The organism is Dyadobacter sp. OTU695 (assembly GCF_038440355.1).
Classification (GTDB): domain Bacteria; phylum Bacteroidota; class Bacteroidia; order Cytophagales; family Spirosomataceae; genus Dyadobacter.
On record NZ_JASATN010000019.1, the window covers coordinates 1 to 57,671 of the forward strand.

The 57,671-nt window shown below is 50.3% G+C and carries 37 protein-coding genes (1 of these 37 running past the window's edge); 11 read left to right on the plus strand and 26 right to left on the minus strand.

Features of this window, described 5'->3' with window-relative positions:
• Positions 1–49: 49 nt before the first annotated feature.
• Together AAHB90_RS26105 and AAHB90_RS26110 are read right to left on the minus strand one after the other, a co-directional pair.
• On the minus strand, positions 50–1,198 hold the full coding sequence (locus AAHB90_RS26105) for an FAD-dependent oxidoreductase (protein WP_342088175.1): 1,149 nt from the start codon (positions 1,196–1,198) through the stop codon (positions 50–52).
• 146 nt (positions 1,199–1,344) lie between these two features.
• Positions 1,345–3,660, minus strand: a complete 2,316-nt coding sequence (locus tag AAHB90_RS26110) for a GH92 family glycosyl hydrolase (RefSeq protein WP_342088176.1) — start codon at positions 3,658–3,660, stop codon at positions 1,345–1,347.
• A gap of 110 nt (positions 3,661–3,770) precedes the next feature.
• Here AAHB90_RS26110 and AAHB90_RS26115 point away from each other — a divergent pair, with 110 nt between their 5' ends.
• Together AAHB90_RS26115 and AAHB90_RS26120 are read left to right on the plus strand one after the other, a co-directional pair.
• Positions 3,771–4,613, plus strand: a complete 843-nt coding sequence (locus AAHB90_RS26115; protein WP_342088177.1) for an MBL fold metallo-hydrolase — start codon at positions 3,771–3,773, stop codon at positions 4,611–4,613.
• Between the two features lie 4 nt (positions 4,614–4,617).
• On the plus strand, positions 4,618–5,376 hold the full coding sequence (locus AAHB90_RS26120; protein ID WP_342088178.1) for a patatin-like phospholipase family protein: 759 nt from the start codon (positions 4,618–4,620) through the stop codon (positions 5,374–5,376).
• Here the strand turns inward: AAHB90_RS26120 and AAHB90_RS26125 are convergent.
• The 4 genes from AAHB90_RS26125 to AAHB90_RS26140 form a co-directional block, all read right to left on the minus strand.
• Entirely contained in the window at positions 5,365–6,669 is a 1,305-nt protein-coding gene (locus AAHB90_RS26125) for a vanadium-dependent haloperoxidase (RefSeq protein ID WP_446717932.1), read from the minus strand. The genes AAHB90_RS26120 and AAHB90_RS26125 overlap by 12 nt on opposite strands.
• Before the next feature lie 13 nt (positions 6,670–6,682).
• Positions 6,683–10,069: a VCBS repeat-containing protein gene (locus tag AAHB90_RS26130; protein ID WP_342088180.1), complete on the minus strand. Its 3,387-nt coding sequence runs from the start codon at positions 10,067–10,069 to the stop codon at positions 6,683–6,685.
• 93 nt (positions 10,070–10,162) lie between these two features.
• Entirely contained in the window at positions 10,163–12,037 is a 1,875-nt protein-coding gene (locus tag AAHB90_RS26135; protein WP_342088181.1) for a RagB/SusD family nutrient uptake outer membrane protein, read from the minus strand.
• Between the two features lie 12 nt (positions 12,038–12,049).
• The gene (locus AAHB90_RS26140) at positions 12,050–15,190 is read right to left on the minus strand and encodes a SusC/RagA family TonB-linked outer membrane protein (RefSeq protein ID WP_342088255.1); all 3,141 of its coding nucleotides are present in this window, start codon (positions 15,188–15,190) and stop codon (positions 12,050–12,052) included.
• Positions 15,191–15,777: 587 nt separating this feature from the next.
• On the opposite strand from AAHB90_RS26140, the gene AAHB90_RS26145 reads away from it, so the two are divergent.
• Positions 15,778–17,136, plus strand: coding sequence for a vanadium-dependent haloperoxidase (locus tag AAHB90_RS26145; RefSeq protein WP_342088182.1), 1,359 nt, complete (start codon positions 15,778–15,780; stop codon positions 17,134–17,136).
• Between the two features lie 2 nt (positions 17,137–17,138).
• Here AAHB90_RS26145 and nadB read toward each other — a convergent pair whose 3' ends face one another.
• The 6 genes from nadB to AAHB90_RS26175 all read right to left on the minus strand — a co-directional run bounded on the left by nadB (position 17,139) and on the right by AAHB90_RS26175 (position 23,536).
• The gene (nadB, locus tag AAHB90_RS26150; protein WP_342088183.1) at positions 17,139–18,713 is read right to left on the minus strand and encodes an L-aspartate oxidase; all 1,575 of its coding nucleotides are present in this window, start codon (positions 18,711–18,713) and stop codon (positions 17,139–17,141) included.
• Between the two features lie 27 nt (positions 18,714–18,740).
• On the minus strand, positions 18,741–19,736 hold the full coding sequence (gene nadA, locus AAHB90_RS26155) for a quinolinate synthase NadA (RefSeq protein ID WP_342088184.1): 996 nt from the start codon (positions 19,734–19,736) through the stop codon (positions 18,741–18,743).
• Positions 19,737–19,890: 154 nt separating this feature from the next.
• Complete coding sequence (locus AAHB90_RS26160) at positions 19,891–21,312, minus strand: inorganic phosphate transporter (RefSeq protein ID WP_342088185.1); 1,422 nt, start codon at positions 21,310–21,312, stop codon at positions 19,891–19,893.
• Positions 21,313–21,399: 87 nt separating this feature from the next.
• Entirely contained in the window at positions 21,400–22,452 is a 1,053-nt protein-coding gene (rlmN, locus tag AAHB90_RS26165; RefSeq protein ID WP_342088186.1) for a 23S rRNA (adenine(2503)-C(2))-methyltransferase RlmN, read from the minus strand.
• 104 nt (positions 22,453–22,556) lie between these two features.
• Positions 22,557–23,090, minus strand: coding sequence for a CvpA family protein (locus AAHB90_RS26170; protein ID WP_342088187.1), 534 nt, complete (start codon positions 23,088–23,090; stop codon positions 22,557–22,559).
• Positions 23,087–23,536 carry a GatB/YqeY domain-containing protein gene (locus tag AAHB90_RS26175; protein WP_342088188.1) on the minus strand — a complete coding sequence of 150 codons (450 nt, stop codon included), beginning with the start codon at positions 23,534–23,536 and terminating at the stop codon, positions 23,087–23,089. Before AAHB90_RS26175 ends, AAHB90_RS26170 begins: the two co-directional genes overlap by 4 nt.
• A 336-nt stretch (positions 23,537–23,872) precedes the next feature.
• Here AAHB90_RS26175 and AAHB90_RS26180 point away from each other — a divergent pair, with 336 nt between their 5' ends.
• The gene (locus AAHB90_RS26180; protein ID WP_342088189.1) at positions 23,873–24,592 is read left to right on the plus strand and encodes a pyridoxine 5'-phosphate synthase; all 720 of its coding nucleotides are present in this window, start codon (positions 23,873–23,875) and stop codon (positions 24,590–24,592) included.
• Positions 24,593–24,822: 230 nt separating this feature from the next.
• On the opposite strand, the gene AAHB90_RS26185 is transcribed toward AAHB90_RS26180, so the two are convergent.
• The gene (locus AAHB90_RS26185; protein ID WP_342088190.1) at positions 24,823–26,274 is read right to left on the minus strand and encodes a Gfo/Idh/MocA family protein; all 1,452 of its coding nucleotides are present in this window, start codon (positions 26,272–26,274) and stop codon (positions 24,823–24,825) included.
• A 65-nt stretch (positions 26,275–26,339) separates the two neighbouring features.
• Positions 26,340–26,642: an SCP2 sterol-binding domain-containing protein gene (locus AAHB90_RS26190; RefSeq protein ID WP_309981111.1), complete on the minus strand. Its 303-nt coding sequence runs from the start codon at positions 26,640–26,642 to the stop codon at positions 26,340–26,342.
• Positions 26,643–26,797: 155 nt separating this feature from the next.
• On the opposite strand from AAHB90_RS26190, the gene AAHB90_RS26195 reads away from it, so the two are divergent.
• The 7 genes from AAHB90_RS26195 to AAHB90_RS26225 all read left to right on the plus strand — a co-directional run bounded on the left by AAHB90_RS26195 (position 26,798) and on the right by AAHB90_RS26225 (position 38,459).
• The gene (locus tag AAHB90_RS26195) at positions 26,798–27,280 is read left to right on the plus strand and encodes a hypothetical protein (RefSeq protein ID WP_342088191.1); all 483 of its coding nucleotides are present in this window, start codon (positions 26,798–26,800) and stop codon (positions 27,278–27,280) included.
• Between the two features lie 138 nt (positions 27,281–27,418).
• Complete coding sequence (locus tag AAHB90_RS26200) at positions 27,419–29,536, plus strand: peptidylprolyl isomerase (protein WP_342088192.1); 2,118 nt, start codon at positions 27,419–27,421, stop codon at positions 29,534–29,536.
• A gap of 247 nt (positions 29,537–29,783) precedes the next feature.
• The gene (xylA, locus tag AAHB90_RS26205) at positions 29,784–31,112 is read left to right on the plus strand and encodes a xylose isomerase (RefSeq protein WP_342088193.1); all 1,329 of its coding nucleotides are present in this window, start codon (positions 29,784–29,786) and stop codon (positions 31,110–31,112) included.
• A 71-nt stretch (positions 31,113–31,183) separates the two neighbouring features.
• Complete coding sequence (locus AAHB90_RS26210) at positions 31,184–32,911, plus strand: tetratricopeptide repeat protein (protein WP_342088194.1); 1,728 nt, start codon at positions 31,184–31,186, stop codon at positions 32,909–32,911.
• A gap of 242 nt (positions 32,912–33,153) precedes the next feature.
• A complete protein-coding gene (locus tag AAHB90_RS26215) occupies positions 33,154–35,910 on the plus strand; it encodes a TonB-dependent receptor (protein ID WP_342088195.1) in 2,757 nt (918 codons plus the stop codon).
• 26 nt (positions 35,911–35,936) lie between these two features.
• Positions 35,937–37,214: a right-handed parallel beta-helix repeat-containing protein gene (locus tag AAHB90_RS26220; protein WP_342088196.1), complete on the plus strand. Its 1,278-nt coding sequence runs from the start codon at positions 35,937–35,939 to the stop codon at positions 37,212–37,214.
• Between the two features lie 153 nt (positions 37,215–37,367).
• Entirely contained in the window at positions 37,368–38,459 is a 1,092-nt protein-coding gene (locus AAHB90_RS26225) for a phytase (RefSeq protein WP_342088197.1), read from the plus strand.
• Between the two features lie 100 nt (positions 38,460–38,559).
• On the opposite strand, the gene AAHB90_RS26230 is transcribed toward AAHB90_RS26225, so the two are convergent.
• The 12 genes from AAHB90_RS26230 to AAHB90_RS26285 form a co-directional block, all read right to left on the minus strand.
• Positions 38,560–40,059, minus strand: a complete 1,500-nt coding sequence (locus AAHB90_RS26230) for a RagB/SusD family nutrient uptake outer membrane protein (protein ID WP_342088198.1) — start codon at positions 40,057–40,059, stop codon at positions 38,560–38,562.
• 27 nt (positions 40,060–40,086) lie between these two features.
• Positions 40,087–43,554: a SusC/RagA family TonB-linked outer membrane protein gene (locus AAHB90_RS26235; protein ID WP_342088199.1), complete on the minus strand. Its 3,468-nt coding sequence runs from the start codon at positions 43,552–43,554 to the stop codon at positions 40,087–40,089.
• 20 nt (positions 43,555–43,574) lie between these two features.
• Positions 43,575–44,585 carry a FecR family protein gene (locus tag AAHB90_RS26240; RefSeq protein WP_342088200.1) on the minus strand — a complete coding sequence of 337 codons (1,011 nt, stop codon included), beginning with the start codon at positions 44,583–44,585 and terminating at the stop codon, positions 43,575–43,577.
• A 69-nt stretch (positions 44,586–44,654) separates the two neighbouring features.
• Positions 44,655–45,320 (minus strand): RNA polymerase sigma-70 factor, encoded by a 666-nt coding sequence (locus AAHB90_RS26245; RefSeq protein WP_342088201.1) that lies wholly within the window; start codon positions 45,318–45,320, stop codon positions 44,655–44,657.
• 175 nt (positions 45,321–45,495) lie between these two features.
• A complete protein-coding gene (locus tag AAHB90_RS26250) occupies positions 45,496–47,208 on the minus strand; it encodes a GMC family oxidoreductase (protein WP_342088202.1) in 1,713 nt (570 codons plus the stop codon).
• A 128-nt stretch (positions 47,209–47,336) separates the two neighbouring features.
• Complete coding sequence (locus AAHB90_RS26255; RefSeq protein ID WP_342088203.1) at positions 47,337–47,858, minus strand: gluconate 2-dehydrogenase subunit 3 family protein; 522 nt, start codon at positions 47,856–47,858, stop codon at positions 47,337–47,339.
• Positions 47,859–48,145: 287 nt separating this feature from the next.
• A complete protein-coding gene (locus AAHB90_RS26260) occupies positions 48,146–49,387 on the minus strand; it encodes an MFS transporter (protein ID WP_342088204.1) in 1,242 nt (413 codons plus the stop codon).
• Positions 49,388–49,530: 143 nt separating this feature from the next.
• Positions 49,531–50,019: a lipocalin family protein gene (locus AAHB90_RS26265; protein WP_342088205.1), complete on the minus strand. Its 489-nt coding sequence runs from the start codon at positions 50,017–50,019 to the stop codon at positions 49,531–49,533.
• A 107-nt stretch (positions 50,020–50,126) separates the two neighbouring features.
• A complete protein-coding gene (locus AAHB90_RS26270) occupies positions 50,127–51,725 on the minus strand; it encodes an FAD-dependent oxidoreductase (protein ID WP_446717933.1) in 1,599 nt (532 codons plus the stop codon).
• Between the two features lie 108 nt (positions 51,726–51,833).
• Positions 51,834–53,840 carry an FAD-dependent oxidoreductase gene (locus AAHB90_RS26275; protein ID WP_342088207.1) on the minus strand — a complete coding sequence of 669 codons (2,007 nt, stop codon included), beginning with the start codon at positions 53,838–53,840 and terminating at the stop codon, positions 51,834–51,836.
• Positions 53,841–53,865: 25 nt separating this feature from the next.
• A complete protein-coding gene (locus AAHB90_RS26280) occupies positions 53,866–55,302 on the minus strand; it encodes a RagB/SusD family nutrient uptake outer membrane protein (protein WP_342088208.1) in 1,437 nt (478 codons plus the stop codon).
• A 36-nt stretch (positions 55,303–55,338) separates the two neighbouring features.
• Positions 55,339–57,671, minus strand: the 3' portion of a protein-coding gene (locus tag AAHB90_RS26285) for a TonB-dependent receptor (RefSeq protein WP_446717930.1). Its footprint extends 1,003 nt past the window's final position; the window shows 2,333 of its 3,336 coding nt (coding positions 1,004–3,336); its start codon lies beyond the right edge, outside the window — the gene reads right to left on this strand; it ends in the stop codon at positions 55,339–55,341.

Consider the following 57,671-nt stretch of genomic DNA (forward strand, 5'->3'; position numbering starts at 1 on the left):
ACCCAACTGTCCCCCTGTGCGGCCCGGGCCGCTCAGGCTGACAGTTGTTTTAACCCCTCATTTCCGCCATCAGCTTCATCAATATCCCGACGGTTTTTTCGGTTTGCTCCTTGCTTGGCGTCGTGTCCCAATTACCTACAATACCGTTGCTGCCGATATAAATGCCATCTTTCCGGGCAATGAAGTTCGCGCCCTGCGTGTACAATTTGTAATTGATATCTCCCTGGGGAATCAGGCACGAAAGCTGCCCGGAAACGGGTGTCAGCTCCTGGTCGTTGAAAACCGGTTTCGCTCCCAGCCCCATGCAATTCACAACTACCTTTTCGGGCAATGCGTCGATATCTTCAAGCTTTTTGATTTCATGAATTTTCACCTTCCCTCCGAACATGGTAAAATCCTGCAACTGGTGCCGCAGGTAGGTCGGGATATTGAACATGATATTGGTCCGGCGCGTCACGTGGTCGGCTTTAAACGGGTGCTCCTTCTTTTCCAGCCGTACCCGCTCGGGTAACAGGCCGTGTATCTCAAAATCTTCGCCGCCTGCACCGGGCGTATAAACCGGTTCCTCTTTGAAAACGCCATATTCCTCCGCCCAACAGGCAATGTCATTCATTCCCAGCAGAAACTGGAATCTCCGGAATGAGAACCGCGTCGCGTCTTCCCATATTGCCTGAAATTCAGGTTTGGCGATCTTTTTATCACAAACTCTCGACGCGGGCGACCAGGTACCGGTAGCCAGGTTGCTAGTTATATTGGGCGGTACATCTTTGGTGTAAATGGTCACCTCGCAGCCGCTTTCCTGCAACAGCCGCGACGTCGCTATCCCTACCGTTCCGCAGCCCAGCACAGCCACTTTCTTCTCGCCCGTGGCCATCACATTCTTCCTCGCGATGTTGCCCGTACCCCACGACAACGACCAGCCGCTACCGCCATGGCCGTAGTTGTGAACGATCGTCTTGTTGCCCAGCTGCTCCACATCCAGCCTCGGCCCCGAGGCTCGAAACGGCCTCAAACCGACGGTTTCCTTCACAATGCGGTCCATCGAAAGGCGTAATTTGGGAATCTGGTGGTAACCCCGGCTGATATGAAAGTGTTTGTCGGGATACCTCAATTCGGTTCTCGGCGCACAGGAGGTCGCTACCGCACCTAATGCGAAGCTGGCCGGGATGGCTTTTTCAAAGAAATCTCTGCGGTTCATTGGGTTGGGAGTGAAAGTAATGGAATTGTGGAATTTAGCCACCAACCGTTATGAATGCAAATTTTATATTGCCGTATTAAAAAATATCAAAACATTCTTTTTTCAAACACAATTTTCACCACCCACATGGCTATTAGCAATGCACATCAGTTTTTGGAAAGCGAAAAAGGCATGTCGGCTTCCTGTGTCCCCCATTGCTTATTGGGCTTATCCCCCATTTGCAACACCAATGTCCCGCCCTTCAATAGTTCGCCATGGGTTAGGTAGGTCCGGGTGAAAGGTTTCCCGTTCAGCGTCGCCGACTGAATGTATCGCGCCTGGTCGGAAACGCCTTTTGCCTTGACGTTAAACTTCCGGTTCTTGCCCGTTTCTATTGAAATTTCTTCAAAAACGGGGCTTCCCAGTACATATTGGTCCGTCCCCGGTGCTACCGGGTAAAAACCGATCATACTGAATGCCAGCCAGGCCGACATCTGCCCACCGTCCTCATTACCGCTCAACCCGCCGACACTGGTATCGTATTCGCTCCGGATGATGGTGCGGGTCCATTGCTGCGTTTTCCAGGGTTGCCCGGCAAATGCATAGAGATAGGCAATCTGGTGATTAGGCTCATTGCCATGCCAGTAATGCCCCTGATCAAACAATGTATCGAGCTTGGCAGTGAAACCGCTCTTCCCGCCCATGATTTTTTGAAGTCCCGCGACATCCTGCGGTACAAACCAGGTGTATTGCGCAGGAGAACCCTCGGTAATGAAGCTGGCGCGTTTGGCAAACGGGTCAAAATTGGCAATCCAGCGCCCGTTGGCATACCGCCCACGCGCATAGCCTGTCGACGGATCTATTACATGCTGATAATTAAGTGCCCTGCTTCGGAGCTGGCCCGCATCTTCCTTCTTACCCAGGGCATCGGCCAGAGTCGACAGGCAAAAATCGTCGTACGCATATTCGAGCGTGCGTGATACCTGCTCGCGTTTGTGAAATGCCTGCCATACGCTGTCTTCCAACGGCACATAACCATATTGCAAATAGGACTTCAACGCCCGGCGCCCCTGCCCTGCCTCGTAGCTTTTGGCATTGGTATTCACTTCAAATGCATTTTTGCGCAAAAAGTTATAGGCGCTGTTCACGTCAAAGTTCCGCACATTCTTCGCATACGCATCCGCGATTACAGACAATGCGTGATCGCCGACCATCGCGGCCGTGTAATGGTTCCAGCAAGGAAAAATAGGCATCCAGCCTCCCTGCTCGGCCTTTTTTACAAGTGACTGCATCATATCCCCGGCACGTTTGGGTTCGAGCATTATTTCCAGCGGCATTGCAGCACGGAAGGTGTCCCACATACTGAAATCGCAATAATAATCGAAGCCTTCGGCCTTTTGCAGCGGAGTACCACCCGCAAATGAGGGATAGCTGCCATCGACATCGGAAAACAGTCTCGGTGAGAGTTTAGTCCGATATAATGCACTGTAAAAAAGTACCTTGTCATGCTCACTACCGGTAGCCTGGACCTTCCCCAACGCCTCATTCCATGCATCCTGCGACGATTTCCGGACGGTCTCGAATGTTTTTGTACCTAATTCCTTTTCAAGATTCGCACGCGCTCCTTCGATACTGGTGAATGACGTACCGATGCGAGCGATAACCTCCTGCTTCTCATCTCCGAAGCCTACATATGCCCCTAGTCTCTCCCGGTTGCCTTTGCCGGTAAGTATCCTTCCCATTGGCGTGATGGTATCGCCCAGCCACACACCTGACTGCATGAATTTCTTATCGAACTTTATAACAAAATACCCGCTGATACCCGCCGGCTGGCCCGCTCCCTGGTAAATCCGGTGAACCGGATTGTACCCCACAATCTCTCCACGCTCGCGAAGTACCTCCACAAAACCTTCCCCTTCATCGCTATTGGGTTCGATGATAATAAACGATTCCTCCCCGCTCCCGAATTTAAAACGCATGATGGCCGTCCGCGCCAGGGCAGTCACTTCCGCATTAATCTGAGAATCCTGCAACCACACACTGTAATGATCAGGTGTGCTTTGCTCCTTTTCGTGACTGAAAACGACGGCCCTTTTCTGGGGATCGGTAATGAGCTCTCCCGAGAGGGGCATCACCGTAAGCGAACCATAATCCTGCACGCATGAGCCATTCAGCCAATGTGTACCGCGAAATCCCTGGAATTTATTGTCGTTGTAGTAAAACGGTGCAATGCATTTGGTTTCTGTGGCGCGGGTTTGTGGCGTCCATTGGGTCATCCCATTCGGCACACCTGCTGCTGGGATCGTTTGCCCTTTCAGCTCGCTACCCGCCTCGCTGTGTGCTTTGGCGCTTTCCGTTGCCGATGGTGCGGTACCGATCATAGTTGCTACGTAGTCGACGGGCATTTTTTGTGCATAGGATTGATTATCAACAAAAAACGTCGACAATAACATGAAACTAACTGGGAGGAACGGTACGCGCATGGTTAGGTTTGTTAGGTATTCAGGGCGGAAGATCGAAAAAATAATGGTATGTTAGGTCGACAGAATGTTGATATTCCACTGATTTAGACGATTAAAATCCCACAAACCCTATGAAAATCCATATCATCGACACTGGTTTTTTCAAGCTTGATGGCGGGGCGATGTTCGGCGTGGTCCCGAAAGTGCTTTGGAACAAACACAATCCGGCCGATGAGAAGAACCTCTGTTCCTGGGCGATGCGGTGTCTGCTGATCGAGGATGGTGAAAAGCTGATACTGGTCGACACCGGGATGGGAAACAAACAGGACGATAAATTTTTTGGCCATTACGACCTTCACGGTGAAGCCACGCTGCATTCATCGATTGCCGAAAAAGGTTTCAGCCCTGCCGACATTACCGACGTACTTCTCACCCACCTCCATTTCGACCATGTTGGCGGCGCCGTGCAGTTCAGCCGCGACGGCTCGCGCCTTGAACCGACTTTCACCAACGCAACATACTGGACGAACGAAGCGCATTGGCAATGGGCTACCCATCCCAATCCCCGCGAAAAAGCCTCTTTTTTAAAGGAAAATATACTTCCCTTGCAGGAATCCGGGCAATTGCAGTTTATCGAAAACGGTCAATCGCCGTTTGAGGGTATCAGTCTGATCCATGTCGACGGACACACCGAGCAAATGATGCTGCCCGTTATCCGGTACAAGAACCAGAAGATCATCTATTGTGCAGACCTTTTTCCTTCGTCCTATCATATTCCCATCCCCTGGGTTATGAGCTATGACATGCGCCCGCTCCAGACAATGGCAGAAAAACAAAGTGTCCTCCAACAAGCTGTTGACGAACAATGCCTGTTACTTTTCGAGCATGATCCGGTTTACGAGGCTGCGGTTGTTGAGAATACAGAGAAAGGAATCAGGATTCGGGAGCGCGGGAGTCTGAGGGATTTTATATAGCCAAATGAAAATAGCACTAATCCTCTCAGGCGGGGGCGCGCGCGGGATCGCGCATGTGGGTGTGGCGCAGGCGCTGTGGGAACGTGGCGTGCGGCCGGATGTTATCAGCGCGACGAGCTCGGGGGCATTTGTCGGGGCATTGCTGGCGCATGGTTACGAACCGGCCGATATTCTCAAAATCATCCGGGATACGAGTTTTTACCCCTATTTAAGATTTGGAATCGGGGCTAATGGCTTGTTGCACATGCGAAAAATGGAGGACGTTTTCCGCAAATTCATTCCTGAAAATACATTTGAATCACTGAAAATACCGCTGGTAGTAACGGCAACCGACATTGTTTCGGGAGAAGAAGTGCGTTTCCGGAGCGGAGAACTTGCATTACCCGTCCTGGCGTCCTGCTGCATTCCCGGGCTTTTCAGTCCAATGCATTATCAGGGTCACGACCTGGTAGATGGAGGTGTTTTAAACAACCTGCCCGTCGAACCGGTGCTCGGCGAGGCAGATTATATCATTGGCAGCCATTGCAATCCCTTCAATCTGGATAAGCCACTGAAACGAACAACCGAAATCGTTTACCGCAGCCTCATCCTGGCCATGCACACGAAAACCAAAGCCCGTTTCGCGCAATGTAATCTGCTGATCGAACCGCCTGCATTGAGCCGGTTCAGTATTTTCGATTTCAGGAAAGCCGATCAGTTATTTGAGGTGGGCTACCGGTTTACGCTGACATTGCTTAATGACCACCAAATCCTACTTCCCTGACGCCAGCGTTTTGTTTTCAAGCTTCCTAACCACCCATTCCCCCACTTGCCGGCCCTGCTTCTGCCCGTTCTCAATCGCGTCCATGAAGTGAATACCACCGTAAAACCGCGACATCCCCGACTCCTCCGAAGCTGCGAGGAACGATTTGAACGGGCGGGCTTTGAGATTGAACCGCTCCTCAACCGTGTCGGTATATTCGAAATTATCCCCAAAATAATGGGTGAGAATAATTGCTGCCGCTGTCGAGATAACCGAATGACCGCTCAGATATTCCGGGAATGGCGGCGTTTGCAGGAATGGCTTCCAGGTTGGGTCGATATACTTGCGAATGGCTGTTTCTGGACGGATACGGTTACTCCGGTACTTCTCGTCCCAGCACGCCATAAAACCATCCATTAGCCCGATGGCAACAGAAGTATTGATTAGCATTGTTTTGGAAAAATCAGTTTTGGCTTTCCGGCAAGCAATGTCGGTAATGCCCATCCAATGCGCACCGGGAGAGATTTTTTTCATTCCTACCAATAAATGCCCTTTGTTTTCCAAGGCAAACGGGTTGCAGTCCCAGAATGCGGCGATAACACGATGTTCCGGCGTATTCTGATCGTCGTCGTAATTGCGTTTCATCAGCTTAAAAAACTCCGACTCTTTCGCTTCCGAAAATGCAACCGGGGCCGCCGGACGGAACTGTGAGGCCGAATCCAGCGTAAATGGCCGCACGGTTTTGAAATAGGGCTCTACCGGCGGGAAATAGCCCGGAGGCGTAGGGTACCAGGTTCCCGGGCCTCCGTGCGGCTCGTACCTCGGGAAATTGCTGATCTTGTTATAACGGTCTGCTTTGGCATACTTCAAAATCTGCTTGCTGACTGCCAGCGCATATTCCTGCGAACCCGCTATCACTTCGTCCGTAAAGCCAGCTTTCTTGCAGGAATCGATCAGGCTCTGCTGATACTTTTGAAGCAGCAAACCGCCGGAAGGCTGCATTTTCTTCGCCGTTTCGAGCATTGCCAGCGCGGACGCTAGCTGATAGGAATATTCCTTTACCCCGGGCTTTTCGATCTCAGGAAATTCATTCAGTACACCATGCATAGTGGGATACGCCTTATCGTTCGCGGCTACCACCTCATAGCCGGCCAGGCATGCATAGGAGTAGAAGCGGGCCCCAAGCGGCGGGTTCGTCACGTCATGCACCATTACATCGGTCATTTGCAACGTTATCTGGCCTATTACAGTAGGGTCGATCTCCTTCTTGGATTCATTTTTTTTGCAGGCCGTCCATGCGACGACCAACAACATCATCAGAAGAAGGTTATTGAACTTTGCCAATTTGATATGCTTTTATTTCCTGTTGATTAATTCCGAATAACAATTTATTTCCAAGTGGCAGTACACTTCTGACATCTCCCTTCAACCCAAAGCCCGACTTGTCCTGATGCACATATTCGAACTGTCCTTTGCCATTACCTTGCAGCAATATGCCATAATTGGCATCATATTTCCCGAAACGGAGCCTGGCTTTGCTGACGTTACCACAGAGCAATAAATCCTTTTTACCATCTCCGTTATAATCCAGCGGCGTAATGGTATAAACCGGCGATACCTGCACCTGTAATGGCAACACCTTCTCCGCAAACTTGCCGTTTCCTGATCTTTCAAAATAGGCTGTTTTCAGATAAGCCGCTTTCAGCTCTTTCGCTCCTTCCAGTTCTTCTTTCGTAAAAATGTCTTTCACCGTCAGGTCCGCGTAACTTTTATAGTCCTGGAAACGGGTACGCATAATGCTCATCTGATCCAGCATTTCGTCGCGGGTCACGTACGGATAGCTTTTCCCCTGAATATAGAAGCTCATGATCGGGTCAACAGAGCCATTGTCGTCGAAATCTTTGTAAACCATTTCCACGGGTTCGGCGTCGCTGGCTTTGCACTGTGTGTTGGTGCCCATATTACCAATCACGAGGTCGTCCTTACCATCGCCATTCAGATCTTCGACGAGGATTTTGTTCCACCAGCCGGTGTAGGGCTTATCAAAATATTCGGTGGTTTTGTTTTCGAGTTTACCATTAGTATTGATGAAAACACTCACCGGCATCCATTCGCCAACCACGATCAGGTCGGCTTTTTTGTCGCCATTCAAGTCCGTCCAGGCCGCGTCGGTAACGAGGCCAATGCGTTCGAGTTCTTTGGATATCGAGGCTGTCTGATCGGTAAACTTCCCTTTCCCGTCATTGATAAGGACATAGCTGCGCGGTGCCTCGGGATAGCGCCCGGGTATCACACGCCCACCCACGAAAAGATCAGGTTTTCCATCTCCATTGATATCCGCCGTGCGTACACAGCTTGCGCTCGTGAGCATTACCGGTAATGCACCGGTGCTTTTGGTAAAGTTGCCTTTGCCGTCATTGAGATATAACCGGCTTTGCAGCAACGGATCTTCGGGCATAAAACTCGCATAACCACCGCTGGCAACGAAAATATCCTGCGTACCATCGCCATTGGCATCGAAGAACAAAGCATCGGCGTCTTCACTTTGCTTATCTGCTTCGAATGCAGGCACCGATTTCAGACCGAACGCCCCGCTTTTTTGCTGGATGTATAACCTGGCCACTTCGCCGGTCGTACCGCCGATAAATACGTCGTCCAGACCATCTCCATTCACATCCCCTTTTCTCATGCAAGGATTGGAGAATGAAATCGGATTGATCAGCAGCGGCTGACGTTTGAAATCGTTTAGTTTCACTGTCGGGCTCTTGTAGGCAATCGGAGAAGCGACAGACGCGAACAAAGGCGTAATGGGTTTGCCTGCTTTCGCTTTCTCCCTGGCATTTACCTCAGAAAGCGTCAGCGTCGCATTTGCTTTCGGGTTAATCACCTTTTCCTGCCTGCCGTTTAGCCAGGTTACCACCAACGAATCAATAGCACCCTCCTTGCCCAATCCGAAATGCAACACCGGCGACACACTCGACTGGTACCCGCGGGTCGGCATTTGTTCGAGGTATTGCTGCTGGCCTTTCTGGTATATCGTCACTTTCGCTCCCAAACCGAGCGTATTCTGCCCATTTCCGGTAAGTTTTATTTTGAGGTAATTGTTTTTCAAATGCTTGTCGCCGTCGTTCTGATAAATGAATGCGGGCTTATTGATATTGTTTACGACAAGGTCGAGGTCGCCGTCGTTATCGAGGTCGGCGTAGGCTGCACCTCCAGAGTTGGAAATTTCTCCTACCCCCCAGCTGTCGGCTACGTTGGTAAATGTGAGGTCTTTTTTATTTTGAAACAGGTAATTCTTCATATTCGAAGAGGGCATCTGATATACCAGTTGCAGCACGTCTTCCCGCTTAACCTGCCCCTCAATGCGTTTCAAATGGTCGCCCATGAATTTCACAAAATCCATGTTGGTGAAGTCGCGCAGGTTACCGTTTGTAATAAAAAGGTCCTTCCAGCCGTCGTTGTCATAATCGGCAAACAGCGGAGCCCAGCTCCAGTCGGTATTGGAAACACCCGAAAGCTGGCCTATCTCGGAAAATACAGGACGTTTCGTGCCTTTGCCCAGCCCTTCATTCAGTTGCAGCATATTGCGCATATACTGATGATGAAAGCCCATTTTGACATTAAAATCAAACAATTCGTAGTTATCCAGGCCCGTCAGTAGTTTCTGGCGACGGTTATCCTCTGGAAGCATATCAAGCGTAAAAATGTCGGGCAGGCCGTCGTTGTTAAAATCGGCAATGTCGTTCCCCATCGAGGAATGCGAGGTGTGACCGATGCTCGCGTCAAGCACGTCAGTGAACGTGCCGTTGCCATTGTTGATATATAGAAAATCGGGGACCGAGTAATCGTTGGAAATGTACATATCCTGCCAGCCGTCCTGGTTGACATCGGCAATGCCGATGCCCAGGCCGTAGGTCAGCTGCGAGCTGTGAATGCCCGCTTTTTTAGTAATGTCCGTAAAATGCGGCGTGCCGTTTTGCGGATCGTTGCGAAACAGCCTTACGCCAGTGACAGGGTCTTCTTTTTTCAGGATATCCGCCGTGCTTGCCTCATCGAGGATCGGAAGGGCTTTCGGATTATGGTTAAGCAGGAACATATCAAGGTCACCGTCTTTATCAAAATCGAAGAATGCAGCTTGTGTGCTGTTGCTTGAAATGCCCAGACCATATTGCTCTGCCATTTCTTCAAACTGCGGAACTCCCTGGGTATTGTTGCCTTTGTTGATAAAAAGCTGGTCTTTCAGGCTCTCGGGCGATACCGCGCCGGAGTAGCAAACGTAAATATCGAGTTTGCCGTCGCCGTTTACATCGGCCATCGTAACACCGGTTTTCCACGGACGCTCGCGTCCTCCCACCTGCGCAACGGCGGTGATGTCCTCGAAAGTCATCCCGCCCTTGTTCAGGTATAATTTATTGGGCACCATGTTGCCGGTGAAGTAAATATCGTCAAGCCCGTCGCCATTCACATCGCCCACTGCTACTCCCCCTCCATTATAAAAGTATTCGTACATCAACACGTTGGTATTTAAACCTTCTGTCAATGTATTGGCGAAATCAATCTTGGTTTTTTCGGCCGGCAAAAGGGTAAAAAGCGGTGGCCCGGCGGGACCTTTCTTTTCTTCTTTGGAATCGGAGGATTTGTCACAACCGGAAAGTACCAGTCCAGCGATCAGAACAATGCTGCCTGCTTTCCAGGGCCATATTTGCTTCATGACAGGAATGAAGAGTTTAAAAAGGAGTAAAAAAAGAAACTATGCCTTGTAAGCCAAGGCATAGTTTCAGTAAAATTAGTCAATAAAATATAACTATTTATCGTAACCCGGGTTTTGTACCAGTTTTGCGTTACGGTTGATTTCATCGCGGCTGAACGGACGGAAATACATCTTGTCGACCCAGGTGCGGTTTTCGTGAGACTTCTCTTCTACCGGAGTATAAGTATAGTCGTAAACCGTTGGATCATAGTGATATGGTTCCTTCATCGATTTGCCGGGCTTGAACTTGCCGATCACATTGATATACTGCAAAGGACGGCCCAATGTGGTCGAAGCGACCATCCAGCGACGTGCATCGTGGTAGCGTTGCTCCTCATAAGCCATTTCAATGCGCTTTTCGTGACGATAAGCTTCTTTCAACGCAGCACCCGAAACTTTCAATGCCGGCATACCTGCACGGAAACGGATTTTGTTCAACCATTCCAGCGCAACAGCTTCTTCTCCTACTTCGATGCTTGCCTCGATATAGTTGAATACGTTTTCTGTCACACGGAAGAACGGCCAGGGGATATTCTGACGGTCGGTGTTGTCATACAACGACGGGTTCGGATCGATGAACTTACGCATGTAATAACCGGTGCGGCTTCCGTTCCAGTCTTCGATCGAGCTACTGCGGGTATCCAATCCTTTGCGGTTAAACAATGTACCTTTGTCGTCCAGGAGGTCATATGCACCGGTCTGGATTTGGTTAGCAGGATCTTTCGCATCGGAAGGACGTGGTTTCCATGTCGCGCCATCATACATAATTGTTGCGTAGAAACGTGGGTCACGGTTCACGTACGGGCTCGCCTTGTGGGTAGGGTTAGTCCATGAGAACGGCGTGCCGTCCATCATTTCGTAGTCATCCACCAGCGTTCCGATCGGCGTGTTACCAGCCCAGTTGTGGTAGCCATTAGGACCGTTGTTCAAGCCGGTCTGGCGTGCACCTTCGTTCTGGCTTGGCGTGAAATAGCGTCCAAAAATGATCTCGTTCGCCGAAGCGTCGAGGGATTTGTCAGCACTGGCACCCGCCATAGCAATCGAAATATAGTTCAGACGTCCCTGCTCAGCCGTTACGGGAGCAGTCAGGTTCAGCTTGTAACCAGCGCCACCTGCGTCGAGAGCAGCCTTTGCCGCAGCCTGGGCAGCGGTCCAGCGAGCTTTGCGGTCACCCGAAACATATCCCAGGAATTCAGGATTCGGGAAGGCCGCGATTACGGCCGATTTTGCCTTTGCAGTAGGGATGTCATGCAAGTCGCTTGCAGCATACAACAAGATCCGTGCTTTCAATGCCAGCGCAGCAGCTTTGGTAGCGCGGCCTTTTACCAACGTTTTGCCATCGAGCAAGAGTGCAGCACTGTCGGCATCGCTTACGATCTGCTTCACACATTCATCAAATGTATTGCGGGAAACGGAGTAATCTTCGTTCAGCGCATACACTTTCTTGATGATAGGCACGGCACCGTAATAGCGCACCAGTTGCTGATAGTAATAAGCACGCATGAAGTACGCTTCACCTTTCAGGCGCCCCTTCAATGTTTCGTCCGTAAACGTCGCAGTAGTGAGGTTTGTAAGGGCGATGTTGGATGCGCGGATATACTGGAACATCTGGCTCCAACCGTAGGTTGCATCCACCCAACCGAGGTTAGAAGGGCTCAAACTGCCTTCATTCACGGTATTGATGTTACGGCCTGTGTGGGTAAATACAGCTTCATCGGTAAGTGAAGCGAGCATCTGCTCACTGAAACCTCCCTGCTGAAGACCTGCATAGATCCCGGTCACAAAACCTTCGGCCAAGGCCCCATCTTTCCACACCGCGTCGGTAGGGATTTCGGTCGGCGGCGTTACATCCAGAAAGTCTGTATCGCACGACGTAAGTCCCCCGGCCAGCAATGCTATTAACAATAGACTTTTATATCTCAATTTCATATTTCTTATTCGTTAAAATGCTAAACGTACACCTGCGCTAACAACTCTTGCCTGCGGATAGTACTGACCACTGTTGGTAGTCGCTTCCGGATCCCATACCTTGATCTTGTCGAAAGTCAGCAGGTTCAATCCGTTCACATAGATTCTCAGGTTGCTCAAACCGATTTTCGAACCGATTTCCGATGGCAGGTTATACCCCAGTTCGATGTTTTTCAAACGCAGGTAGTTGTTGCTTTTCAGGAAGTAGTTGTTGATACCTGCCTGACCTGTGTTGGTGTAGTAACGGTTGTTACGGTTAGTCAGACGTGGGTATTTATCGGTCGGATTATCGATCGTCCAGCGGTGATCGTAGTCATATTTCAGGTAGTTACCAATGTCTCCGGATTCTGTCAGACCTACGATCTGAAGACCTCCCAACGTACCCTGGAACAACATAGCCAGATCGAATTGTTTGTAACCAAGGTTGATCGAAGCACCACCTGTAAACCATGGACGTTGTACTTTTTCAGAACGGATACGGTCGTCACCATTGATTTTGTTGTCACCATTCACGTCTTTGAACTTCATATCACCAGGGCGAAGGTTACCTGTGATCGGGCTGTAATCAAGCTTGTTGGCATCGATTTCCTCCTGGCTCTTGAATGCACCATCGAATTGGTATACAAGGAATGAGTTATAAGGCATTCCGGTCGTTCTCTGATAGGAAGGAGCGCCTGGTGTTTCGTCCCAGTAAGTGATTTTGTTTTTAGCATAACCACCATTCACACTTACTGAATACGTGAAGTCACCGGCATTACCGTCGTAGCTAACTTTGAACTCCCATCCTTTGTTTTGCAGCTTACCCAAGTTTTGAGGTGGAAGCTTGCCATCGATACCAGCCGACGATGGAGTTGAACCTACTTTCGGGATCAGGATCTTCGAACGGTTGTTTACGAAATAGTCAAACTCGAATGAAAGCTTGTCGTTGAACAAGGTACCTTCGATACCGAAGTTGGAGTTGTTCGCAACCTCCCAGGTGAATGTAGGGTTCGCAACACGGCTTTCGAGCAATGTTTTGGCCACCTGATCATTGATAATGTAGCTACCGAAGCCCATTGTCGACAGATATTGGTATTCCGCCAGTGTTTCTGTTCCGAGGAAGTAAGGTTCAGCACCCATTTGTCCCCATGAACCGCGCAGTTTCACATTGTTCACGTAGCGCGAAATGTTGTTTTTCCAGAAGCCTTCTTCCGAAATACGCCATCCTGCCGATACCCCCGGGAAGAAACCGAAACGGCCTTCTTTCGGGAATACATAAGAACCATCGACGCGCCACAGGAACTCAGCCAGGTATTTCTCCTTGAAGTTGTAACCTGCACGACCGAAGTAGCTCAAACGTGCTCTTCTGTACAAATCGAAGTTGTTCATATCCTGCTCAGCCGTTCCACCCGCGAAAAGTTGGTCAACTGCTGGTGAAATGAAGTAGCGGCGGAATGCGAAGAAACCGTCTGCATCTACTTTCTCACGCTGGGCACCGGCCATTACGTTGAAATTGTGACCGTCGATCGATTTTTCGTAGGAAACCTGGCCGGTCAGCTGGATGGACAATTCTTGTGAAGAACTTTCTCTCAAACGTGGATCTTTGAATGTAGAACGTACGGTTCCGGTCAGGAATGGTGTTTTGCCATCAGCCTCGTAGGTCTTTTTGTCCCAGAAATACAATGTCCACGGGGTCTCGAAGTTTTTCTGACGACGCAGTTGCTTATCGATCGCAGCCATTGCATTGATTTTCAAGCCTGGTACACCTGGCACCTGAATTTCCAGACCTCCATTGGTTTGGATGTAATCTCTTCTGTCGTTGTTATAGCCGGTTGTATTGGTAGTGATAACCGCAGGGTTCTGACCGTTCTCGATATCAGGACCTGGACGACCGTCCGGCCAGATAGCAATTTCGGTTGGTTTTCCGCGCATCAACATACGGAAGATCGCACCGGCACTGTTTCCACCACTGGGGAAGTGACGGAACTCTTCACGCAAAGTCACACCCAGGTTTGCAGTTACGTATTTGTTGATCTTCGTATCGAGGTTCAAACGCATGTCGTATTGCTTGTAACCTGTCGCGGAATTCACATAGTAACCATCCTGATTGATGTGGCCAATCGAAGCAAGGTATTTGATGTTTTCGCTACCACCGGTCAATTGCAGGTTGTGGCGTTGCTGAGGAGCCCATTTGCGGATCACCGAGCCATACCAGTCTGTGTTCGGGTGCAGGAACGGATCAGAACCGTCACGGAACTTCTTCATGTCATCCGGATTAAACACGGCGTTGATCACGTTTCCGTTGTCCGTTCTGGTGTATGAACCGTTGGTATTAAATCCTTGCAAAGCACCTTGCCACTGCCCAACAGGCAGGTTGTCATAGATTTGCAATTCGTTACGGATCGTAGCGTATTCAGCTGCATTCGACATTTCAGGGGTACGGGTCGGTTGCGAGACACCCAGGTTCATGTCATAAGAAAGTTGTGGCTTGCCCGACTTTCCGCGTTTGGTGGTGATGAGGATAACCCCGTTACCCGCACGCGAACCGTAAATCGCAGCCGCTGCATCTTTCAGTACCGAAATACTTTCGATATCGGCAGGATTGATACGGTCGAGACCGCCGGAACGGTTAGGTACACCATCCACTACAATGAGTGCGTTGCTGTTACCCAATGAGTTGGTACCACGGATACGGATTGCAGAACCGTCATAACCGGGCTCACCGCTCGATTGTACGGCAGAAATACCAGGCAGACGACCACCTAGCGTGTTAGATAAGTTGGCAGCGGGTGCCTTTTGAAGCTCTGCACCTTTTACGGCTGTTACCGAACCCGTGAGGGTAGCCTTTTTGGCAGTACCATAACCTACTACAACCACTTCTTCAAGTGCTTTGGTGTCGGCAAGCAAGGTCACATCGATGATGCTCTTACCGCCCACAGCAACCTCCTGTGTCAGGTATCCGATAAAAGAGTAGACCAGCGTGCCATTTTTTTCCGCGTTCACTGTATAAAGCCCCTCATTATCTGTTACTGTGCCTGCAGTGGTTCCCTTCACGACAACGCTAACGCCAGGCAGCGGTTGTCCCTGTTCGTCTTTGATCTTACCCTTGATGGTGTTCTGGGCGAATGCACCCATGACCGTCACCAGGGCCAGACAAAGAGAAAAAACACTTCGTGATACAGCACGAGGCGTCCATCCAGTAGAAAATCTCATAGATTAATAGTTAGATTAAAATTTTTATAGTAAGAATGTTTGCTTAACCGTATAAGCACGGAACGTAGAGTCGGGCAATGATTTTCATTCCGAAAATCTGCCGCGGCGGGTGAATTAAAGTGTAGCTAGGAGAATTCTTTACATAGTGTAATTTTAGTGATTAGGGTGAGTACTTTCATCGATAAGAGTTCAGGATCTCAAACAGTGTACATCTAACACAATCTCATAAATATACTCCTTTTATATGTAAGAGAAGTACCAGAATGCTTGATTTACTCGCTTGATTGTACAAAAAGATATTAATTTTTTAACAAAAAAAAGGTTTCCCGGTTAATGAATATGCATTCTTAAAAAATAACAATAAATAGTAGTACCCATCGAACATTTTTTATGATGTAGTGATATATAAGTTACAATAAATCATTCTTTTGTACAGAATTATCATCAAATTCCCATTTCTTGCTATATTCGTAAAGCATTTCAGTTACAAAAATTCCCATCGAATCCGAATGAAGTTCCGTTTACTCTCCTTCTTATTTATTTGCTTCTTATACGGGTGTAAAAAAGAGTCTTCGCCCGACGAGTATAATGCAAAAGCGGCCGACCCTAAGTTTTTTCACGAAACGGCTACGCACCTTACCGATGTCATTATCCACGATATATTTAAGCCACCGGTCGCCAGCCGCATTTACGGCTATTCATTCCTTGCGGCCTATGAGGCGTTAAGCCCTGGCTACAAGGACTATCAATCACTTGGAAACCAGCTTGTTAAATTCAAATCACCACCCAGCCCCGACACATCCCTGGCCTATTGCTTTCCGCTGGCGAGCATCAAGGCATTCACCGTCGTGGGCAGAACACTGACCTTTTCCGGTAACATGTGGGACGCCTACGAGAAGGGACTTTTCAAGCAGTTTCAGGAAATGGGAATCCCGGAAGATGTGTATGAACGCTCTATTGCATACGGCGACACCGTAGCGAAGCACGTATTGGCATATTCGGCTAAAGACCACTATAAAGAAATACGCGGTTACCGCTATACGGTGACCAATAAACCGGGTACATGGGTACCCACCCCGCCAGCCTACGCCGACGCCTGCGAACCTATGTGGAATACCGTCAGGACTTTTGCCATGGACTCGGTGACACAGTTCCGCTGTCCACCACCCGCAAAATACGACCTCGCCAAAAGCAGCAAGTTCATGCAGCTTGCCATGGAGGTTTACAATATCGGTAATAATCTCACCGAAGAGCAGAAAGCTACTGCGTACTTCTGGGACGACAATGCGTTTGTGACCAATGTTGTGGGTCACGCCATGTTTGCCAACAAAAAAATGACTCCCGCCGGTCACTGGATGGCGATCGTGAGAACCGTGGCATTGGATAAGAAACTGGACCTGATGCAATCGGTTGAGGCGTATACGTTGGGAGCACTTTCGATTTACGACGCATTCATTGCCTGCTGGGACGAGAAATACCGGACTGTTCGCATCCGACCCGAAACGGTGATTAACAACAATTGGGACCCCAACTGGCGGCCGTTCCTGGAAACCCCTGCATTCCCCGAATACGTCAGCGGGCACAGCTCTATTTCAGCTGCATGCGGCGTCGTACTCACTCATTTGATCGGTAGTAATGTCGCTTTCACCGACTCGACCGAGAAAAAATACGGGCACGGCGTTAAGTCATTCAAATCTTTCGAAGAAGCCTATTGGGATGCATCCATCAGCCGCGTATATGGAGGTATTCACTACCGCGACGGCGTCGAAGAAGGAACACATCTTGGGCAGAAGGTCGGCGAAAACGTATGGCAGCGGGCGGTAACCCGCCGGAGCCGGAACGTTCTCGCGCAAAACCCGAAACCCTGAAATTACACGTGATCGGCATTAAAATGGAGCCCGATGTTCTCGCGTCGGGCCATGGCCATTTTAATGATCAGGTAGGAAACCGAGATCATATTGCGCAGTTCGCATATAGCCACTGAAACCTTGGATTCGCGGTATAGTTCTTCGTGCTCCTTATGCAGAAGTTCGAGACGGTCGTAGGCGCGTTTCAGACGGCGGTCGGTGCGCACGATGCCCACATAATTGGACATAATGCTGTTGAGTTCGCGTGTCATTTCGGTTACGAGTACCTGCTCTTCCGGATGCGTAGTACCCGAATCGTCCCATTCGGGGATATGCTGCGGGATTACCGCGTTTTCAAAGTTGGCAACGGTACTTTCGTATGCCCGGTGCCCGAATACAACCGCTTCCAACAGGGAATTGGACGCGAGGCGGTTGGAGCCGTGCAGGCCGGTGCAGGAGCACTCCCCTACGGCATACAAAAACTCGATATTGGTCTTACCCCACTCGTTCACGCGCACGCCCCCACACATGTAATGCTGCGCGGGCACGACGGGAATCATGTCTTTCCGCACGTCCACGCCTTGCTGCAGACAGTACTCGGTGATATTTGGAAAATGCTCCACAAACTTGTCGTAGTCGCAGTGCCGGACGTCGAGATAAACGTGGTCGACACCGTTTTTCTTCATCTCGGAGTCAATCGCACGGGCAACAATGTCGCGCGGGGCCAGTGACAAGCGGCTGTCATAGTTTTCCATGAATGTGCTGCCGTCTGCCCTTTTTAATACTCCTCCAAAACCGCGTACTGCTTCTGAAATGAGGAAAGAAGGTTTCTGGCCGGGTTGGTGGAAGCTCGTGGGGTGGAACTGGATAAATTCCATATTATCACAAATGCCTTTGGCACGGTAGGCCATCGCGATCCCGTCGCCCGTCGCGATAGTCGGGTTGGTGGTGCTTTGGTAGATATTACCGATGCCTCCGGTGGCGAGCAGGGTAGTTTTAGCTAAAAACTTTTCCACTTCTCCTGTCCGGCGGTTCAGCACATAGGAGCCGAAGCATTTGATATCTTCACGGTAACGGTAAACGGTTTCGCCCAAGTGGTGCTGGGTGATCAGTTCCACCGCATAATAATGGGTAAAAATCTGGATGCTTTTGTGCCGGTTCACCTCTTCCAGCAGTGCCCGCTCTATTTCCGCGCCGGTAATGTCCTTGAAATGCAGGATCCGGTGATCGGAATGCCCGCCTTCTTTCGCCAGATCATAGTCCCCGTCCTTTTCCTTATCAAAGCGTGTTCCGTAATCGATCAGTTCCTGAATGCGTTCGGGGGCCTCGCGCACGACGATCTCAACAATATTCCTTTTATTGACCTCATCCCCCGCATCCATCGTATCCTGAATATGCTTTTCAAACGAGTCGGACTCGGCCCAGACTACCGCAATGCCTCCCTGGGCATATTTGGTATTCGTTTCATCGGCCTGGACCTTAGTGATCACGGCAATGGAAACTTCCTCTTTCAATTCGTCGAAATGGCGGGCTAATTTGGCTGCGTAGCTTAGTCCGGCAATTCCCGAACCGATAATCAGAAAATCAAACTGGGGCATAATTCAGGAATAGGGTTAAATCGGGTGTCAGATGCCTTTGCTCAGTTCCAGCATTCGTGCAACGGAATCATAAGCTTTGAGGCGGATATCCTCGGGAACAAAGATCTCCGGCTGCTCATAGTAAAGTGCATTATAGACCTTTTCGAGGGTATTCATTTTCATATACGGACATTCGGAGCATGCGCAGGTATTGTTATCAGAGCCGGGAGCTGGTATCAGCTTTTTGTCAGGCACCGACTGTTTCATTTTGTGCAAAATACCGGCCTCAGTCGCAACGATAAATTTATCATGACTTGATTCCTTCACAAATTTCAGCAAGCCTGTTGTAGAGCTCACGAAATCCGCCTGCTTCAAAATATCCTCTTTACATTCCGGGTGGGCGATCAGCAATGCATCGGGGTTCTCTACACGAAGCTGGGCCAGTTTCTCCCTCGAAATATCGATATGCACAATGCAGGCGCCGTCCCAAAGCACCATATCACGCCCGGTTTTGTGGGCAACATAGCGCCCCAGGTTCGCATCCGGCGCGAATATGATTTTCTGATCCTTCGGCAAGCTCTCCACGATTTGCAATGCATTCGACGAGGTACAAACAATGTCAGTCAGCGCCTTGATCTCCGCGGAGCAGTTGATATAACTGATCACGATATGATCGGGGTATTGCGCCTTGAATGCTGCAAACTTATCGGCAGGCGCCGAGTCAGCCAGGGAGCATCCCGCATTCAGATCGGGGATTACTACCTTTTTGTTGGGGCTGAGGATCTTGGCCGTTTCACCCATGAAGTGCACGCCGCAAAAAACGATCATGTCGGCATCGGTAGCGGCGGCCTGCTGCGAAAGGCCGAGGCTGTCACCGATATAGTCGGCCAGGTCCTGGATTTCCGCGTCCACGTAATAATGCGCGAGAATTACCGCATTCTTTTCTTTTTTCAGGCGGTTGATCTCCGCAACCAGATCGATATCCTCCGCGATCGCCTCCGTCACATATCCGTAGCGGTTAACCTGCGCTTCAATTGTAGTCATTATGGTGAATAATTGGCTTTTATTTAACACTAAAATCCATGCCGAATTTACGATATTAAACCAATGAAAAGCAAAGAAAGTGCGGCCACCGTATTAAAACGAAAGCCGCCGGGAACAGTCCCGACGGCTTTTCAATATAGTTAAATCTTGTTTCCTACAACACCCAACGGAAGAATGCATAGAGCGTTCCGGAGAGCAGCATCGTCACCGGGAGGGTTAGTACCCAGGCAATCACTATGTTACGAATCGTGCCGCCTTGCAGGTTTTTCACACCCTTGCTGGCTACCATGGAACCCGCAATACCTGATGAAAGTACGTGGGTCGTACTTACCGGAAGACCCAGGGATGACGACACTCCGATCGTGCTCGCGGCCACCAATTCGGCCGAAGCACCTTGTGCGTAAGTCAAATGCTGCTTACCAATCTTCTCCCCGATCGTTACAACGATCCGCTTCCAGCCTACCATTGTTCCGAGTCCCAGTGAAAGTGAAATCATAAGGATAACCCAGTCCGGGGCGTAGTCCGTATATCTTCTGATGCCATGCTCACCACCCGATTGCTTTTTCAGGAATGCGAGATCGGTTGCATTGAGGTTAGCCTGGCCGTTGTCGAGGATCGTTTTAATATTACGGCTCACGAGTAACAACGAACGGCGCGCTTCCATACGCTCCTCTTTTGGAAGGCGGTGCTCAGGCAGCGGATGATCGATCTGCTTCTGCAAATGCGTGATCTCGGATTTAATCGTATGCAAATGCGCGCGATCCGAAATGGAGAGGCGCGTGGAATCGATTGTATTCACTGCCCGCTCAATACCGATCAGATCAGCCTTCATATCGATCGGATCCTTGGAATTATCCAACGCAAAATGCGCAGGAACAATACCGATCAGGATGAGCATGACAAGTCCTACACCCTTCTGGCCGTCGTTAGAACCGTGGAAAAAGCTCACCAACGTACAAGTCGTGATCAGAATGGCGCGTATCCACATCGGCGGTGCCTCGTTTTTCTTGGGTTCGCTGAAAACAATTTCGCGGAGTGGCTTGGACAACGATCTTCTCAGGATAAACATAATGATGATCGCCAGCGCAAAACCAAAGATCGGAGAGGTCAGAAGCGACATGAACAGCTCTTGCGCTTTTGTCCAGTTGACACCGGTACCCTGGGTATTTTCAGGCATTAATGTAAAGGCAAGACCTACGCCGAGAATTGAGCCGATCAGCGTATGGGAACTGGAACTCGGCAAGCCGAAGTACCAGGTACCAAGGTTCCATATAATCGCGCTGAAAAGTAAGGCAAAGACCATCGCGGCACTATGATAAACGTTCTGATCGATCAGAAGCTCCACAGGAAGCAGGTTTACGATACCCATGGCCACGGCAATACCGCCGAAGAATACGCCACAGAAGTTCATGAAACCCGACCAGATCACCGCTACATTCGGTTTCAGAGAATTGGTATAAATAACGGTTGCCACCGCATTGGCGGTATCGTGAAAACCGTTGACAAATTCGAATGCACAGGCCGCTAAAATACTAAACGCGAGGAGGATGAAAATGTCGGTTTCAAGACCAAACATAAAAGAAGTTGATAGGTTGAATTATTGACGCAAAACTACTTATAAACGACCGACCCAATGTTAAGAAATTGTTAAGTCGGACCTGTGTCAGTTTGTTTCTTTGTTAGCCAGCTGCCCGCAAGCGGCATCGATATCCTTTCCCCTGCTCCTTCTCACGTGTACCGAAACCCCTCTGTCTTCCAGGAAAGCGGCAAATTTATCCAGTCGGTCGGCTTCCGTATTTTTAAAATCGGCTTCCGCGATCGGGTTGTATTCAATGATGTTCACACGTGCCGGAACGCGTTTGGTGAACTCCCAAAGCTCCTTCGCATCTTGCAAAGTGTCGTTGAAATTATTAAAAACAATATACTCGAAAGTAATGCGGTTGCCTGTCTTCTTATAAAAATAGTTCAATGCCTCGGCCAGGTTATCAAGCGAATTCGACTCGTTGATCGGCATGATCTGGTTCCGCTTTTCATCATTGGCCGCGTGCAGCGACAATGCAAGTCGGAACCGCACCTCGTCGTCGCCGAGCTTTTTGATCATCTTCGCAATGCCCGCCGTTGAAACCGTAATGCGTTTGGGCGACATATTCAGCCCTTCCGGTGAAGTAATGTATTCGATGGATTGGAGCACATTGGCATAATTCAGCAACGGCTCGCCCATTCCCATATATACAATGTTGGTCAACGGCGCGTTGAACGTCTTTTCGGCCTGTTGCGCAATCGCCACCACCTGATCGTAGATTTCCCCGGCTTCGAGGTTACGCTTGCGGTCCATATAACCCGTTGCGCAAAACTTGCATGTGAGCGAGCATCCAACCTGGCTGCTCACGCAGGCGGTCATGCGGTCGGCGGCGGGAATGAGCACGCCTTCCACGAGGTTTCCGTCGAAAAGTTTGAATGCGGATTTGATCGTGCCGTCGTTGCTGTGCTGTTTTTTGGCAACATCGAGTGAATGGATGAGGAAATGCTCGTTCATCAGCTGCCGGGTGGCGAGCGAGAGGTTGGTCATTTCGTCGAATGAATGGGCTGATTTTTTCCAGATCCATTCGTATATCTGTTTTGCCCTGAAAGCCTTCTCCCCGTGTTCAGTCATCCAGGTTTTGATCTGGTCGACGCCAAGTTTACGGATGTCCTGCTTTTGTTCTGTCGTAGTCATTTTAATCTGTCATCTGTCAAACACACAGGGCATTCAACTGTAATTTTCTGCAAAGGTACTGAAAGTCAATAACGAATGCTTAACCGACACGGAAATTTGAAAGTTCAATCTTCGAGGTAATCACGTTTCCATTCGCTGATAATGTCGGTACCTTTCGGCATCAGCGACAATCCTTTGGTGATCACGGTAGGTGCTACCGGCACCACAAGCGGGTACAGATAAGTGTCATCTGTGCGGTGGGCGGGGATTTTCACGCCGATCGCATTCACCAGCCAGAAAAACACGCTGATACCGAAAACCCAGGTAAAAACACCCACCATAGCACCCGCGAAACTATCAAAAGTGCCCAGAATAGAGTACCGCAGCGACCGCCGGATAGTGTATCCGAATTGGTTCAGAAGAAAAATAGTAGGAAAGAAAATCGCCGAAAAGCCTACATAAGGCAGGATTTTCCGTGCGACGCCCTCACTAAAATACGGTGTGAGGATCTCCATCCCCAACCCCAGGAATTTGAAACCCAAAACCATAGCCACCACCATGCCCAGAATCCCGATGATCTCGATCAGCAGACCTTTGCGGTAACCATGTAATGCGCCCCAAAGCAAGGGAAGGAGGATGAGAACATCCAGTAATTTCATGCGAGCAATGCCTTAACCAGCGTGGAAACGACACGTCCGTCGGCCTGGCCGGCGAGTTCTTTGGTGGCTACACCCATAACTTTGCCCATATCCGAAGGCCCAGCCGCCCCTACGCGAGCGATGATTTCCTGCAATTTGGCTTTCACTTCGTCCTCGCTCAATTGCTTTGGCAGAAACTGCTCGATCACAGCCAGTTCCGCTTCTTCTTTTTCAAGCAAATCCGCACGGCCCTGTGTTTTGTAAATATCGGCCGATTCACGGCGTTGCTTGGCTGCTTTTGTCAAAAGTTTCAGTTCATCTTCCGCAGAAAGTTCCCCGCTGGCGCCGCCTTTGGTTTCTTCCAGCAAAATCAACGACTTAATGGCGCGTAATGCACGCAATGTATCCTGGTCTTTGGCGCGCATCGCGTCTTTGATTCCGGATTCTACTTGGGTTTTTAGAGACATTGTTACTTAATTTTGAATGATTGAATGATTGAATGACTGAATGATTGTGACTAATGAGTAAATCTTTGGTCAGTGCTAGTCACGCATTGTCATTCGGTCATTTGTTGTCTTTTATATTGATTTAGGCTAAAATTTATCGGTTTCGGTGTATTTATACACTCGAATGTTAAATTTGTAGCTAGCTGGCAAAGTTAGTAATTCACTTGAAAACTCATCTCTAAGATTCAAAACTCACACTTCGCTCCGGCGATCCGGTCACACAATCAATGACCCATTGACAATACCTGACTTTTAATATTCACACATTCAATCATTCAATCATTCAAAATTGAACACATGACCCGTCTAAGCGTCAACATCAACAAGATCGCCACCCTTCGCAATTCCCGTGGCGGTGACAATCCCAATGTATTGAAAGTAGCGCTGGACTGCGAACGGTTCGGGGCGCAGGGCATTACCGTACACCCGCGGCCCGACGAGCGGCATATCCGATACCAGGATGTGTACGATCTCCGGGACCTTGTAACCACCGAGTTCAATATCGAAGGCAACCCGTCGGAGAAGAAATTCGTGGAGCTGGTACTGGCCAACAAACCGGATCAGGTAACGCTCGTACCCGACGCATTGGGCGCCATTACTTCCAACGCAGGCTGGGACACGATCACCTACCGCACGATCCTCACCGACCTGGTAGGCACATTCAAATCGGCAGGCATCCGCGTTTCGGTATTCGTAGATCCCGATGAAGAGATGGTTGAAGGGGCAAAAATTTGCGGCGCCGATCGCGTAGAACTTTACACCGAGCCCTTTGCAGCCGGTTATTTTGAAAACCGCCAGAAAGCGGTGCTTCCCTTTATAAAAGCAGCTGAAAAGGCCCGGGAAGTAGGCCTCGGCCTGAATGCCGGCCACGACCTCAGCCTGGATAACCTGCATTTCCTCAAACAATGCATTCCCTGGCTCGACGAAGTGTCGATCGGCCACGCATTGATCTGCGATGCATTATATATCGGATTGGAAAATACGATCCAGATGTATCTGCGGGAGTTAGAGTTGTAATAAATGGCGCGAAGCTCCCGCTTCGTGCCATCAATACTTTGCCGTTGCATCCCTACGGGATTCGGATTTTGACGCCTCACTTATCTATTCTACCAATGTGACGTGCCTAACGGCACTTCGCTGCGAGATGCCCAGTCGCGTCAGCGACGTAACATTGGTAGAAAACATGCATAACCGATGATCCGCAAAATGCCGTAGGCATGCAACAACAAATGCGGTCTTTCCGGCAATTACCACCCGGTCCGATATTCCCTTTTCACAAACTGGTTCGCCACATCGAAATTGGTAATCTTCATATTCGCACCGTCCCACATCAGCCGCTGCCGGCCCGGGAACGTAAAACCCTTACCATCCGTCTTAGCCTCGCGGTGCAGGTAGGAGCGCACGGCCAGGTTGCCCATGAGCACGATCTCCGTCAACGGGCCCGACTGGTCAAACGAAGAGCTCGTATAAGCCCCATAACCCTTTTTACAAGCCTGCACAAATTGCTGCTGGTGCCCTTGCCAGCCGCCCTGTACCAACGCGCGCGGCTTGGTGGCAATCCGAACGTTCGCAAACTTCTTCTCAGGCCATAGTCTCGGGTTTTCGCCGAACATTTCCGCGCTGATGATGCCTTTTGTTCCAATAAACAACATCCCGCCGTCGACGCTACCGAAAACGGTTTTATAATCACAGCCATCCGGCAATTGCGGGCGCATTCCGCCGTCGTACCAGTTCAGGTTGATTTCTTTTCCGGGTGTTTTGGAAGGGAACTTCAAATGGATATTCGCGGAAGGTGGGGCTACGTCGTCGAAGAATGCCTGCTGAAAGAAATCGGCGTAAACTGACCCGACGCTGCATTCCACGGATGTAGGATAGCCCAATTTCAACGCACGGAAAGGCACATCCAGGAAATGGCAGCCCATATCGCCCAATGCACCGGTACCGAAATCCCAATAACCGCGCCAGCGAAACGGCATATATGCTTCATGATAATCGCGTTTCGGCGCGGTACCGAGCCAGAGATCCCAATCGACCCGGGCAGGAACGGGCTGCGACTCGCCTTTGTCTTTCGGCGATTTCACGCCCTGCGGCCAGACGGGCCTGTCGGTCCATACTTCGATCGTATGCACATCCCCGATCGCGCCCGATTGCACGAGCGCTTCCGTATTGCGTGTGCCATCGCTGCTGCTGCCCTGGTTGCCCATTTGGGTTACTACCTTGAATTTCTTCGCAGCTTCGGTAAGCATCCGGGCTTCCCAGATATCTTTCGTTAAAGGCTTTTCAACATAAACATGTTTCCCCAGCTCCATCGCGGCGATCGCAACGGGGTAATGCATATGATCGGGTGTGGTGACGATAACGGCATCGAAGGTTTTAGCCTCCTTCTCAAACATCTTCCGGTAATCCTTGTAATAAGGCGCATTCGGAAATTGCTTGCGGTACTTTTCAGATTGGCGGTCGTCGACATCACAAAGCGCGACGATGTTCTCCGTACCATTATTATATGCCTGCTTGATATTAAAATCGGCCTTTCCGCCACAGCCGACTGCTGCAATATTGAGCTTGTCGCTCGGAGGGGTAAAACCGCGTCCCAGCACATGGCGGGGAACGATCATAAAACTGCCGGCCGCCAATGCACCGGTTTTGATAAAATCCCTTCTCCTGATGGTATCTCCGGATGCCTTTTCGTGGTTGTCCATGCCTGTGTGATCGTTTGTAGAAAACTGATGGTATCCAGAAAAAAGGCACCCGGCCCGAAAGCCTACTATCGGCGCCCGAAGGTTTCTGCGATCTTCATTGCAACGCCCATATCGCCGTCTATTTTCAACTTGCCGGTCATAAGCGCCATCATGGCGTTCAGGTCGCCGTCGATGAGTTTCAATGCATTTTTCACGGAAACTTCGAAAGTACAATCGGCTTCGCCGTCGGTATTAGAAACGCTGTTGGGTACGGATTTACCATCGACAAACAGGACCCCTTCGTCGGTTACAAATTTGGCTGTGGCATCCAGTCCGCTATCGGTTCCCAGGATGTTTGCAATGCGTTCAGTCAGAATTTGAAGGCTCATAAGTACTGTTTGTTAGAAAGTTTGAGTTTTTATTGGATTAAAAAACGACAAATGTAGGCCGACAGGAAGAATATTCAAATGCCTTTGGTGTTTTCACCGAAAACGGCAAATTTTACAACCATCATCAGAAAACCTGCTGATCTGTTATTAACTGAATGAGTGCACCTGTGAATCGCCCCACGTTCCTTACCGTTTTGTGTTTCCTTACTTTTATGAGTGCCGTTTCGGGCCTATGGACCCAGTCCGAGAGGCTCTGGAACCCCGGCATCACGGCCGACAAAACCCGCGAGACGTTTGAGGCAGTCCGTGAAAACCTGGATCGCCAGGGCAGCACCGCCCAAGCCGAGACAATGGATAAGATGTTCGAGGCTGTGATCGAGCAGACTACGGCCGAGAATATCAAGACCGGAGCCATTATCATGCTGATTTTCGAATCCCTTTCGCTTTACGCAGCTTATCTGATGTGGAACCTGCAACGCAGAGGTTTTTACCTCTACCTGGGCGGCATGGCGGTCGCATTTGCAGCCCCGTTACTGATGATAGGCGGCTGGATGGGTGTCATTACCGCTATGGCCGGTGTATTTTTCAGTATTTTCATGGCGATCCTCTATGCTTTTAATCTGAAACACATGCATTAAAGCCTCAAAACCGTCCTCTTGCTCACCCGGGCCCATCGCGCAACGTCCGGATGTTGCCAATAATTGTAAATAGGATTGTAAGCTCTTGCATTCCATCAAGAAAACTTTTTATTTTGCGCACTAATTTGAATCGAGAAAATGGCTTTAATTAACAAAATCAGAGAAAAATCCGGGATAGCCGTCACGGTTATCGCTATCAGTTTAATTCTTTTTATGGTTGGAGGCGATTTGCTGGGCCCTAATTCCCTCTTGGGCGGCAACGACAACCAAACTGTGGGAGAGATTGCCGGGAAAGAAATTAATATCAAAGATTTTCAAAGCCGGGTGGACGGGTTCCGTCAGAACTACGAAGCACAGTCGGGCCGCAGCCTGAACGAAGGCGAGCTTGCTTCTTTGAGAGATCAGGCCTGGAACCAGTTCGTGGTGGACATTGCTTACAAAAAGCAATATGACAAACTGGGACTGGCGGTAACCGACGAAGAACTGTACGACATGGTACAGGGCAACCACATCAGCCCATCGATTCTGCAAGCATTTTCAGACCCGACTACCGGCCGTTTCGACAAGAATGCCGTAATCAACTATCTGAAAAACCTCAAGACACTTCCTTTGGAACAACAAAAATCCTGGGAGAATTTTGAGAAAAGCCTTCGCGAAGAACGTACCCGTGCAAAATATGAAAACATGCTTCGCCTCTCGACCTACACTCCGAAAGCACAAGCTGAGAAAGAGTACGTAGCGCAAAATACCAAAGCCAGTCTCCGCTACCTGTATGTACCTTTCTTCTCGGTTGTAGATACTACCGTGAAAGTAACCGATGCTCAGCTGGAAGAGTACCTGAGCGCGCACAAGAAAGAATACAAGGGAACCGACACCCGCTCGATTGAATACGTAACATTCCCGGTTCAGCCTGCGAAAGACGACAGCGCCGCATTGTATACCGAAATCAAAGAACTCGCACGCGGCCTGGCCACGGCTCAAAGCGATTCTGCATTCGCGGCCATGAACAGCGATATCCCGACGCCTATCAACCAGTCGTACGCTACCATGAGCGACCAGTTGAAAGAAGCTGTGAAGACATTCGTTCCCGGTGGTGTTTACGGACCTTACCGCGAAGGCAATACCTATTATATCTACAAATACGGTGGAACCCGTTCCGATACCGTTTCGTCTGCCAAAGCAAGCCACATCCTGATCCGTGCTGAAAACCAGTCGGATTCTGCGAAAACAGCCGCCCGTGTGAAAGCGGAAGGCATTCTGGCGCAGATCAAGGCAGGTGCGAACTTCGAAGCATTGGCTGCCACTTCCAGCGCAGATCCCGGTTCGGCACAGCGTGGCGGTGACCTGGGCTACTTTCAGAACAACGGCGCCATGGTGAAGCCTTTTGAAGAAGCAGTGTTCTCGGCAACCGCTCCCGGACTGATCCCACATCTGGTAGAGAGCCAGTTCGGTTTCCACATTATTAAAGTAACGGCTCCAAAATCGAATACGCTGTACCGCATTGCGACAATTGGAAAGACAATTGCTCCAAGCCAGGCTACACGTGACGAAGCTTACAGAAAAGCCGACGAATTTGCCAACACGGTAAAAAGCCGCGAGCAGTTCGAAGAAGCCGTTAAGAAAAACAAAGCACTGGTTCTGGCAAATGCAAACCGCATTCCTGAATCGGCTACCAATATCAATGCGATCCAGAACGCACGTGAAATCGTAAGATGGGCATTCAAGGAAGATACGAAACCTTCTACTGTCTCTCCAGTATTCGAAACCGAAGAACAATATGTAGTAGCTGTTCTGACGGGTAAATCGGATGCGAAAGATGTAAAAGTGGATGACTTCCGCGACGAATTGACCACAAAGGTTCGCAACAAGATCAAAGCTGAGCAGATTACCGCTAAGCTGAAAGGTACAAGCGGCTCACTGGAAGACATCGCCAAAAAATACGGTGCAGGTGCATTGGTTGAATCCGCTAACGACATCTCGCTGGCAACCGGCTTCCTAACCAGCGCAGGCTTCGATCCTATCGCGCTTGGAAAAGCATTCGGTTTGAAGGCCGGACAGAAGTCTGGTGTATTTACCGGCGAAAACGGCGTCTTCATCGTGGAACTGGTTAACAAAACCGACGCTCCTAAGATCGCTGATTTCACTCAGTACAAAACGCAGCTGACCCAATCACTGGAAAGCCGCATGTCATACCTGGTGAACGAAGCCATTCGCGAAAACGCGAAAATCGAAGATCACCGCGCGAAATTCTTCTGATTGAAGTCCAGAAAAATTCAATAAAAAAGAGGAGCAGAAATTAAATCTGCTCCTCTTTTTTATTGACGCTGCAAATTTTTCAGAAAAAAGTGATAGTATTGCAGTATGAAATGTCAATTCTACACTTATTAATTAAAATAGGGAAAAAGGAGGATGGAGGAAAGGGCGGCCCGCACAGGGATGGTTCTCCTGAAAATTACATCCGCCGATTTGTTAAAGCATTCCAAAAACGATTAACTACATTACAATGAGCATTCTACTCGGAGAACAGGAGTATTTTAAGGGTATCGGAAAGATCTCTTTCGAAGGCCCGGAAACCGACAACCCACTAGCTTACCGCTGGTATGACGAAAACCGTGTAATCGCCGGTAAAACAATGAAAGACCACCTGCGCTTTGCAGTGGCTTACTGGCATACATTCTGCGGTGCCGGTCTGGATCCGTTCGGCGGACCAACGCTTTTCTACCCTTGGGACAAAAAGCCTGACGCGGTGGACCGTGCAAAAGACAAAGCGGATGCGGCTTTCGAATTCATTACCAAGCTGGGTTTGCCATACTACTGCTTCCATGATGTAGACGTGGTGGATTACGCCGACGACGTGCGTACCAACGAAAAGCGCCTGCAAGCGCTGACTGCCTATTTGGGTGAAAAACAAAAAGCATCCGGCGTGAAACTCCTCTGGGGAACTGCCAACTTGTTCAGCCACCACCGCTATATGAACGGTGCTTCGACTAACCCTGACTTCGACGTGGTTGCTCACGCAGGTGCGCAGGTGAAAATGGCCCTGGACGCAACCATTGCCCTTGGCGGCGAAAATTACGTATTCTGGGGTGGACGTGAAGGTTATATGAGCCTTTTGAACACCGATATGAAGCGTGAGCAGGAGCACTTTGCCCAAATGCTGAAAATCTCCGTGGCTTATGCCCGTGCAAATGGTTTCAAAGGCAAATTCTTCATCGAACCGAAACCTTGCGAGCCTACCAAGCATCAATACGACTACGATGCGGCAACCGTAATAGGCTTCCTTCGCCAGCACGACCTGCTCGCTGATTTCAGCCTGAACCTTGAAGTGAACCACGCTACACTGGCCGGCCACACTTTCGAGCACGAATTGCAGGTAGCTGCCGACGCCGGCATCCTGGGATCGATCGACGCCAACCGCGGTGACTACCAGAACGGCTGGGATACCGACCAGTTCCCGAACGACATCGCCGAATGGACCCGCGCATTGATCGTGATCCTGAACGCAGGTGGTCTGCAAGGCGGAGGTATCAACTTCGATGCGAAACGTCGCCGCAACTCAACCGACGTGGACGACGTATTCCACGCACACATCGGCGGTATCGATACCGTTGCGCGTGCATTGGTCATTGCCGACAAAATCATTCAGAACGGAGATTACGACAAGATCCGCAAGAACCGTTACGCAAGCTTCGACAGCGGCAAAGGCGCCGACTTCGAAAAAGGTGCATTGAAGCTGGAAGACCTGTTCGACCTCGCTGCAACCAAAGGCGAGCCGGCGACGACTTCGGGCAAACAGGAATACCTCGAAAACCTGATCAACCGGTTCATCTGAGACTAGCAGCAATGTTAACTCAATATTAATTTTCAAAAGCCATTGATGTATTTCAATGGCTTTTGGCATTCATGCAGGCACACCGCCGTAACTTGCATGAAATTAACCCAGCGCTTTCTGCCATGTATACCGGCCGCGCCAAGAAGCATTCACCCTCTCCTATCCTATCCGGCATTATCCTGCTTATGGCCCGGATAATTTCGATATCCTGCATATTTACCCAGACTGCATTTCCCCAAACTAACTTTAAAGAACCGGATCGCGGCATTCAGATGAGTCCGCGGAACCCTGATTCCTTGCTGATTGGCCTGAAAGCCAGTTACAATTCGGCAGTCGGGAAAAGCAACGAAGTGGAGGCTGCTGTCTATTTGCAGCAAATCGGAAGATTGCTTTTCATTTCGGGACATTACCCGCAGTCGCTCGACTATCTGCTGCAAGCCGAGAAGATATTCCGCAACCGGGACGAGAAGAAGATGCTGGCCCTGAACCTGAACATGCTCGGCGAGCTTTATTACCGCACCCGCAGGCCGCAATTGGCCCGGAAACAATACGACGAGGCATTGGCCATTTACCAAAACCTTAAACAGGAATCAGGTAAGGCGGAGATTTACGGGCGCATCGGCCACCTTTACGAAAAGCGCGAAATGTACGACAGCGCCTTCCACTTCCAACGCATGGCCCTGCAATCCTACCAGGTAGACCGACATACGGACGGCGCCGCGAAGATTTACGAAAACATCGGCAGCATTTACGAAGACCTGGAAAAATACGACTCCGCCTATTTCTATTTCAACAAAGCTTATGTGCTCAATGCGCAAACGCACAATACACGCGCACAGGTGGAAGTGGTCAATAACCTGGGCGATGTGCTTCGGAAAACGGGCCGTTTCCGCGAGGGACTGGCTTACAGCATGCAAAGTTTGAAACTCGCCCAAACCAACGGCGAACGTTACCAGATTTCGAGCGCCTATAATGATATTTCCAAAGCCTACAACCTGCTCGCCCGCAACGACAGCGCGTTCCACTACCTCACGCTGAGCCGCAGTCTGCTCAATGACATTTACTCCGAGGAAAGCAACAAGCAGCTCGCATTGCTGCAAACGCTGTATGAAATCGAGAAGAAGGATAATGAAATTGCGCAACTCACCCAGGCGAGGCGCATTGATACGCTTATTTCTATTGCTACGGGCATTGTCGTGATGTTGATTATCGCAGTGGCCGCGCTGATCATCAGCCGGCAGCGCCTCAAAATCCGGAACGAGCAAAAGCTCCGCGCTCAGCATAAGCAGGTGTACGAGGCGCAAAACCTGTTGATGGAAGTTGAATTAAAAAACAAAAAGCTCGAAGAAGAGCACCTTAAACAACAACTCGAAACCAAAACGCAGGAGCTGAGCAGCTATACCCTGCACGTGATCCGTAAAAACCAACTGCTGGAAGACCTCCGTTCGAAACTCGACGAGATGATCAAAGATGACAAGCGCGACCAGCGGAAGCAGATTAAAGCGCTGTCCGAACAAATCGGCGAGGGCTTGCAAGACGACCAGCACTGGGAAGAATTCCGTGGCATATTTGAGCAGGTGCACCAATCGTTTTTCGACCGGCTCCAACAGCAGACCGGCCCGCTCACCGCCAACGACCTGCGGCTGATCGCATTGATCAAAATGAACCTTACCTCCGCCGACATTGCCACGCTCCTCGGCATTTCGCAGGACAGCCTGCGCGTGATCCGCCACCGACTACGCAAGAAACTGAACCTTGCAGCGGGGGATAATCTTTCGGCCTATATCCAGTCGATCTAAGGCGGTTAACGATTTCTTAACAGTGCCGTAACGCAAACATAATGGCGCAACACTTATATTTAATTCACTGAATATCAATTAATTAAATACAAAAACAAACCTTTGTTGCCTTGATGTAACGCCCCAAAATGCCTTGTTGCCCTTTTGTTAACGGGGCTGATTTGGATCACTGAGTTTGTTCTGCACACCTTCGTGTCGTCAACCGAAACGACAAACCGACGGCCGATAACAAATCTCACCTGATGATCCGAATTTACCTGTATACCTTCCTGCTTCTATTCACACTCACCAGCCTGCGAGCCGGTACCCTCAAAGGCAAGCTTTTGGAAGCAGCCACCGGCGAGCCTGCATTGGGCGTGGTGATCTCGATCGAAGGAACCAACCTGCACGATATTTCAGGGCTCGATGGCTCGTTCTCGATCGCTAACCTTCAAAAGGGCTCGTACCGCCTCACCGTCCGCCACATTTCCTATGCTCCCGTACAAAAGGAGTTCGCGATCAATGGGAATGAGGTTGTTCAAATGGAGCTTTCGCTGGAAGCTGCTGCTGGGCTGGGATTGGAAGAGGTAGCGGTCACCGGCAAGCGCGACGGCGCGAGCGACAACACCGCCCGACTCATGGAGCGCAATGCGAGCCAGGTCATGAATATTGTCTCCGGCAAAACGATCCAGATCTCCCCCGACCTCACGGTAGCAAACGTGATCCAGCGTATTTCGGGCATTTCCATCGAACGCAACAGCAATGGCGACGGCCAGTACGCAATCCTGCGCGGCATGGACAAACGTTATAACTACACGCTCGTGAACGGCGTGAAGATTCCGAGCCCCGATAACAAGTACCGCTACGTCCCTCTGGATATTTTCCCCTCCGATCTCCTCGACCGGCTTGAAGTGTACAAGGCATTGACGCCCTCCATGGAAGGCGACGCGATTGGCGGAGCGGTGAATATGGTAATGAAGGATGCGCCCGACAAGTTTACGCTGTCTGCCAATGTTTCAACCGGTTATAACGAGCTTTTTATGGACCGGAAATTCATGGGTTATGATTTTAGAAACATTCAGTCGAAATCCCCTTACGAGCGGAATGGTAACCAGTACAATGCAACCCCGGCCGACTTTTCCACAGCTACTGTTAATTATAAATACAAAAACCCATTACCCAACCTGCTGGGCAGCATCGCGGTAGGAAACCGCTTTCTGCACGACAAGCTCGGCGTCCTGCTCGCGGGAAGTTACCAGAACACCCACCGCGGTAGCAACAGCCTTTTCTTCGACTCCGAGACCACCGACACCCTGCGCGGCGAAGTGCTTACGAAGATGAGCGAGCGTGAGTACTCCGAGCAGCAGATCCGCTATGGTTTGCATTCCAAAATCGATTACCGGATTAATGAGAAGCATAAAATCCAGTTTTACAATGCATTCATGAACCTGACGAATGTACAGGTACGGGATGTGAAAGCTACCCAGCTCACCATCGGCGGCTATGATCCGGTGGCGGGCAATGCAACGCTCAGCTATTCGACCCGCTCGCGGCTAACCCGGCAGCAGATTTTCAATAGCACATTGCAAGGCAATCACCAACTGCTCGATGCACTCGCATTGCAATGGTCGGCGGTGTATTCCAAAGCAACCAACGAGGTACCCGACAATGTGACTGTGCCGCTGATGGGTGTTATGGAGCATTTTCAGGAAAGAAAAACGACCGTCGGCGATGCGTCGCGGCGCTGGGAACACAACTCCGACCGTGATCTATCCGGTTACCTTAATCTGACCTACCATACGACCATGGATCCGGCGCAGGTTGAATGGACAGCGGGTGGCCTGTTCCGCGACAAATCGCGGTCCAACTTCTATAACAACTACCAGCTCCGCCCGGCCGACCCATTTGCAGAATACGGAAAGGATTTTACCGATTACAGCCAGATCCGATGGACGATCCAGAACCCACGCGGCTCGGTAGCGAGTGCATTGAGCTACGATGCTACCGAACAGGTTAAAGCGGGTTTTATCCAATTTAAAGCGGAGACGAAGAACCTGGAAATACTCGGCGGCGTGCGGGCAGAAGCGACCGACCAGGGTTACTCGATGCTTTTCCCTGTTGGCGAAGACCGCCCGAATGGCAAACAGAAATACACCGATATTCTCCCAAGCCTGCATTTGAAATACAAACCCGAAGGCAATGTCAACCTGCGGGCATCCTATTTCCGCTCGATCAACCGCCCGGGCTTTTTCGAAATAGTGCCTTACCGCATTGTGCAGGAAGAGTACCAGGAGCGCGGTAATCCCGATTTGAAACGCGCCATTGCCGATAATATCGACTTGCGCTATGAGTTGTTCCCACGGGCTTCGGAGCAATTTATGGTGGGTGTTTTTTACAAAATGATTAAAGACCCTATTGAATACACATTACAACGCGATGCGATCCGTGGACAGGACATTTATTACTCGCCGGGCAATTTCGGAAATGCGAAAAACTACGGTCTGGAAATCGATTATATCAAATATGTAAAGCAGTTCGGGATCAAAGCCAATTACACCTACACGCATTCGCGCATTACCACGCCTAAGTCCAGGCGCATACGTAACGAGAGCGGTGATTTGGAAACGATCAATGTCGATCAAACGCGACCGCTTTACGGGCAGTCGGCGCATGTGGGCAACCTTTCTATTCTCTACAAAAACCAGGAGAGCGGCATCGACGCCCAGCTGGCGGGCGGGTACACGGGGGAGCGGATCAACACCGTTTCGCAGTTTCTCGACAACGACCTCTGGCAAAAGGGCTTCGTCCAAATGGACGCCTCCCTTGAAAAGACCTTTCGTAATGGCCTCGGAGTGTTCGTAAAAGCCAACAACCTCCTCGACACGCCTATGGAAGTGTACATGAAGAATGTCAGTGCCTCCAATGCCCATATCCCGCACCAGGACCTGCGCGGTAAAACGCTCATCCGCCGCGACCGTTACCAGCGCTCCTACCTGATCGGCGTACGATACAAATTTTAATCATCAGTCATCAAAATTTTAATATCATGAACCAATCCAAAATGAAACAGCTATTCACGCTTTCAGCGCTTGCCGCATTCCTGATCACCGGTTGCAGCGACGACAAATCGGAGCCCATTCCCGTCGATCCAAAGCCCACCGAAGAATCGGTATCCGGGGAACTTTCCGGCACCTGGACCAAAGGCAACACCTATAAGGTGACCGGCCACATCCAGATCCCCGATGGTAAATCGCTCACGATTGAAGAAGGTGTGACAGTACTTTTCAGCGACTCGGTGATCAAGCCGGAGGTGGTTGTGAAAGGTAACCTGTACAGCCTCGGTACTGCCGCCGCGCCTGTGAAATTCACGGTACCAGATGCCTGGAAAACAGCTGGCAACCAGTTTGGCAATCTTTGGGGCGGGCTTATCGCCGGTCCTAATTCGGCTGAATTCGTATTGAGCAATACCATTCTCGAATACGGAGGCGCGGTAACTACCGAAGAATCGCCATCGGTAAAAGCCGGATTGTACAAGGCGGCTGCGGGAGAGCACGTTCCGGTTGTTTATTATCCCAACCTAAACGGCAAGCTGGTAGTGATCAACAGCATTATCCGTAATTTCAATGAAGATGGCTTTTACATCGAAGGCGGTAAAGTGATTATTGCCAACAATACCTTCAACACAACCGGGGTATCAGGTGGCGACGCGATCAATATCAAATCGGGCGTTCAGGCTGATGTTGCATTCAATGTGGTTTATAGCCCTAACACCAATGCATTAAAGCTCTCGAATTCAGGCGACCGCAAGCCGCAAGCGTACATCGTGGGATATAACAACACGATTGTTAATGCCGGTTGGAGAAGGCCTACTACGAAAGGAGGCTCCATCTGGCTGGAAAAAGGCGTTCGTGCAGATCTTTACAATAACCTGCTGGCCAACGACCGCTTCGGTATCAAGAAAGAGAATGTCGACAAGTCGGTGGATGACCGTTCGGTGATTAGTAACTCACTATACTATGGCGCTACCGAAGAGGGAGTGAAACAATTCCAGCCATCCGCCGAGATCCTGAAAGGTGTCAACGACCTGATTTCTGTCAAAGTGGGTGAGAACGATCCCAAATTCGTGAATTATCCATTGACGACCGACAGCAAAAACGCAACTTTCAACACTGCCTGGGACTTCCATTTGCAAGTCGGCTCACCGGCCTTGGGCAAAGGTAAAACCGGTTTCATGCGCCTGTACGGCGACGGCCTTGTAATTAATGGTGTAACCTACAAATCGCCCGCACCTGCCGACTACATCGGGGCGTTTGGGACCAAGTAATTTCATTCAAGTTATACGTGGCACGACGGCATTGTTAGCCTGAGCGGAGTCGAAGGCATCAAGCACGATGTTTCGACTTCGCTCAACATGACAGAGGGCCAGCTTCGCTCAGGCTGACATTCTCAGTTTAGTACATCTCATTCTTCTGACCCATTGAAAGCATTATTCATCCCGGCTCTCGGCCTGGCCGCATCCTTCATTGCCTGCCAGGCCCATCAAAACACCCCCATCCAATCCGCCAAAGCCGACACCGTCAGCGCGGTTATCCAGCCGGTTTTCATTACCGACACCGTTGCGCACGACACCGACGACCCTGCGATCTGGATCAATCCGGCCAACCCGGCCCAGAGCCTGATCATCGGCACGGACAAAGATCAGGACGGCGGCTTATACGTGTTCGACCTGCAAGGCAAATTGCAGCGCGATAAAACCGTAACCGGCCTGAAACGTCCTGATAATGTGGATATCGAGTATGGCCTGTCACTGGGCGGCAAGCCCAGCGATATTGCCGTTACTACCGAACGTTTCACGCACAAACTTCGCATTTACAGCGTGCCCGATATGAAGCCGGTCGACAATGGTGGTATTGAAGTTTTTGTAGGAGAAACAGGCGAGAATGTGCGGGATTTGATGGGCATTGCGCTTTACAAGAACAAATCAGGTAAAATTTACGCTATTGTGGGCCGCAAATCGGGGCCTGTCGACGGGACTTATCTCTGGCAATATCTCCTGGAAGACGATGGTAAAGGCCAGGTAAAAGCATCCCTCGTCCGTAAATTCGGCCAATACAGCGGGTTGAAAGAGATCGAAGCCATTGCCGTCGACGACCAGCTCGGTTATGTGTATTATTCCGATGAAGGCAAAGGCGTTCGCAAGTATTATGCCGATCCTGAAAAAGGCAACGACGAGCTGGCATTATTCGCCACCACCGGGTTCACGGAAGATCATGAAGGCATTTCCATCTACGAGCTCACCGACAGTACCGGTTATATCCTCGTTTCGGACCAGGGCGCCAACAGTTTCCGGATATTTCCTCGAGAAGGAACCTCCGGCAAGCCCAACGAGCACCCTTTATTAAGGAAAGTGACCGTAAAAGCCAGCCACAGCGACGGCTCCGACATAGTCTCCATTCCCCTCAATGCGCAATTTCCCCGTGGCCTTTTCGTAGCCATGAGCGACAACAAGACTTTCCATCTCTACCGCTGGGAAGACATTGCCGGGAAGTATTTGAAATCAATTAAATAACCTCGTTGGCAACAAAGTCAAATAGGCCGTCGGAAATCTCCGGCGGCCTATTTTTTTCTATCTACCATTAAACTGCTAGTTTAACTGATAACCTGTTCTGCTAATATCCTGAGTTCTGTTTCAGATTCGTATTGTTGCGTATTTCGGGCGTAGGGATAGGGAATAGCAGCTCACGTTCGGTCAAGGTAGGACCGTAGGAGAATTTGTGTCCAACGTAATTCTCGAACTTCTTGGTGGTCACATTGTAGGCCTTCCGCAGACGCGCCATATCGAACCAGGTGATGTTTTCGAAACATAGCTCATGCCAGCGTTCCGCCCATACCGCCTCCCGGAATGTGTCTTTGGTAAGACCAGCGAGTGCAGGCAATTCGGCGCGGGCGCGGATCGCGTTCACAGCCTCGTAAGCTTTGGCCGACGGCCCTCCTACCTCGTTGGAAGCCTCCGCGTACATCAGCAGCACGTCGGCATAGCGGATTACCGGCCAGTTCAAGTCACTGTTGGCGCTGCTGGTTTGGGCCACATTATCGAAATGTTTGTAGATAAAGTAGCCTCCCAGATCCACCACCTTGTTACGGTCACTCTCGTTGGTGAATTTGGTAAAGAAGAACTGCTTCTCTTTCGCACGTAAATCCCCGGCTTCGAAAGACTTCACAAAATCACCGGTAGCATAAATACCACCCGTTTCATCGGAATACGCAGAGATATTTTTGTTATAAGGAATAATAGAAACCTGCCAGTTGGAAGGGATCAGCTGGGTTTTGTACTGGATCATGAAGATATTCTCTTCAACGTTCTTCTTGGCCGGGTTATGCAGGTCGTCGTAAGTCGTGAACAGCTTGAATGCCTTCGAGTCGATCACTTCTTCGGCTTTTTTCGCCGCCAGATCATAATAGGCGGCCCCTTTTTGCAACGGATAGCCTGCCATGGTGAGATACACCTTTGCCAGCAGCGATTTCACTGCCCCGAGCGTCACCTTACCGCTATTCTCCGTCATTGGAAGACCCGATGCCTCCGCTGCCTTCAAATCTTCCACAATCTGGTTATAAACTGCTTCCGGTGTGGCCGCTGAGGGGCGCAACTGATCGGATTGCAGGTTAACAGGCGCCGTCACAAGCGGGATATTTCCGAACATCTGCACGAGTTGGAAATAATAGAATGCGCGGAGGAAATAGGCCTCCCCCAGCACCTTCTTCATTTCGGCGGCATCCATGGTAATACCAGGAATCTTCGCAAGCGACAGGTTAGCACCGGCAATACCCTTATAATATTGGGTCCAGTACGTTTGCCCGTAGCCATTGTCCGAAGTATTCCGGAGGTCTTTGATAAAATAGCTGTTCACAGCCTGACCAAGGTCGGTGCCGGCCAAACCGGTCGCGAACTCAGGCATCATCCACGCACCACCACCGAAACCGCTGCTCATAGGCTCGCGCAATGGTGTGTAGATCGCGTTTACGGAGCTGCGTGCGTGCGCGGGCTGCGTAAAATAGTTCTCTTCGGTGAAGTTACTGGGGTCCGACTCATCCAGGAAGTCGGAACATCCTGTCGCCCCAAATAAGCTCAGCATAGCGAGCAAGCCGATTTTCTTTGATATGATTGTCATTTTTACTTTCGGTAAGAGTCAATATTGTTATAAACCGATGTTCAAGCCCAGCATAAATACTCTTGGCTTCGGATAGTCATATAAACCAAATCCCTGGTCGAATGGCGATCCGGAGTTGGATACTTCGGGATCATAACCTTTGTATTTGGTCGTTACAAAGAAGTTCTGAACGGATGCATAAGCTCTCAGACGTTCCAGTTTCATTTTCGAAGCAATGTGCGAGGGGAACGCATAAGCAAGCAACAGGTTGCGGCCGCGGATAAACGATGCGTCGGTTACCTTATGGCTGTCGTTGTTGGTCGTGTAGTAGGCATTGATCGGACGAATCTGTGCAATCGTCGTGTTCTGGTTGGTTTCCGTCCATGCATTCAACACGGTTTTGTAGCTGTTGGCAATACCCTGGCGGTCTTCCGCCGAGTGTATACTGCGGTCGAGCACGTCGTTGCCGTACATGTATTGCAAGTCAACAGTTAATGACCATTGCTTGAAATTGAATGTGTTCAGGAATGTACCAAACCCATCGGGAATACCTTTACCGATGATCGTCCGGTCGTTATCGTTGATTGTACCGTCTTTGTTCAAATCGGCATATTTCACGTCACCGGGCAGCATATTGTATTTCTTGGCTTGCTCAGCTTCCGCGGTCGACCAGATGCCCTGATGTACGCGTCCGAAGAATGAACCTACCGGCTCGCCTACGCGGATCACCGTTGCGCCAGAGAAGATATCGCTACCGCCCGACAGTGCCAGAACTTTGTTTTTGTTTACAGAAATATTGAATGTGGTGCTCCAAGAGAAATCACCGGCTTTGATATTGGTCGAGTTGACGGCGAATTCAAAACCTTTGTTCTCCATGCTGCCAACATTGGTGAAGATGCTTGTGTAGCCGCTGCTGAATGGAAGTGGCGCATCCAGCAACATTTCGTTCACTTTGCGGCGATAGAGGTCGAGTTCTAAATTAACGCGGTTTTGGAACAACCCGAGTTCTATACCCAAATCCACCTGTTGTGTTTTCTCCCATTGCAGGTTCGAGTTCGACATCCTACCGACACCGATACCGATGTTACGGGTTCCTCCGAAGATGACATCGGAGCTCGCCAAACCTGCAAGGGCACGGTAAGCGGGGATTTCCGAGTTCCCGGTGGCGCCATAGCTTGCCCGGATTTTCAAGTTGGAGATCGAATTCGAGTTTTTCAGGAATTCTTCCTCATTCACACGCCATGCTACCGCGGCCGACGGGAAGAATGCATACCGGTTGGCATCCCCGAACTTGGACGAACCGTCAATACGGCCCGTGAATGTCACCAGGTACTTGTTCATCAGGCTGTAATTGATCCTGGCGAAATAAGAATTCAGACCGTAAGCCGTAGCAGCCGAGCTGGGTGCCAATGCAGTTGCGCCCGCTCCGAGGTTATTATACAGAAAATAAGTGTCTGTAAAGTTCTGGCTCCGTGCCGTATTATCGAAACGATCCACATGTTGCCACGACAACCCGAGCATGGCGTTGATCGAATGGATCTTGCCAAAGTCTTTGAAATACGTCAGGTAGTTTTCGAACTGCCACGAGTTATACCGGCTACTGGCCACCGATGCATCACCATTGCTGGAAATGTACTGAAGTCCTGCGGCGGCGAAGTAGTCGTTGCGCTGGTTGATCACGTTCGCACCCACGGTAGAGCGCAGTTCCAGTCCGTCGGCGAGGCGGATGTTGGCATACATATTACCCAGCATAGTCTGCGTTTTCAGGTAATAAAGGCGTTCGGCTACGACGCGTAGCGGGCTGTCGCCTCCTTCCATACCCGGGTAATCGCGGTTACTGGCCCATTTGCCGTCGGGATATTTCACCGGGATAATCGGCAACGCTTCGAGCACCTGGCGCATAGCAGTAATACCGCCGCCGCCCAACTGGTCGATCTGCTTCTCGTTCTGATCGGTATAACCCAGCGTACCACCTACTTTCAGCCAGCTTTTGATTTGTGAATCAAATACAAAACGGCCTGAGAAACGCTTCTGCCATGAATCTTTGATAATACCATTCTCATTGCGGTAGTTCAGGAATGCGCCGAAGCTGCCTTTTTCATTACCACCCGTGAAACCCAGCTGATGGTTTTGGGTAAATGCCTTTTGGAAAGTCTCTTTCTGCCAATCGGTGTCGTACAACGGATTGCCATTCGAATCGAAAAGCAGCGGATTGGTCCGTTTCAGCTTCGGATCGGTGTATTTAGTACCAGTAGCCCAGCCCACAGGGTCATATTTGGCCGCATTGGCATAAATGGTTTCCTCTACCTGCAAAAACTCCTTCGAATTCAAAACAGGAAGTTTTTTGGGCGCTACACCAATGCTGAAATCGGTGTCATAGGTGACTTTTCCACCGCCTGATGTACCACGTTTGGTCGTCACAAGGATAACCCCATTGGCACCACGCGCACCGTAGATCGCCGTAGAAGAAGCATCTTTGAGGACTTCGATCGACGCAATATCGTTCGGGTTAAGATAGTCTATCGGCGTACTTCCGTTTGCCAGTTCAACGGCATTCAGGATAACCCCGTCGATCACGTAGAGCGGGTTGTTGGAAACACTGATAGAGCTCGCTCCACGAATGCGTATGTTGGCGCGACCACCCGGGCGACCCGAGTTCGACGATACGTTCACGCCGGTAATGCGGCCCGAAAGTCCCTGGTTCAACGAGGAAGCGGGGCGTTCCTGCAACACATCGGCTTTGATCGTACCGACGGCACCTGTAAGGTCGGATTTTTTAACAGTACCATATCCCACTACCACTACTTCTTCCAATGCATTCTCGTCGGGCGCCAGGTTCACCGTCAGCGCCGACTGGTTTCCCACTGTCAGCTCCTGCGATTTGTAACCCACAAAACTAAAAACCAGCACCGGCTGGCCGCCGTCCGGAATTTCCAGACTGAAATCACCCGCAGCACCCGTGGAAGTTCCGCGCTGGGTACCTTTCAGCACTACGCTTACGCCTGGAAGCGCCGCTCCTTTTTCGTCCGAGACAGTCCCTTTGATCGTTCTGTCAACGGCCGCCTGGGTTAACAGTGCCGGTGCGGTCAGGTTTTCCTGGATCATCTGCCCCTCCGGCAGCGCCATCGCCTCGTCCTTGCTTTCCCTCACCGGCGTCGCTTCCTTTGCTTTACCTTCCGTTATGACGAATGTATTCTTCCGTGTCTTCTTATATTTCAGACCATTCTGCCGCAGGAGCACGTCGAGGTTTTTCTCGATTGGCTGGTTAAAATCCAGGTTGCTGGAAGCGACGTTCACCGAGCCTACCAGGCGGTCTTCGAAAATGATTTCTACCCCATAGTGTCTTTGAAGATCCAGCAAAACATTCTTGAGCTTCATTTCCTGACCGAGCGAAGTATGCTGCTTGGCCGGCGTCGACGCAAATGCAATGACCTGTGAATGCACGATCCGTGAGGACTGCGTCATCAACACAATCCCGATCGCCACCCATTGCTTGGCTGATAGCGTTAGATTCATAATCAAATGGTTTGGAATAATTAATTGTTCGTTAAAAGGATGCTTGCGCCATTTTGCTCGACCCTGAGATCAAGCACTTCCGAGATCGTCTTCAAAAGTTCTTCCGCATTTTTCGTCTTGAAATTGCCGGTGATCGAGCGCTGGGCTATGTTCGAATCGGAGAGACTTACTTTTTGTCCGAAATTCTCCTCGATCATCGCAATTATTTCCTTCATAGGCGTTCCGTTGAACACATAGCGCTGTTCGGTCCAGGGAGCGAATGTTTTAATATCCTGTTTTCTTTCCAGCTGCACCGCCCCTTCATGATCGAGAAAGGCGAGGTCTCCCGGCTCCATCATCACCTCCCGGCGCTGGTTGTTCTGCGAATAGTCGATGCGCACGCTGCCGGACTTCAATGCTACTTTGGTGCCCCTTGGCCGTGCAAAGACCGAGAATGTAGTACCCAGTACTTCCACCTGGAATGCCTTGGAAGTCTTGACCACAAAACGCTTGTGGTCAATGGTATGGCTTACCGAAAACTCCGCCTCTCCTTCCAACGCCACTTCCCGTACCTCGCCCCAGAAACCTAGCCGGGGCACTTTCAGTTTAGAGTTCGAATTCAATGCGACACGGCTTCCGTCTTCGAGGTATACGTCGGTAGTCTGCCCATAGGCTGTCTGGTACGATTTGTATTGTAGCGGCTCGCGAAACCACCATCCGCAGCTCACCAACGCGGTTACCGACGCTGCTACCAGCCAGAAGCGGTTGCTCCGGCGCCCAAACCAGGAAGGTGCACGCTCCTCCCCTTCCTCCTTCCTCCATTCTCCCTCATACTCCATCGTCGAATCCACCCGCCGAAGCAAATTTTCAAGCGCAGCATCCTGATCGGGAATAAACTGTGGTGATTTGGTTTCATATTCGAGCAGCCACCGGTGGAATGCCTCGGCATTTTCTTTCTGCACGATCCATTCTTCCACAAGCTGCCTTTCGAGCGGATTGGCGCGCCCGGCCAGGTACTCGAAAAGCGTATATTTCGATATAGTTTTTTCCATTTTTGTTCGGTTTACAACGTTGACGAGAACCCGCGGGGAACCGCCTTCAAGACTGGCCCCTGCCGGATTTTAGAGGATATTCAAAATGGCAAGGCAGAGCGAAATCATCCATTCGCCATGCAGGGCCGAACGAAGGTGTTTCAATGCCTTAGAGATATGTACTTCTACGGTTTTAGGCGAAATATGCAGCTCGTCGGCTATTTCGTGGTATTTTTTGTTCTCGAAACGGCTCAGGAGAAATACCTTCTGGCACTGCATAGGTAACCGCGCGATCACCTCGTTTACTTTCAGAAAAAGGTTATTGTAGTGGATTTCCGCATCAGGCTGCTGGTGATAAGTGGAAATCGAATGCTCCTCGTTCATTTCGAGGCTGTCCGTCTTGCCGAACTCCCTACGCATATACGTAAAGCACTCGTTGCGCACCGAGCGGAAGAGGTAACTGGTATACGATGTCGTGATGTTCTCGTAAGCTTTCGTGCGGTAAAACTGAAAGAACACCTCGCTCACCAGGTCCTCGGCAATTTGTTTGGAATACACAAACCGCACCGCGTGGCTGCAAAGTGGGTTGTAATACCTTTTGAACAGTAATTCCAGTCCTTTCCCCGGATTTTGCTCGAAAGCCGATTTGAGGAATGTAGCAGAATCAATTTCACTTACGGGGGCCTTGCCTTCATGTGCAGGGGACACAAAAGGTCCGGGGCGCTTCGTTTCCGGGTTAAGCAAAGGATCGTGCATTGAGTATCTGTTCGTATGTAATAATTAAAAGACTTTTTTGCATTTAAAATCCCTTACCCTTGATTAAAAAAAACTAAAACTTTTTTTATTTATATCTCAAACTAAATAAACAGGTATAAAAAAAGCCGCTATCCTTCCGAATAGCGGCCAGCTGACTTAAAAAAGCAATAAGTGGTTACAAATTCTTCGCTTTGCTCTGCTTCACAGCGTAGTCCACCGCGCGGGCTGAAAGCGCCATGTAAGTAAGCGACGGATTCTGTGTTGCGGTCGAGGTCATACAGGCACCGTCTGTCACGAATACGTTCTTACAATGGTGCAGCTGGTTCCATTTGTTCAGCAGCGACGTCTTAGGGTCCTTGCCCATGCGCACACCACCCATTTCGTGGATGTCGTTGCCCGGATTGCGGTGGTTATCGTGCGTTTTCACATTGGTGAAGCCCGCTTTGGTAAACATCTCGCTCACCTGTTCCATATAATCCTTGATCATCTTCTCGTCGTTATCGTCGTAATCGACCGAGATTCTCAGTTTAGGCATTCCGAACGGGTCCTTTTCATTCTTATCGAGGGCCACGTAGTTGCCTTCTTTCGGGATTGTCTCGCCCATCATGTGCGAACCTACACTCCAATTGCCGTATTTGGTTTCGTGCAGACCAGCTTTCAGCGATTCGCCCAGGCCATTGCGGTCGTTATAGGTATCGCGGTTGGCTCCGAAACCGGCTGCATATCCGCGCAAGAAGTCGGTTTCCTGCTTGTAAACATTACGGAAGCGGGGAATGTAGCCGCTATTCGGGCGTTTACCGTCGGTAGTTGAATCGAGGAAACCTTCGTACTCTCCTGAAACCGTTGCCCGGTAGTTGTGGAATGCCACATATTTTCCCAGCAAACCACTGTCGTTGCCCAGCCCATTCGGGAAGCGGCTGGATACCGAGTTCAGCAATACCAGGTTCGAGTTCAGTGCTGCCGCATTCAGGAAGATGATGTCGGCGTAGAATTCGATCATCTGTTTCGTGTTCGCGTCGATCACGCGTACGCCTGAGGCTTTTTGTTTTTTGTCGTCATAAATGATCGAATGCACCACCGAATGCGGGCGGAGCGTCATATTGCCGGTTTTCATCGCCCAGGGAATCGTAGAAGCATTGCTGCTGAAGTACCCTCCGAACGGGCACCCGCGCTCGCACATCACACGATGTTGGCATTTTGCACGGCCCTGATCGAGGTGAATCTGCTGCGGGTCGGTAATGTGGGCAGCACGGCCAATGATAATGTGCCGGTCTTTATACTGTTTTGAAACCTGCTCTTTGAAATACTTCTCAACACAGTTCAAATCGTGCGGAGGCAGGAATTCACCATCGGGCAATGCGTCGATGCCATCCTTGTTGCCGGTAATACCCGCAAATTTCTCCACGTGGCTATACCAGGGAGCAATATCGTCGTAGCCGATCGGCCATTCCACTGCGAATTGGTCACGTGCCGGACCTTCGAAATCGTATTTGCTCCAGCGCTGCGTCTGGCGCGCCCAAAGCAGTGACTTTCCACCCACCTGGTACCCCCTCAGCCAGTCGAAAGGCTTCTCCTGAATGTAGGGATGCTCATTATCCTTCGCGAAAAAGTGCATCGACGATTCCTTGAAGTTGTAACAGCGCGCCGCAATCGGGTTAGCGTCGGCAATTTCCTTGGTAAGCCGCTCGCGGTGCTCGAATTCCCACGGCATCATGTTCGTCGTAGGATAATCCTTGATATGCTGCACATCCCGCCCACGTTCCAGTACGAGGGTTTTCAATCCTTTTTCTGTCAGCTCCTTCGCCGACCAGCCACCGCTAATCCCCGAGCCAATCACAATAGCATCGTAGGTACGGGCTTTTTTACTATCAATATTTATGTTTGCCATAGTTCGGTTTAATGAAACAGGGAGGAAAGGGAGGATGGAGGAAGGGGAGAAAGGAGGGCAGAAAAAGCACTCAATGACTTATTGACTAAATCCCTCCTCCCTTTCCTCCTTCCTCCCTCTCTTCCCTCTTATCCTTTTTTAACAGGTACACACCCATGGTAACGGGCGGGGATCATTTCGTAATGGGTAATGTTGGTCATCACGTATTCGGACGTCATGTAGCCCTGGATCGTGAGGTTTTTGACCATACTGAAAAATCCTTTCTGAGCTGCGTCACTGCCTTTCTCGATGTCCGAAAGGATTTGCAGGCGCTGTTCCTTGCTTGCGTCCGCGAACGACTTGCCAAAACGCTGAACGCTCTGCTCGTCAATATTCGAAACGCCACTTGCGAGGCTTGCCTGCGCTTTGGCGTCGTAGCAATCCTTCACCATTTTCTGCACAAAATCACCTACTCCCAGCTCTCCCGCGCCCGGTGTGTCGGTTTTAGGGATAATGGTTTCGACTATCAAAGTAAGATTTTTGGATTGGTCTGCCGACAGCAACCTTCCTTTCTCCACTGCACTTTTGTTCCAACCGGATGCCCAGGAAGGCAAACCCGCCATGGCGCCCACGGCAACTGCCATGCTTTTTAGCGCTACGCGTCTCTCCATTTTCGTTTTGTTTAACGTGGTATTTGTAATGTTATCGTTTGTTCTTTTTGTCATTCATTGTCAGGAATCATTGGTTGTCAGGGATTGTCATTGGTTGTCAGGAGTTGTCATTCATTGTCAGGGATTGCTTTTTTTACTGGGCAAGATCTCCTCTCTATATATATCTGACTATTCCTGACCACACCTGACTACACCTGACCATTCCTGACTACACCTGACCATTCCTGACTACGCCTGACCATACCTGACTATTCTTGACTAAGTCTGACCACACCCGACCAAAACCGCTACTCTTCGAGAAAGTCCAGATCGCGGCCGTGCGTTTCGGGAATCGTGAGGATGCAGAAAATGCCGATGGCAAAACAGATCAGCCCCACGAGCGCTCCTGCCTGAATGACGGTGAAAGAACCTTTAAAAATAGCAAATAATGTAGTCATTCCCACTACCGTTCCGCGCACCATGTTGGGGACGGTGGTGGCAGCAGTAGCTCGCAGATTGGTGCCAAACTGTTCCGCCCCGATGGTCACGAACATCGCCCAGTAACCAATCCCGAAGCCCAGCAGCGTGGCAATCGTGTAGAAAAGCGAGGCCGACTTGATGCCCGCAAAAAGGTACACCAGGCTGCATACGAATGTAAATATCATGAGGTAAAATACCGCCTTCTTGCGCGATTCGAGCCAGTGACTGATAAACCCGCTGGAAAGGTCGCCTACCGAAAGGCCTACATAGCACCACATAATGGAGAGCCCGGGCTTGATCGGTTCGGCGATCCCCAATGCTTTTCCGAATTCATTGCTGAATGTGGCGAGAATGCCGATCACGAACCATGTCGGCAATCCGATACCGATGCATTTAAGATACCGGCTGAGCCTGTCCTTATTATTGAACAACGCAAAAAAGTTGCCTTTTTCAACGTGTTTCTGGTCTTTGATATCCTTAAAAATACCCGACTCAAAAACACCGATCCGAAGCAAAAGCAGCGAAATACCGAGTCCGCCGCCGATGAAATAGGCATAGCGCCAGTCGAAAAACTCCACCGTAAAATAGGCCACCACGGCACCCAGCAAACCAATGCCCGCCACCAGGGAGGTACCGATGGCCCGCAGGTGCTTGGGAAGGATTTCGGAAACCAGCGTGATACCCGCGCCCAGCTCTCCCGCAAGACCGATACCGGCAATGAAACGGAGCGATTTATAAACCGCCACATCCTGGACAAACCCGCAGGCGATATTTGCAAGCGAATACGTGATGATAGAGCCGAACAGTACCGAGAGTCGCCCCTTTTTGTCCCCCAGCACACCCCATAGAATACCGCCAAGCAGCAGCCCGGTCATTTGCCAGTTCAGGATGCTGGCGCCGGTAACGGAAATGTCTGCTTCGGAAAGGCCGAGCGCCGCCAAACTTGGCAGGCGGACGATCCCGAAAAGGAGCAAATCATAAATATCTACAAAGTAACCAAGGGCAGCGACAATTACGGGAGCACTGAAAAGGTAGGAAGCGTCTGAGCGCGTTGCTGTGACGGTTGACATTTGTTTTTGTATGGGTTTCATCGGAATAACTTGCAATATTATGCAAATAGCCGGACATAAGCCCGGCTATTCGTTGGTAAATTAATAAAATTTAAAGAGAAAGTTTTGTTTGGTTGATAATGGCTTTCTCTTGCTTTCATTGTCTAACTTTTCTTGAATACGATGGTGATCTTGTATTTGACGCCGTCTTCTTCCTCATTGGACGACCATTTCATTTCGTTAGCGCTGGTTTCGAGATCGAACTCGGTTACGTCGGAGCCTTCCGTGAGGACTATTTTCTTGTCTTTTACGGCCCATTTGGACGTGTCATCTACCACATCTGCCTGGTCAAGAATGTCGTCACAGCCAATAGGCACTTTCGCCCCTACGGTGCCATTGCTTTTAAAAGTAAGCTCCGTTTCCGACAGGCATTTCTTCCCGGTAAGCGCTTCGAAGTACGCGAGTATGTCGGTAATGCCGTTCTGGGCCGGGTCGATGTTCATCGCCTTGATTTTCCAGGTGCCTTCGACGGCATTGCCCGAAGGTTTTTCCGGCGTCGGATCGTCGGAGTCTTTACTACACGCTAGTATCGCTACCGCGAACACAAATAACATCAGGTAATTTGCCAGATTTTTCATGGATGGAATTTTCATGGTTGCCTTTTTTAGTGATAAATAATCACGAAATTAAACTACCATTTTTCCAACACGGCATATTACCGAGTGACCGGTAGGCCGACTGAGTGACCGGTCACATTTCCTCAGAGTTCCAGCTTTTGCTTGTCTTTCAGTAACTGCTCTTTGAGTTTGCCGTAATCCACATCCTGGACGGCCACTTTGCTATCGATCGCCTGCACGGCGGCAGTAGCTGCGCTCTGGCCGAGGATCATGAAAACCGGCTCCATACGAATCGATCCGTAGGCAATATGCGACGCCGACACACACACCGGCACCAGCAGGTTTTCGCATTCCGCCTTTTTGGGAATAATAGAACCGTAGGAGATAGCATAAGGGGTCTTGGGATGCACACCAATGTCGCCTTCGTTTTGCACGAAACCGTCTTCCTTTACGTAGCGCTGCGCATTATGTGCGTCGAGCGAGTAGGATCCCATTCCAACCGATTGTGATACCGCTTTTTTACCCAGCGTTTCATTCTCGGTCATCACGCTCTGGCCGAGCATGCGGCGAGCCTCGCGGACGTAAATCTGGTGCGGCCAGCCGCCATTATCCTTGAATTCGTCTTTCGGCAAACCCCATTCATTCACCTTCGTGCGCACGTCGGCCGGTACCGCGGGGTCGTTGGCGAGGAAATACATCAGGCCTTTCTGGTACAGTTCATGCTCTTTGATAATCTCCTTACGACGCTCGTAGGAAGCATCGGGGTAGTCGTAGTTCTGGCCGATGAAATCCGTGCTGAACGGGCCGTGGTTGTTGGTGTCCGTTTTGCGGTTGGGGATAGGATCGTATTTGTCGAAGGTTTCAGTCCAGCCGGCCTTGTACACACGTGCGAGCAGTTCATATTTGCCGGGATCGTAACCTGCGGGCTCGGCGAACGGAATGCGGTTGTCGGGATGCGACGAAAGGCACATACGGAAGCAGTAGGCCTGGATTTTGTGGTCTCCGTCGCCATTCTTACCAATCTTTTCAGCTGTTACATAAGGCAGCAGGCCACTTTTCGGATCGCCTTCCACTTTATATGGGCTGATATTCTTTGCGAAATAATGTCTGTGCTGGAAAACGCCCGCCTGAATACCGTTCCATTCCTCATTATAAACGCTGTTGGCCTCACGTCCTACATGGTATTTCACGTCCGCGGCGGCCATCAGATCACCCTCGTAAGTGGCGTCGATGAACATTTTGCCCTTGAAAGTCTTACCGCTTAAAGTTTTAAACGAGGCAATGCGTCCGTTGCTCTTCTCAACGCCGCTTCTGCCGCGGTCGAGCCATTCGTCGCGGTAGATTTTGATATTGTTTTCTTTCACAAAATCCTCAAAAACCTGCTCGGCCACGTGCGGTTCGAAGATCCACATCGTGCGTTCGGCACCGTCCATGGCTACCGTACCCTGGCCTTTGTTGCCGTACTCTTCTTTTTTCTGCCACTGCCAGCCTTCGGGTTTATCGTAATGCAGGTAAACGCGGTGGTAAAACTCGCGGGCGAGGCCACCGATCACCGATTTATTGCCGGTATCGGTAAAACCCAGACCACCGGAGGAAAGCCCGCCCAAATGCTTGTCTGGCGAAACCACGAGCACGGTTTTGCCGGATTTAACGACCTGTACCGCCGCCGTAACCGCCGCGCAAGTACCGCCGTAAACAATCACATCCGCTTCGTACGACTGCGAAAAAGCAACGCGCGGCATGAGGTGAGAAATAACGATTGCAACCAGTAAGAGTATTTTTTTCATTAATGCCGAATTAAGATTTAAGATTGATTGATAGCCGATAGCTGCCAGCCGACAGCCAAATTTCTATTTCGACTCAGGCACGAACAGAACGGCATCGGCCGCCACAGCCCCCGAGGCCCCTTCCGATGAAATATTCACCGAAGAGTCATTTCCTTTGGATAAATTGAATTTACCTACGTGGTACCATTCACCCGAGGTTTGTCCTTCGACGACAATGTCCTTTTCAAGTACTGAAATGTTCTTGATTTCATTTCCCGCTTTCACCGAAAGCTTTATTTCCGAAGCCGGTTTAGCCACTTTCGGGAAATAGACGTAGACCTGGTAGCTGCCGGCAAAAGGCACCTCAGGCGTAAAAGTCACCGAACCGCTGTTTGCCTCAGAAGCTAGGAAAGACGGCCCATACCCTCCTTTTTTGACCTGCTCCCAGTTCCCTTTGACAGAAACATGCTTGCTATCCTCATTATCGACCAAAATTTCCGGCGTTTTACCATTTACCAACGGATCAGCTTTCAGCTTTGCCTGCAATTTCGTGATATCGATTTGTTGCACGCTCTTCTTCGAATCGATCGCCATCACTGCAGCAATCGCCGATGATTGGGCGAGCACCATAAACACAGGCTCCATGCGGATAGAGCCATAGGCAATGTGTGTAGCCGAAAGGCAGACAGGCACCAGCAGGTTGGTACACTCTTTTTCTTTCGGCACCAGCGAGCCGTAAGCAATAGGGTACGGACCAAACCCGCCGATCTCGACATTACCTTCGTTTTTGGCCATCCCATTCACGACAATGCGCTGGATATTATGCGAATCCATGGTGTAAGCCGCCATTCCCACGCCGTCTTTTACCACTTCCTTGCCCTCGCAATTCGCCTGGGTCATCACATAGCTTCCGACCATCCGCCGCGCTTCACGCACATACAGCTGGGGCGACCAGTTACCGGTTTCCACATATTCGTCTTTGGGATAACCCCATTTCAGCATTGCCTCGCGCAGCTCCATTGGCACGCGCGTGTCGTGGCCAAAAAAGTAAAGCAGGCCTTTGGTATAGGCTTCGTGGGATTTGATGATCGCTTCCCGTTTTCTATAATCGGCATCCGGGTATTCGTAGTTCATACCGATCATGTCCGTCGAGAAGCCGTTGCGGTTGTTAATGTCCGTTTTGTTGTTGGGCATTTTACTCCAGATGAAGTAATCGTTCAACGTTTTCCGTTCCGGCTGCTTCGCGATCAGGCGGGCAAGAAGTTCGAAATGCGTCGGATCGTAACCTTCCGGTTTGGTAATCGGTACCATATTGGCCGGATCCGAGGTGAGGCAAATACGGTAATTATAGGCCTGCACTTTTTTGTCGCCCGTACCGTTTGGTTCCAGCGTTGCCGGGGAAACGCCCCAGAGCAGGCCGCTTTCCGGCTTTCCTTCGATTTTATAGGGATCGATGCCGTCCGGCAGCTGATGCCCTTTCATCAATTGCACCCCGTTGATCGTCTCGTTGTAATCGCTGTTCGCCTCGCGGCCCACCGCGTAGGAAACGCCGGCTTTCGCCATCAGATCGCCCTCATAAGTGCAGTCGAGGAACATTTTTGCCGAAATGGTCTGATTGGTCTTGGAATCAGGTTTAATACTATTTTCCAAAACAATGGATTTGACCTCAGCACCTGATTTGCTGGCGCTGATCACCCGGCTTCGGTAGATCACCTTGATCCCCGCTTCATCGAGGTATTGCTGCAAATATTGTTTGGCAACTTTCGGCTCAAATGTCCATTGCTCGAACTTGCCGTAATGCTTGCCAATACGCCGGTAAAAGTCGCGGGAAAGGCCGGTAATGGCATATTTATTACCAATATCGGTATAGCCGAGGCCTCCGGTAGTCATACCTCCCAAATGCCCGCCCGGCTCGATGAGCACGACCGTCTTACCCATCTTCTTCGCCGTATAGGCCGCGATCACACCTGCGGAGGTCGCGCCGTAGATGCAGACATCCGCCTGGACCGGGGCCCCGGCAACCGACCGGAACCCTGCGAACAGAAATGCGAACAAGCAGGCGAAATGCGCAATTGCTATTCTTTTTCTCATTGTCTTTTAAATGATTATGAAACGTTTAGTAACCCGGATTCTGATCCTTGGCAGTAATGGCCTTGTTATACAAAATCTCGGAGTTCGGGATCGGCCACAGCATGTGCTTTTCAGCGACCACGATATTCTTTACTTCCAAAATGCGCTGTTTGGCAATTCCTAACCGTTTCAGGTCGTTCCAGCGCTTGCCTTCGTACATCGTTTCGTAGCCCCGTTCCTGCACCACCTTGTCAATGAAGGTTTGTAATGTAAAATCAGCAAGTTTGAAATCGACCGCTGAAACCGCTTCCGCGGGCTTACCGTAGGCACGGCGGTGTACTTTGTTCAGGCTTTCGAGCGCTTCCGCGGTTGGTTTTCCGTTTGCACGTGCGTCTGCCTCGGCATGGAAAAGAAGCAGGTCGGCATAGCGGTACCATGGGTAGTCGTTGCCCGCGCCGCCGGTTGCGAGCGGATCGCGGTATTTGCGGTAGAGCAAGGAAGTACTGCCAAGGCCAATGTCCACATTGTAAAACATGTGATTTTTGCGCAAATCCTTGAAATCCCAGTTTTTAATCACCGGATTGGACACAGAATCGGTGTATTGCGCATACACGCCCCCCGGGCCATAATAGTTATACTGACCGATTTTGCGGTGGGCGTAGCTTACCAAGCCGAATCCCTGCTGACGTGAGTATTTGAAATAAAATATCTCTTCCGGCGTATTGACGACCTCGGGCCCGTATATCTTCTGAAAGTCCTCCGAAACGGTCACCGGTACCAGCGAGTATTTTTTCGAATCGATCACTTCCTTCGCCTTCGCGCTGGAAGATTCCCATTGTTCGAGGTACATATAAACTTCCGAAAGCAGCGTCTTGGCTGCCCATTTGGTAGGACGACCAATCTCCGAGGGGTTATCCGGCAGCCCGCTTTCGGCTATCAATGCGTCTGCCACGATGAGTTTGTACACATCACCGACGCTCGACCTCGGAATGTCGGCCACGGTCATATTCTCCTCCGTGCGCAATGGCACACCCGCCCAGTTACGCACGAGCGCAAAGTAGATCAGCGCCCGCATATACTTGGCTTCGGCTACGAACGAAGCCTTCTCGGCATCCGTCATACTGGTTCCTTTCGGCACATTGGCGATGACCAGGTTCGCATTCCGGATGGATTGGTAAAAGTTGTCCCAAATCGTCGCCACGCGGTTGATGTTTGTATTGTCGAGGCCCTGGTACAAGCTTACGGCCGTCTGCGTTCCGCGCGAGTTGCCATAGTCGGCCAAGCCTTCCAGCTGAGCGGGATAGTTTGTCGACAATGCAGGATCGGTGCGCATCGGCCCGTAGATCGCATTTACGGCCGCCTTCGCTTCCGATGCGGTATTATAGAAGTTCTCTGAGGATAGCGACTTCGGTTTTTCCTCCAAAATATCAGAGCAAGCCATGCAAACCGCTGCCAAAAACAAACTGGTGAATATCTTCTTCATATCAATAATTTCTTTAACCGGTTGTAAAAACTGACCTTAAAAACCTACTCTGAGACCCACTGTGGTGGTTTTCGCCACCGGATACACGTAGTGGTCGACGCCCTGAACGAAGGAGTTACTACCTCCGTAAGAATTCACTTCCGGATCGTACCACGAGTACTTGGTCAATGTGATCAGGTTCTGGCCGCTCACGTACAGCTGTCCGTATTTCATCCATTTGATGTGCAGCTTCGAAACCGGCAGATTGTAGCTCAGCTGGATGTTCTTGAAGCGGAGGTAAGATCCGTCCTCCACAAAACGGTTCGACATTTGCGCCTGTGAAGAGGTTTTGATAATCGGATATTTGGCATTGATGTTCTGCGGCGTCCAGTGGTCAAGATACACTCCCCGTGGCATATTGAGGGCCTGCCCGTAGTCGTAGCCTTGTCCCTGCGCGCTGAGGTTGAATATGTCGTTACCCTGCGATCCCTGGATGAAGAATGTCAGTTCAAAGTTCTTGAATGACATGTTCGAATTGAAGCCGTATGTAAACTTGGGATTCGGGTTACCGATGATCTGCTTGTCACCGGCGTCACGGCTGCCGCTGTTATTGTAATCTTCGTAGGCGATGAAACCCTTGTCGTCGTACCCTTTTTCCACATAACCATAGAACGATCCGAGCGGATAACCTTCACGGAGGATATTCACGTTATCGTTCACCGCTGCACCGATTGTCTGCCCCAGAATGTCATTTCCGCCATAAAGCTTCACGACCTTGTTCTTGTTAATGGACAGATTGGTCGACACATTCCATTTAAATGCTCCTTCCAGGACAGCTGCATTGATACCCAGCTCGAAACCCTTGTTTTGAATTTTTCCGATATTCTGAATAGTGTAAGTGTACCCCAAGGACGATGGCAACGCTACGTTGTTCAGCAGGTCTCGGGTGTTTTTGATATAATAATCGGCCGTTACATTCACGCGGTTATTCCAGAGCCCGAGGTCGATACCGAAGTCGGTCTGAGCGGTAGTTTCCCATCTCAACGATCCCGCGAGCCGGGTACCTGGTGCATAGGAGGTCATGAATGCGTCGCCAAATACTACCTGCCCCGAAGCAAGCTGGTTCAATGTGAAGTATGGCTGGATGGAAGTGTTTCCCGTTTCACCGTACCCTGCCCTGATTTTCAGATCGGAAATGAACGGGATATTCTTAATAAACTCCTCCTCAGACATACGCCATGCCAGCGCTCCCGACGGGAAAAAGCCCCATTTCTGCCCGGCACTATACCGCGACGATCCGTCCGCACGGAAGCTGGCCGTTGCAAGTATTTTGCTGTTAAAAGTATAATTGACACGCGCCAGGTAGGAGAGCAATGACCATTTGAGATAGGATGTGCTCGGAACGCCCTGGGTAGCGGCGGCACCGATGTCGTAGGTTTCCTGGTAATCACTAATAAAACCGCCTCCGGAGGCTGAAAGCGTGGTTTGTGTATAATCCTGATAGGTGAAACCGGCTACCGCTGAAACGCTGTGCTTGCCAAAATCTCTCAGGTAGCTTACGGTGTTTTCACTTAAAATGCTGGTTGTCCTTGCCGTGCCCACTGCGGCGCTACCTTTCGAGTTTACAAACTTGGTCGTGGTATAAGTATCGGTTCGGTCGTCGGTGCTTTCAATACCGGCCAGCGTTTTGAATGTCAGCCCCTTAATGGGTTCAAAGGTAATGGCGCCGTTAGTAAGCACTTTGTTGGACCGGATTACATCCGAATACTGGTAGAGGTAGTTCAAAGGGTTAGTAATCACATTGGAACCCCACGCATAAGCCTCGGCCAATCTCGAATAGCTGCCGTCGGGAAGCGTCGCCGGAATGGTCGGATAGCCCGAAAGCATCGCCGACATCAGCGTTCCTCCGCGGTTTCCTCTTTCAGAATTTTTGCGGTCGGAATCGATACGGCTTAGCAGCGAGCTCAGATCGAATTTGAACTTCTTGCCAATATCGGAGCTGAGGTTAATGCGCAACGCATTCCGGACATAGTCGCTACCGATCACAATCCCGTCCTGACTGAAATTACTGGCTGCTACCGAGAAGCGTGTTTTTTCGTTACCGCCGCTTACAGTCAATGCATGGTTTTGCACGGGCGCTTTTTGGAATACCAAATCCTGCCAGTCCGTGCCTTTCCCGAAACCTGCTATCTGGTCGGCTGTGAAATGCGGGGCAAGCCCGTCGTTAGCTGCCTGTTCGTTGTAAAAGTTGGCATATTCGGTGGCATTCATCAGATCCAGCTTTTTACGGATGGTCTGCACGCCATAATAACCGTCGTAATCGACGCTCACGCGGCCTGCCTTGCCTTTTTTGGTAGTGATCAAAACGACGCCATTAGCCCCGCGCGACC

Excerpts from the sequence above, each read along its gene's own strand:
- AAHB90_RS26170 (WP_342088187.1), bottom strand. The coding sequence starts at position 23,090 with ATGAAATTACTGGATGTTCTCATCCTCCTTCCCTTGCTTTGGGGCGCA.
- AAHB90_RS26180 (WP_342088189.1), top strand. The coding sequence starts at position 23,873 with ATGACCCGTCTAAGCGTCAACATCAACAAGATCGCCACCCTTCGCAAT.
- AAHB90_RS26125 (WP_446717932.1), bottom strand. The coding sequence starts at position 6,669 with ATGTTGTTGGTCGTCGCATGGACGGCCTGCAAAAAAAATGAATCCAAG.
- AAHB90_RS26270 (WP_446717933.1), bottom strand. The coding sequence starts at position 51,725 with ATGCCGCGCGTTGCTTTTTCGCAGTCGTACGAAGCGGATGTGATTGTT.
- AAHB90_RS26140 (WP_342088255.1), bottom strand. The coding sequence starts at position 15,190 with ATGGGTGCATTCGCCCAGAACACCATCAAGGGTAAGATCAAAGACGAA.
- AAHB90_RS26265 (WP_342088205.1), bottom strand. The coding sequence starts at position 50,019 with ATGAAAATTCCATCCATGAAAAATCTGGCAAATTACCTGATGTTATTT.
- AAHB90_RS26185 (WP_342088190.1), bottom strand. The coding sequence starts at position 26,274 with ATGGACAACCACGAAAAGGCATCCGGAGATACCATCAGGAGAAGGGAT.
- AAHB90_RS26260 (WP_342088204.1), bottom strand. The coding sequence starts at position 49,387 with ATGTCAACCGTCACAGCAACGCGCTCAGACGCTTCCTACCTTTTCAGT.
- AAHB90_RS26120 (WP_342088178.1), top strand. The coding sequence starts at position 4,618 with ATGAAAATAGCACTAATCCTCTCAGGCGGGGGCGCGCGCGGGATCGCG.
- AAHB90_RS26240 (WP_342088200.1), bottom strand. The coding sequence starts at position 44,585 with ATGGAAAAAACTATATCGAAATATACGCTTTTCGAGTACCTGGCCGGG.
- AAHB90_RS26195 (WP_342088191.1), top strand. The coding sequence starts at position 26,798 with ATGAGTGCACCTGTGAATCGCCCCACGTTCCTTACCGTTTTGTGTTTC.
- AAHB90_RS26250 (WP_342088202.1), bottom strand. The coding sequence starts at position 47,208 with ATGGCAAACATAAATATTGATAGTAAAAAAGCCCGTACCTACGATGCT.
- AAHB90_RS26200 (WP_342088192.1), top strand. The coding sequence starts at position 27,419 with ATGGCTTTAATTAACAAAATCAGAGAAAAATCCGGGATAGCCGTCACG.
- xylA (WP_342088193.1), top strand. The coding sequence starts at position 29,784 with ATGAGCATTCTACTCGGAGAACAGGAGTATTTTAAGGGTATCGGAAAG.
- nadA (WP_342088184.1), bottom strand. The coding sequence starts at position 19,736 with ATGACTACAATTGAAGCGCAGGTTAACCGCTACGGATATGTGACGGAG.
- AAHB90_RS26130 (WP_342088180.1), bottom strand. The coding sequence starts at position 10,069 with ATGAAGCAAATATGGCCCTGGAAAGCAGGCAGCATTGTTCTGATCGCT.
- nadB (WP_342088183.1), bottom strand. The coding sequence starts at position 18,713 with ATGCCCCAGTTTGATTTTCTGATTATCGGTTCGGGAATTGCCGGACTA.
- AAHB90_RS26110 (WP_342088176.1), bottom strand. The coding sequence starts at position 3,660 with ATGCGCGTACCGTTCCTCCCAGTTAGTTTCATGTTATTGTCGACGTTT.
- rlmN (WP_342088186.1), bottom strand. The coding sequence starts at position 22,452 with ATGACTACGACAGAACAAAAGCAGGACATCCGTAAACTTGGCGTCGAC.
- AAHB90_RS26175 (WP_342088188.1), bottom strand. The coding sequence starts at position 23,536 with ATGTCTCTAAAAACCCAAGTAGAATCCGGAATCAAAGACGCGATGCGC.
- AAHB90_RS26210 (WP_342088194.1), top strand. The coding sequence starts at position 31,184 with ATGCAGGCACACCGCCGTAACTTGCATGAAATTAACCCAGCGCTTTCT.
- AAHB90_RS26135 (WP_342088181.1), bottom strand. The coding sequence starts at position 12,037 with ATGAAATTGAGATATAAAAGTCTATTGTTAATAGCATTGCTGGCCGGG.
- AAHB90_RS26145 (WP_342088182.1), top strand. The coding sequence starts at position 15,778 with ATGAAGTTCCGTTTACTCTCCTTCTTATTTATTTGCTTCTTATACGGG.
- AAHB90_RS26275 (WP_342088207.1), bottom strand. The coding sequence starts at position 53,840 with ATGAGAAAAAGAATAGCAATTGCGCATTTCGCCTGCTTGTTCGCATTT.
- AAHB90_RS26235 (WP_342088199.1), bottom strand. The coding sequence starts at position 43,554 with ATGAATCTAACGCTATCAGCCAAGCAATGGGTGGCGATCGGGATTGTG.
- AAHB90_RS26115 (WP_342088177.1), top strand. The coding sequence starts at position 3,771 with ATGAAAATCCATATCATCGACACTGGTTTTTTCAAGCTTGATGGCGGG.
- AAHB90_RS26220 (WP_342088196.1), top strand. The coding sequence starts at position 35,937 with ATGAACCAATCCAAAATGAAACAGCTATTCACGCTTTCAGCGCTTGCC.
- AAHB90_RS26245 (WP_342088201.1), bottom strand. The coding sequence starts at position 45,320 with ATGCACGATCCTTTGCTTAACCCGGAAACGAAGCGCCCCGGACCTTTT.
- AAHB90_RS26230 (WP_342088198.1), bottom strand. The coding sequence starts at position 40,059 with ATGACAATCATATCAAAGAAAATCGGCTTGCTCGCTATGCTGAGCTTA.
- AAHB90_RS26105 (WP_342088175.1), bottom strand. The coding sequence starts at position 1,198 with ATGAACCGCAGAGATTTCTTTGAAAAAGCCATCCCGGCCAGCTTCGCA.
- AAHB90_RS26215 (WP_342088195.1), top strand. The coding sequence starts at position 33,154 with ATGATCCGAATTTACCTGTATACCTTCCTGCTTCTATTCACACTCACC.
- AAHB90_RS26280 (WP_342088208.1), bottom strand. The coding sequence starts at position 55,302 with ATGAAGAAGATATTCACCAGTTTGTTTTTGGCAGCGGTTTGCATGGCT.
- AAHB90_RS26255 (WP_342088203.1), bottom strand. The coding sequence starts at position 47,858 with ATGGAGAGACGCGTAGCGCTAAAAAGCATGGCAGTTGCCGTGGGCGCC.
- AAHB90_RS26190 (WP_309981111.1), bottom strand. The coding sequence starts at position 26,642 with ATGAGCCTTCAAATTCTGACTGAACGCATTGCAAACATCCTGGGAACC.
- AAHB90_RS26160 (WP_342088185.1), bottom strand. The coding sequence starts at position 21,312 with ATGTTTGGTCTTGAAACCGACATTTTCATCCTCCTCGCGTTTAGTATT.